Source organism: Paenibacillus sp. OK003 (genome assembly GCF_900109515.1).
Lineage (GTDB): Bacteria > Bacillota > Bacilli > Paenibacillales > Paenibacillaceae > Paenibacillus > Paenibacillus marchantiae.
The window spans coordinates 1-57,671 of the sequence record NZ_FOBD01000007.1 but is presented as its reverse complement, the minus strand read 5'-3'; the positions used below and the strand labels follow the sequence as shown (position 1 = coordinate 57,671).

Genomic DNA, 57,671 nt, shown 5'->3' with positions numbered 1-57,671 from the left:
ATGCTTTCGACCTCCGCAATCGTCAAATACCGCAGACGGTACTCCACGGTCATATGTGCCGGTTTAATATCCTCAATTGCTGCCTTCAGATCGTCCAGATTGGGCGGCAAGCCCCATGTGTCGATGAAGCGGATTCGGATTAAGTACTCCTCTGGCGAAACGGATACATCAATTCCGCCACTTTCGTAGGCCTGCGCCACGTTCTTGAGCACGGAACCAGAGACTTTGCCGCTACCACGCATTTTGGAGATGATTACGGATCTCCGCTGATCATCCGGCTTGGCTTGATTCGTCGGAATCTGTAGATCCTGCTCATAACGTTCCAATGCCCAGGTCGCAGACTCCGGGTAGAATTGGTCCAGCACACTTTCCAAACCCACCGTAAGCTTGTCCAGCTCTACACCTTCGGTCTCTGTAAGAAGCTGCATCTCCATCACATTTTCATACAACGGTGGCAAAAGAGACATTAATACCTCTGCTTTGCTCATGTCACCTTCACCGTCCCGAGAACGGCGACTGCACCAGGTGCAATCTCCAGGTTGGACATACCACCATTCACCAGCAGATCGCTGTAATCAATCACAGGCGGAATATCCAGAATGACATTGGCAATACGCGTCCAGCGAACAAGCGGATCGGCAAACGCCAATTCTTTCAGATAAGCAGTAACCCCCGCTTCAATCAGCGTTTTTACACCGTCGTACGTTGAGCCGGATGCAAGCGTGACCTGCACCTCGACATGAATGGGCACTTCTTCTGCTCCGACCACCGTGACCACGGGACCAATTGGGGCAGCGCCTTCGCCCATCCCATCCTGCGTGGGATCGATATATTTCTGCACTGCCTCAATCACCGCCTCAGCGGGTGCGTGCATTTCGTTGTTCAGCAGTGCCACTTTTACTGTACCTGGACCATCCCACAGTGGAAAAGCCTTCGCTTTACCAACCCCGGAGTTTTCCCGTGCCCATAGCTCATACTGATATTTGTTGGCACTCGTGACCGGACGGGAAACTTTGTCCTGATAACGATCATACAAGGCCTGATCCGTTTCCTCGTCTTCGCCAGGAACCAACAATTGTGTCAATTCGGCTGTGGTAAGACCAGCAATATAATCGATGGGCAGCAGCGCCCCCGTATATTCATTACCTTCCGCTCCCGCGACTTCACATTCCAACACATATCGTCCTGCCGCGACGCGCTCCACAACAACATACACCCGATCCCCCGTGGAAAAACGACTATCCAAAGGAACCTCAACAGGCTTACCTTCGTTACCCCGAAAACTTCCAACCCAACGTGCCTTCGTGGCCTCTTTTCGACTAATGCCAGACCAAGCCACCGCGCGATCCAGATACTCTCCAGATGCTGTATCCGCAAACTTCAGATTGGCGTTCACATCTAGCTCGATATACATCTGAGCCATTTCCACTGCCGCTGGCGCAAGCGCATCATAGATAATACTGCCTTCACGTTTATCCACACCATCCGGTACCCTGTCCAGCATTCGGTTTAAAATAACTTCAAACGTCTGCTCTTCATACATCGATGTTCACCTCCGTCTCTTCCCTGAAGCTGCCAAAATCCGTTTCCACGGTAAAAGAAACCCTTACCCCATCGGCCTCGTGGACAAAATCGAACTCCGTTACATCCGATATACGATCATCCGGAAGCAATGCTTCGCGAATCCAGCGTTCCAGTTCCGATTCAACCATGGATCTCCCTGCCATTCCTTCCCAGGACCATTCCATGCCGTAATCCGAGGAATAGATTAGATGCTCGTAGCGGCGTGTAGACAACGCTTTATACACCGCCTGTTTTACCGCATCTCTTCCATCCAGTTGCAGCCTTCCAATTCGTTGTCCCGAAGCTTGAAATACATACGTCAGACTTGGAATCACAGCAGCTTCTTCCTGATCTTCTGCACTAATCTGCGCACCCTGTGGAATCATGGATTCACCAGCCGATCCAGCACGACAAAGCTGTCCCCACCTTGAACACGTAACAACAAGACATGGTCACCCACGGTCCAAGCTTTGTTCACTACGGATTCCGACAGTACCAGAAAAGGTTCAGCCAATGCCAGCCGTTGTTCAACAGTGATCTCCAGAGGCTGGGTGTTTGTCACGCTTCCGTACATTATCTGAACGGGAGACTTGGCATCTACGGCGGCCACCGCCGCCTTTTTAATCACGTCCAGCATCATTTATCGTTACACCACCTTCAAATCCAGCGACATCGTATGCACGCCGCCTTGTACCTTATGCGTACATTCGTCTACCAGAAAATATTGATTGATCTTCAGTTCGTTGATCTGAATATTGACAAAACTGCCTGCCCTTACCTTGAAATCGCCAAGCGCATCCACTTTTAATGTCTGTGTCTCGCGGTTACGGAGCGTCATCAGGGTCTTCAGCATGGCATCAATCTGGCCTTCGTTCAGACCATCGTCCGCTTTTTGGTACAAAAAAAGCAGCCCCCATTGACGGATGCTGCCTGAGTCCTGATGAACAAATGTTTCTCTTTTTCCCGTATCCTTGTTATCCCGGTAGAGCTTGATTTTGTTATACGTCTGCTCATCAATAGACCTTGTATAGCTGTAATCCGTGAGCAGACTGTTATCCCCAATGACAAAGCCGTAAGGCATCTCTTCCACATCCCGAAGCACAAGCTTGCCGAAATCATCGTAGAAGATGTAGTTTTTGCCGCCATAGATCAGCGTTCGGTCCAACGCCTCACAGATCATGTCAATCAGCTTTTTGTTATCAAACAACATACGCGGAATAACATATTTCGGCTGGATCAGCTCGCCCACCTTCAACTGAAAGTCGGTAGCAATTCGTTTGATCACATCCGTAGCGGTTGCGTTAACGAACTTGTACGTCTGATTCGCGGTTAGATAACGAGTCTGGTCGTAGGCTTTAATTTTGACACTTTCGTCCTTACCGCTATCCACCGAGAAGATATATCCGTAAAATATGCCTACCTCGTTGCTGATATATTTCACGACATATCCATTCTCATATGTGAATTTCTTATTCTGGTACAGACTGCCCTTGATCAACGTGAATTCCAGAGAGGAAGGCTTGCCGATGCGGGAGGTTTTGTACGTAATGTCACCGGCAATTTCGCTAATGTCCCAGATGTTGCCCTGTTTGTCATCCAGTAATAACCGTTCCTTCATGTTTGCCAGCTTATCATCCAGCCTGATCTGCTCTTGCATATTCCCTCTCCTTTCACGGAAGCTTGATCACAAGTCCAATCGGCAGCTTCTTCAGTTGTGCATCTTTGATGCCATTTAGCTTCTGCAGCTCTTTCCAGCGAGATCCATCTCCCAAATGGGCTTTGGCTACAGACCACAAGGAGTCTCCGGCTTTGAGAGTGACAGTCTTGGGCTGGATTTTTTCATTGGGCCGGGAATCTTTGGTTTTTGTTTTCGAAGCAGCAGTATCCTTACTGTCCTTAAGTGGTATCACTTTTTTGGCAGCATAGAAAATGAACTGTTTCAGCTTGATATCATATTGGATATCCCCTACCGTGCCCGCTGTCTCCTTCCAGTCGAAGCTCTCAATGGAAACCGCCATATTAATGGTGTACCTTGCGCTGGAAAAGAACAGCCTGACGGGTCTGCCCGTCTGCATCCAACGAATAATCTTTTTCACATATTCATAGGGATCACGGTAAAACTGCTTCTGAATTGCCGGATGTCTTGCATCGTAGTTCAGATGATACGGGCTGTAGTCTGCCGGAAAAGTCCCGCTGAAACTGACTTCACGCAGCTTCGGCGACTTGATCACGTTAATTTCACCCAAAGCGCTAACGTTAAACGTACTACCGTCTCCCGAATCCGAAAACTCAATGCTCTCTGGTGTCACCGGGAAAAACATGTATTCAGAACGGTTATTGAAACTAAGTTGAATATAATATTCCATTTATCCATACACCCCCTGGGCACTGGAGACGATCTGACTGTTCAGTCCATCGGTGATTTTGCTGATAATGCTGTCCACATCATGTCCGCTGTTGATATCCCCTGTGGTGACCTGAACGGTTGGCATCAGACTGACAAATCGTTGGATCGCCTGCATCTCGGCAAGCTCACGCATCAATTTCAGATCCTCGCTCGTCACATCCACTGTGCCGTCCACGTCACCGATCTTGTCCACCTGTCCGATATTGTTAATTTTGTTGATGTTACTCATATTGCTATTGGGAACAACGGTGGGAGCAGGTGCAGTTGGTATCGATGGTACGGAAGGTGTTTTGGGAGTAGAGCCGCCGAAGTTTCCGGGTAATTTTGTTTCTTTGGAATTTGGATCAGGCAGAGAAGGTATTTTTGATAATAGTTTTTTTGCTACATCTTGTCCCTTGTCAGAAACCTTTGGATCGAATTCTCCGTCCATTCGATTCATGTGGAATAAATCTTTGTCACTCTGTGGCTCAAATGATTTCAATGTATCCATCCAACCCTTGACGTTTTTACTAGCAATGTTGATATCCGCTTCGGACATGACAGCTAAATTTGTACCAAAGATATCATTAATAAAGGAAGCTACCTTCCCAATTGCCCCCATCGCTTTGCCCAGAAAGTCCTCAATTCCTACAATAATATTGTAAAACATCTGCATCGCGAACATTCCCAAATCATAAAGCAATTTTTTACCTGCATAGATTGGATCTATAAACAGGTTAGCTATGAACTCTGCGAATATAGCAAATCGATTCCACATCGTGGCAATCACAACCCTTACCATCTCTCCAAGCAGCATAAATGTACCGATAATTGCTCCCAAAATCTCAGTTCCCGATATTCCCATCATGCTTAAAATACCGATAACAGCTGCGATGGCAGCAATGACGAGTAGAATAGGCCAATTCAGTAATAACCAGGCTGCAACCAGACTGTAAACTTGGATAATGACCAAAGCCAGAGCCACAAGCGCAAGCGCCATAAGGATCGGCTGAATAATATCCCAGTTTTGTTGGATCACACTTGCTATATACAGAATGCCATTTACCAGCATCGTCAGCGCGTTTGCCACAACCGTAAATGCATTGCTAAGCCATTCAATAATGCCAGTGAATTCACCATTGGCAAAAGCCTCATTTAATCGATCAAGTAAAGGCGTCAACGCAACCAGAGCTGCCTGTCCAATCTGGCCGAGAACCCCATTAAACTGATTCACCAGTGCATTCCACTTCTGTAGTGGTGAGTCAAGCATGGTGTCAAAAGCTTGTTGGGTATAGCCTTGTTTTTGTAAAATGACATCAAGCTTTTTCATAAAATCATCCAGATTGGATGAATCAATACTTTGTTGCAGACCTGCTCCATTCAAAATCTCTTCTGGAATATTAAAAGAGCTTGCCAGTTCACCGTTATCACCATTCATTGCGGCCACCAAAGCCCCTGATGCATCCGAGATACTTTTACCGTCTGGAGAAAGCATGCTTAACCGTTTAGTCATGTCTCTCAGCTGATCAACCTGATCCGTATTCTGCGCATACGGGATGAGAGATAATGCACCTTGCAAAGCATCCGTAACATTCTGTCCGCTCTTGAACGCTTCCGCACGGTAGCGATTAAAGATCGTCTCTCCCTGAGCATCATCACCCGTAGCAGCCTTATAGCGATGCTTCAGATCCTCTTCCTGCGCCGCTGGTACAAAAACCGCTTGTCCTGCTGATTTCATCATGCTGATCCAGAAACGCACGCGCTGGGCTCCTTCTGCAAAAGCTGCGTTTACTTTGGCTTGTTCCTCGGATACCCCTTGTAACAGTTTGGATGCCATTGCGATACTATTTAACCGTGCAGAATTAAACATGGCACTTATAGCAGCAGGTAATTGTTGAAATTGCGTTACTATACGTGTTGAAGTAAGGTACAGTCTTGCAAACATGGCATACATTCATTTCTCCCTCCTTTCCTTTTATTTCTTCCGGGCGCGATTCTTGGACCGTTCTTTCTTCTCTTCTTCCACCCGGATGGAGATCATCGCATAGATCGCCGCTCGTTCTCGCATGGAAAAGGCCATTAGCTCGTGCGGCAAAATGTTCAATTCATGGAGAGCGTAATAAGCCAGATTGGCTTCGGAATCGCCCTCTTTAATTAGTTTTTTACGTCATCCACCAGTTCGTTCATGTCCTGATTGAAGCCGTTCAGCTTCTGAACCTGATCGCCGAGCGAAGCAAATTCCCCAGGCAACAGCATTTTCCGCAAAAGCGATTCCGCGCCCATTACGCCATATGAACGCTGGAGTTCTGCATTTTTCAGATCGGGAAATACTACACTTGCGCTCATCAGGCGGGCCATGTAATCATTCGCATCGATGTCGGGTGTATAGACACCGTTCTTGCCCTTAATTTTGCGGGTAGCCGCTTTGCGGCATTCCTGGTTTTCGTCCTCGGTCATGCTGCGCAGTTTCCAAGCTACTGGCTCTCCTTTATCATCTTTGAATCGGGGGGATACGATAAACTCCTCCGTTGTATCTGTTGCTGCATTTTGGGCAAAAAACATACTCAATCCACTCATGTATTGTTCCTCCTCTAAAGTTAGGCTCCCCGCTGCAAGAAGCGGCGAAGAGCAGTAATTTTGAAACGCCAAATAGCCCGTAACACAGGCAAGTTGAACAGGTTTCTTTTACAAACCCGTTACTAATTTATTTATACTCTTAATAAATCTCAAATCATTATGTTTTCCCCGCTACATTACTTCGGCAGATTGAACGATACAGGCATATCGACATCTTCAAACGTAAAGCTCACTTCTTCCTCCAGTGCCTCCGCCTCGGTATCCAGGGATGCTATGATCACACTGTCGAGGTTGACGCCTTTGAGGGTCACGGTCTGTTTGCCAATCGTAGAGGAAGGATCTTCGTTGGTCACTTCAATGTCGAAGTACGTGTCCACACCATTCTGCATGTACTGGAGCATCAGCTCGCGGAAACGGGATGTGGTATAAAAGATCGTCATAGAACCCGAGCCAGACCAACCAGTTGCTTTGTGCTGTACACCGCGTCGGCCAAGGGTTTTAACCTCTGCTTTTTGCTTTTCCACGGTTGCTTCAAGTGTCTTCACATAAAACATTTCTTCAGTTTGTCCGTTAATCGTTGCGTATGCGCGGCCTTCCTGGCCGGAGATTGTGTCGCTTGCTTTCAAAAATGCCATCTTAAACCACCTTCACTTTCATATATACTTTTTCAACGGAATCCACAGGTTGGACCTGAATCTCGATCAGAATACTGTCCGTTTCATTGCCTGGAGCAACTGTGATATCAGTTTTGGAATCAAAATTTTGAATCGCCCCGATATCCTGAAGCTGCTTCAGGTAGGTGACACATTGGGAACGGAACAGGCTGCGCCCATCTTCGTTGTTGTTCACTTTGCCGATGTAATAGGACTCGAAGATCCGTTTCATATCGTTAGCAATCCCATCGAGAACACGCACCACACGGTTTTTGGCAAAATGACGTGCCTTATCCGGTGTAACGGAACGGAATGTATTCACGTCCTGCTCTACCACTGCGCGGTTGCTGCTCGCCGTAAACACAAACTCGCCATTACGCAATGCTGCTTCTGTCTCGCTATGTGTCAATCTGCCATTCACATCCACCGCATCGTCATAGGCGCGGAACGTCAGGGATTCATTCAGGTTAGCTCCCGCTGTTGCGCCGGCAGTCCATGCTACGGTTTGTTCTGGCGTAAGAACGGTACCGTCTGTGAGAACAACACCATTTTTGACACTGATAATACCTTCATGGTCTGCAGCCGGATAATCGGACAGAACCAGTTGCACTTTCTTGCCTTCGGTATCACGCAAGCGCTTGATGTAGGCTGTGTAGACCGACTTGAGTGTGGCATCGTCTGAGATCAGACCGACCGTGTTAAAATCCAGCACCTCTAGCTTGGTCAGGAAATCGGCATGCTCCTGGTTGGTTGCTGTATCATCCAATCCACCTGTTAGTGGTAGTGACGCAGTAGCTGTGAGTGCCCCTTCACCAGTAAATGTAACGTATGCGTTGGATTCCAGAGCTTCGATGGTAGACGCGGTTTGTTTGTCTACTTCTATACCCGCTAGCAAAGTGGAGACATCCAATTGTTCCGGTTCATTGATATTGGTGGAGATTACAATAGCCAGATCATTACCGCGTGCGCCGCCGTGTTGGGCTGTCACTGTCAGTTTGTCCAAGGTTGCCTTGGCTTTTGTCCCTGCATTCAAACGATAAAGTAGCAAAGTCTGTGCCCGTTTCAATGCCTCGCGAATAAGCAGCAATTGCGGCGCTGTCCAGTCATAGCCCAGTTTGGCTTGTACATCCTCACCTGCTTGTACCGTCAAGATCGTACCTGCTTGTCCCCAAGACAAAGGAAGTGCCAAAGCCACTGTTCCTCGCTCACCTACCGTACCCGGCAAGGAGCCCTCTGATGCAAAATTCATATATACGCCGGGGCGTACCTTGTTTTGAGTCGTCCATGTTCCTCCAGCCATTATTGTGCCTCCCCATTCATAAATTGTTGGATGTGTTGCTGTGCTTCTTCCATGGTGTATGTTTCATGTTCCAGCAGCACGGCTGCCAAAATGTCCTTTTCCATTCGGCTCAGTTGCCGAGATTCGGCGAACTGTGCTTTGTTGTATTTCTGGTTGGTTACCCGCTCAGTTTCTGGTTTCTTATTCTCCGGTTCTTTCTTCGTAAACATCGCCAACACGCTTCCCATTCCTTTCATGTAAATCCCCTCATTTGATTATTATTCATTCGTAGCTTTAAGTGTGGTAGGGCGCTGTTCCAGTTGTTGCATGGTAGTGGCAGACCCCGACACTTTGACGGTTCGCATGGTGTAGTACACAAGTAATCGTGGTTTGTCGTTATCTGTCTCCCAACGCAGTTCCGTTGCTCGATAGGGTGTGCCCTCTACGTCGATGGTTTCCAGTGCTTCGAACAGCTCGTCCGGCAGGGTCGCCGGGATATTCTCTGCTTCTAGCCAGCGGATTTCGAAGGCATGGGATTGCACGAAGCGATCGCTGCGTTCCCGAGTGAGTTGAGCGGACAGCAGGCGGTAGGTGATGCCTTTAGTGTCCGCGGTGGGGCTGGTGCCCGTTGCTGGGTGGATCGGGAGGTTAGGAAAATGCTGAGTCAGAGCGTCAGCGATGGCAGTGTTAAGTTGGCTTGCGGTCATGTTTCACCTCCTTTGAATCGATCAGAATTTAAAGTATAAGGTAGTCATCAACTTGAATAACTTCCCTCTCATCTCCACTTAGACTGTCTTTCTATTTAGTTCTCTGTTTATCCATTCAGACTGAGATGAGCCTTGTATTTTGCATGAAATAGTCAACTTGACCAGAAGATGTAGCTGCAGCACGTAAAGCAACAACTAGCGACAAGGGACCGTTGACATTGAAAGCAGTCGGCTTGCTATTTTGAACTACTGTCCATGCCACTGATGAGTTTGCATAGTACATACCGTTAGATGTCACACAAGAACAAACGTTTTGACCACTAACTAAATCAATTTGAGCATGCAGAAAATTTGTAATCCCTTCGTTAGTTGCAGAACCATAAACCCTGTTCCCAACCTGCCATAAAACACCGTTAGAATCCCTTAAGGCAAGAATGGCATCAATACCGCTTCCAGAGCCAATTCGAATCCGCGGTACATATTCGTTGGTTGAAGTCGTCACCAAAGATATTAATTTTGTTCCTACAGGAAATGTAGCGAAAGTGTAAAAAACTGTGCCTGCAGTATTTCCTGAAAATACCGAACTTCCTCCATTAATAGTAGGACTGGTAAATTGATAGTTGGCGAGGTCCGGTGCACTTAATTCAAAATTATCTAAAGTGAATTTATCCAAAGTAGGCATTATTACACCACCTCTTTACCACTAATGTATACGTTCACTGCACTTGAAATGGAAGCAAATGCACCTATTTCCTCACCAGAATGAACTACTTGATCAAGAAACGGTATGACAATAGTGTCACGCGCCTTTACTAAATGAGACGATACAATCCAAGTCCCTGCTATGTTTAAACTAAATGTTTGATCAGTTGTACCATAATTACAGACCGTGATAGCTTTTATAATAGATCTTGCTCCACTTGGAACTGCATAAAGAGTGGTAAGACTCGTACCCAAAACTCCTCTATAAAACCTTTTAGTTGTTATCGCCATTTATATTGTCCCCCATAGGTTTGATTGATCGAGAGTCACGTCTGTATAGTCTTTAATATTCTTCTCAGCCGCAACCCTCGCATCCCTAACAGCCTTCTCCGTAGCAGCCAAATCTTCACGGGTGCCATCAACTGCGTTGGACAGTTGGACGATACCCTTATCTGTTATGGATGCATCATTAATAACGATTTCCCCGATTTTCTGATCGGTGTATACCTTTACCTCTTCAATATCATCCCTTGTAGGTACCTTTATCCATGGACCCCATCCGACATAGTAGTTCCTTTGAAAAACTTGTAGGTTACTCGGTTCAAAGGTTGTTAGAGTTTGGACCACACCAGCATGTCTTTCTATCGTCAAATGAAAGGCTACTCCTACTGGAGAATTAGCTAAAGTTCCTACTGTGGCATTCGTTGGGCAATAATATTCCCCTTCTGTAATATAGCTATTAAGATCCGATTCCGCAGGTATAAGGATGGATTCACGTGTTGCAACGCCTACGTCAATCTTTTCAAAAATCCTGTTAATACTCTCTCGGGTCACATTCTCGTTCCCCAAGGGAAGAGGCAATTTCAGTCGATCTGTTTCTTTTGGCATTACGCCCACACCTCCAGTTCATTCCACGTCAAGGACGCGGCATCGAGTTCGTCCCATGTCATCTGTTTGTCGTCCAGATCATCCCAGACCAGATAACGATATCTATATTCCACGGCCATGTGGGCCGGTTTCAATTCTTCAATCGCACGTTTGAGATCATCGATATTGGGCGGGCTGCCCATCGTATCCACAAAGCTCACCGTAAAACTCCACGTTTCCGGCTGAAATGTCACATCTACCTTGCCCCCATCATACGCCTCAGCCACATTCGCAACCTGCCTGCCCGAGAACTTTCCTGCCCCGCGCAGTTTCGACTCTACCACGGCACGCCTTTGTTCCACAGGTTTGAGACGATCTGTCTCAATGCCAAGCTCTTCTTCCCAGAAGTCCAGCCCCCACGTCGCCGTGCGTACAAAGAACTGCTCCAACGTCTCATCCAGCGCCTTGTAAAGCAGATCCATTTCACTGCCTTTGGCCTGCATATCGGCCTGCATGACACGCGAAGTCTCGTAATATCTCGGCAAATACGAGAACAGTTCCCGCCCTTTCTCACTCGTCAGTCCAACATCTACAGTAGAAGGAGCACTCATGCCCTGTCCCCTCCCTTCCTTGCACATCAATATGGAGCGTCTCGCTCACCAGCTTCAACTCAGATCGGCGTACTTCTCCCAATCTTTCTTGGTCTCCACACTCCAAAACTACTTCCTCATCCATCATCTGCCCAACACTACTCATGCACATCCACCGCCCCCAGAACCGCCACCTGACTCGCGGTCATCTCAATATTCTGGTCGCTTACCCCGTTTACGGTCAGCTCCGAATAGTCGATAATTGGCGGGATGTCGAGCAGAATCGCGGCAATGCGGGTGTAACGTACAAGTGGGTCGGCAAAAGCCAACTGTTTCAGATACGCAGTCACCCCGCGTTCGATCAACGCCCTTACATCGGCCAACGTCGCATCGCTTGCCAGCGTCAGCTTCACCTGAATGTTCATCGGCACTTCCTCTGCCGGCATCACCGTCACAACCGGGCCAGCCGGGGCAACGCCTTCACCCTGTCCATCCTGCGTTGGGTCTACGTATTTCTGCACCGCCGCTACCAGATCGCTACCCGCGGCACGTTTGTCCGTATCCAGCAGATACAATCCCACCGTGCCCGGCCCCTGCCACAACGGGATCACACGCGTTGCACCCACACCTGGAACCTCACTGGCCCATTGCACATATTGCGATTTGTTACCGCTTGTCCCCTGATTGCGGACTTTAGCATAAAAGCGTTCCAGCAGCGCCGTATCTGCCTCAACATCCGCACCGCCTTTAATCACCTCCACATTAGTAACAGAGGTAACGCCACTCACTGGTGTGGACAGCACGGTCACGGTGCCCGCAGGCACATTGCTTTCTTTTCCGGCAACGAGCGCCCGCACGCCAACACTACCTAGTCCATCTGCATCCAACTCCACACGACCAACCGTTTCATATTCCAGCGAAGCCTCACCGGAGATTTCATCCGCCAAAGTCGCCACAACCGTACCCGCAGGCACCACTTTCCCCGGCGTACCAGCAAACTTCACTGTACCTTGCGCCACTACAGCAGCCCGCCGCGTAATGCCATGCTCCCCCGCCCGCAGATCCAACTCTTCCGAACGAAAATTCGGATCACTGCTCGCTGCCGTACTCGCAAACCCGCGCCGCAGTAATTCCTGCGCCCACAATGCCGCCTCAGACAGCATAAAGGCAACTGGAGCCTCCGCATCCCACAGAAACGAACCCTCCGACTTATCCAGATCCGCGGGCAGACGATCCAGCATACGCTGCATAATCTGTTCCTCCGTCTGGTCCTCCAAATAACGCGGAATCTCAGCCATCCCGTCAGATCACCTCACTTTCCAAAATAAACATCTCTTCCTGCACACTCGCCACACGACACGAGAACATGCACTGCTCCCGATTCCAATCGAACGTAAATTGGTCCACCGAATCCGTGCGTGGATCAGCAAGCAACGTCTCCGTCACCATCCGGGTGATCTCACTTTCCATCACGCCCCGGCTGTCCCCCTGACCAATCAACTCATCCAGCTCCGATCCATAGTTTCGGGAGTAAATCACATGTCTGTACCGCGGCGTTTTCACGGTCTTAATACACCATTGCACCCAGGCTTCATGAGCACCCGCCGCAGCAACTTTGCCACTTGGAGTCAGCACAAAATCCCCCGCATCGTAATCGAATCGCCAGCTCCGTCCAAATCGTACCTCTTCCGAAGCCTCCCCCGACAGATCTTCCTCATCTCCCCATACCAAACCCGTTTCCGGGAACAAACTAGGCATGCGCACTCACCACCTTACACAGCACCACAATGTCGTTACCGCCATTCACCCGCATCGCCAGCACACGGTCTCCAGCTTTCAATCCTTTACCAAGAGACCACACCGCTTCTTCCACTTCCCCTTTTTGCAAAAGAAACCTTCCCGTTCCCGTCGTTCCGCCGTTTGCCACGTCAGGTATACCGGAAATCGCGCCAGCAGCCTCGCGCTCCGGCAGTCCAAGCGTGCCCGGCAGCTCGGCCACGAGATAGTCCTGCACTTCGTGCTTGAAATCATCCAACTTCACGCCGGATGAGGTCATCGTGCCCAGTACCGCGCCCAGCCCGCTCACAGCCTGACGAGAATGTGTGCTCATCGCACCCCGCATGACCTCGGCAAAATGCCCGTACGGATCATCTTTATTCAAGGTAAACCCTCCTTTTCACCATCTCGACCGTGCCCAGCTCCAACGTCATCGTTCCAGGTCCAGCGGACAGATCACGGCTAACCGACATGACGATCAGTTTCAGCCCTTTGAGCAGCACCGCGTCTCCGGCACGAATCGTATTCACATCCGGTGCGGTTACGGTAAAGGTCTCCTGAATACCCGTCAGACGGCTTTTCGCCAACTTCTTGGCCGCAGTCGCTGTTTTCACCTGATCGTCCTCTATCAGCTTTTGCAGTGTGCCCAGTTCGGCTACACCATCCTGCTCAATCGCGAGCACTTTGGAAGGAACTTCTTTGCCACTGCTGGACTCCGAGGCCGCCATCACTTTAACTCTGGTGACCGCGCCTTCGAGCGTACGCATCTGGGTCAGATCAATCAGTCGATCCAGCTCGTGCACCTTCGCATTGCTGCCAACCTTGAATAACTGCAACCCGCCGGGCGTCATCCGCGGATGATACATATCCCCACCGGATTTCACCGTTTCCTTCAGATCGGCAAACATCATCGAAAAAATCGTCTGCGACCGATACACCGCTTTGCTCAGCTTCGTTTTGGTATCCGGTAGAGCGGCGTATGGGATTTTCCATTCCTTAGCATACGTTTTGAGTCGCTGCGTGGCAGTTTGGTCTTTCGGCAGCAGGAACTCGTCCTCTGATTTTTCCAGATAAATCATCCGGTCGTAGACGGTCAGGGACAGTCGCTTGGTGCCGCTGTTTGAGCTTTCCACTTCCCAGATGACCGCAGGGTGCAGCAAGTGGACCATTGATTTTTCGCCAAAAGGAATCCCGCTGATCCGCACCGCCATACCCGGTGAGATCGCTGGCAGACCCGAAGACGCAGACACCGCCAGCCGGATGTTGGCCTGATAGGCAATCTGGTCGAGCGAGTCCTTCAGCGTAATCGTCTCCACCAGCTTGGTAATGTCATATTTGTCGTCGACAATGACCTTGTAGGTCATGGCATCACCAGCTTTTGTCCCGGCTTGATCCGGTTCGGATCACTGCCGATGATCTTCACATTGAGCTTATAAATCTCGTTCCATTTGGAACTGCTGCCCAGTTCAAGCTTTGCTATTTTGGACAGGGAATCGCCAGATTTGACGGTGTAGGTCTTGCTGCTCGTTTTCAGATCCGTACGAGAACCTGACTTGCTCGCAGATGTTGCGCCGCCAACCTTCTCCACTTTGGAATCCCGCCACGTGCGCAGCGTAATGTCAAAGTAAATATCCCCGCTCTCACCGCCTCGAAAGGTCGTATTGTGCGAGATCAGATACACCGGCACGTTTACCCCCGTATTGGTAATGATAAAGCGCAGCGGTTTCTTCGATACCAGAAACGTATTCAGCATATTCATCGCAACACGTGGATCAGGCAAAGGCTCGTACATGCAATAGGACGCATCATATTCTTTGGGAAAAAAAGAAGAGAAGGTGATTTCCTTCACCTTCTCCCCCTGCGCAAAATCAAACTCGCCATACTCCAGCATATTAATCGTCTCATACCCTTTGGATCGGGAGATCGTCAGTTCTTCCGGTTTTACCGGGAATTGAAACTTCGTTTTCCCATCGATCAGGGTAAATTCCATTTTGACACCTTCCACGTTATCTTTAAAAACAGTCATGACAGGCCTCCTTTCTGCTTAGGCCATAATGGTTTTGCGATTCTCCATCGCACGGCGCACTTCACCTGCAAATCTCATTCCAACCTGATGTGAGATGGCATCGTAGTCGATAGCATTCTCCCGGACAGTCACCTGCACAGCACCTTGTGGTACGTTGACGGAGATCTGGTTGGTCGTCTCGGTTTTGAAATCCTTCAGGTAACCGGACAGACTGCTCATCTGGTCTTCGGATATTTGTACCGTCATCGTGGACGATTTGCCATTGGCATTTCCAGCAGGTTGCGCTCCGTTACCTAGACCCATGGCTTGGGACTGCATCACGCTTGTTCCCATGAAACCAGCAGATGTAGACTGGCCGACTTTACTGTTCATATATGCTGCTGGACCCGTCATTGTCAGTGCCGGTGGAATATAGGCAGTTGGCATCTGCGGACCTGTTGCTATTTGCGACGTTGAAGCGACCGTTGCCGCCTGGGATACGGGGACAGTGGATACGGATACGACAGGCTTCTCTTCCTCTTTCTTGGAGCCAAAACCGAAGAAACTGGATATGCCATTGAACATATCCTTTGATTTCTCCATAACAATATTCGTTCCCTGCACAGCAAGATTCGCCATTTTCGAAATACCCTCTGCATGGTTATTGATAAATCCACCTACCTTATCGCCAACCCAGTCACCGGCTTTCTCACCGAGCCACCCCCCTATTGCACCGCCTGCCAGGGTTCCACCCACCGGAATTACACTACCAATGATGCTGCCAAGAGTTGTTCCTAATGCACTACCAGCAACAGAACCTAATGCACGCACTCGTTCCTCTGGAGGAGCGCTCCCAAGATCTTTAATATTGCTAAGCATACGAATCGGCGCAAATAGCTTGCCTGCTCCCTTAGCTAATCCGCCACCCAGTTTACTCATTATTCCAGAGGTTCCACCACCTCCTGCTCCACCACCACTGCCACCAAATAACCCTTTGACATCTCCCCACATTCCATCTATACCACCGATTAAATCGGACCCTGCGGTCGAGAAATCGTTCATAAAAGTAGCTCCGCGTTTCGTAACCCTAACCGCTTTTTTCCATTTATTACCTGGTGTGGATGGACTGGTTATTTCTCTCCACAGCTTTTTACCACTACTCCTGGCAGCGAATCCTTTCTGCACACCAGAAGAAATCGATTTGCCTCGATCAAACATGCCCTTCATCTTTTGCAAAAAGGATTTAGGTTTTTCTTCGGTTGCTGAGGCTCCCCCAATATTGATGGAATCCAGCTTGGTGCTCAGCACATTAATTGACTGCGTATTTATACTCAAAGCATCTATTAATGGCTGTGAATTCACATTAACGGACACACCTGAAATTTGGTGACTCACTTTGAGCTGCACATTAGCTGTAGCATTCAACATCTTAGATCGGATTTGTTTCATTTTTTTCAACAAACCATTTAATGCTGGAGTAGCACGGTCAGCCAAATCAACCGTCGGCGTGATCCGCAACCTACTCAATCGCACAGCCGTACTATAAACACTCTCCAACCTACGCCCAGTCGTTCTAAGCTCATTGTTCACCTTGATTAGACTCTGATAGCGAACTCTGCCCAGACGTTCGGTAGAACGCTGTATCTGATCCAGATATCGGATGGTCGTTCGCATTTCCGCGTTTGATTTGGACAAGCCCACAATCATTTCTGCCATTTCTTTCACCCCCTGACCAATCTAGTTATCGATTCATTTGCGAGGTGATCGCTGCCATTTCCTCTTCCGAGAAAGCAATCAACAGCGAGCGCTCCCCGCGTGGCAAAGACCAGAATTCTCCGGGCCGTAGATGATGACGCACCCACATATGATAAAGGAACGTGGTCATCCCGCCGGAGTGAATTAGTTTTTTAGGTCTTCAATCTCCACACCGAAGCCGGACAGCTCAAGTACCTTGTCGCCAACGGCATCCAGTTCACCAGCGAGCAGCATGCGGCGAACCGCTTGTTCCCCACCGGACAGCTTCATGCGGCCTGTGATGCGGTTGTCTCCCCAACCGGACAGTTCGAGTCCGTGTACATTCATTTTCACCGTCGCTTCGGAAATCAGCAGCGCGTTAAACGTTTCGGTATCCACCTTTTCCTCGGTGCGGCCTTTGACCGTTTTCCGAATGGTACAGCGTTCGCGAATCTGATCCACTTTGGAGGAAGTCAATCCACGCAGAGTCAGCAACAGATCCAAACGTTGAATGCGTACATTCTCTTCTGGCAAACGTTCTGCTGCTTCAAACAACTGATCCAAAATCTGTTCTTCGGACATATTTTCATTCATACTCATCGGGCGTTATCTCCTTCTCATTTCACAATTGGGTTAACACATCTACATATTCAGGGACAACAAAGAGACCGAGAATTTCTCGGCCTACCTGTGTTCCTATTTCTGTAATTCTCGTTGCACATACGCCTGATCAGACAAGCTTCATTACGAGGTCTTTTAGAAGTTCGAAGTCATTCCATCCTTAGTTCGCTACAATCGGGTTCAACAAATCAAATCCTTCAAATGTAAAGCTTGTTTCCTCCGGTACTTCCTCACCCGCAGTCCAGTTGGCAAGCTGGATTTTGTCCACCATGCAACCTTTCAACAGGACACTCTCATGACCGTAGGATTCTGGATCGTCCACCTTCGAGATAATTTGGAATTTGGTGAAGCCGCGCTGGATCATGTCCGAAGTGACTTTGTAACCTGTCATGGTACCTGTTCCTTTTTTCGCACCATTCTTGTGTACTTTCCAGTCGTTGCCGACCAGATTCAGCTCACGTTTCTCAATTTCTACGCTGGCCTCCAGCTTATTAATATTGGTCTGCCACACACCATCGATATGCAGCTGACCATGGGTACCGAGAATGACTCTTGACGCATCCAACATGACAATTCCTCCTTGAGATTATAAAATATCGTATAAACCATCCATTCAACGAATCGGCGTCTCTTTTAAAAGACCGTTTCCTTCTACACAAACCTTATTGCACGTAAAACGTACCAAACAACTGCTCCATGACATCCGTCAGCTTCACATTCCATTGCAGGAATACCTGATCCGCCTCCGGCTTGAGAATAGGTGCAGCACCATAATACGCTGGGTCAAGAACGACATCGTACCCCGCAGCTTCAATGACATTGCTCTGTGCGAGCAGCGCCAAATAGGCTTTCATCGCACCGATCAACGCCTGACGGCCCTCTTCCGTATTGTTCACTTTGCCGATATACGTATCTTCAGCAGAGCGCTGCAAATCCGTATTAATCGCATCCATCACACGAATCGAACGGATTTTTTTCCAGGCATTATTCTGTCCTGCGGCAGGGGTCACGAGTGTATTCACTCCGCGAAGCGCCTTCACCTGACGTCCATCATGGAAGAAAATAAATACGCCATTCTGTACCGCCTGCTCCTGTTCTGCACGAGTCCAGCGACGCGTCACGTCATCGAACGGAGAAGGTGCGTATGTGGTGGATTCATTCAGACGTTGTCCGGCAATCAGACCCGCGACATAAGCAGACGTTTCCGCCGAGCTGTAGAATGCATCTCCCAAGCGCACACCCGTACCAACATTGATTACACCCTCATGATTCAATGTGAGTGAACGTGCCGCCGCCTTCTGTGCTGCAGTCGCAGAGGTATCGTCTGCCGTAGTACCACCGAATACAGCCATCACGGGTTTACCCTCATTGCGCACACGTTTCACCCAAGCTGCAAAGCTCGCCAGCAAAGGTGCATCCGCCGCATGATCCAGTGCCAAAACGTCAAATTGCTCACCTTCCAGCGCGCCCTGCACGGCAATATACTCCGCATTGGTCAAACCATCGTTGCCACTTACACCACCTTTGAACGCCGCTCCCGCAACGGTTGCAACGACACCTGTACCATCGCCAATCGCCTGCGCGTTAATCCAGATGTTGCTTTCATCCGCATTGATCTCTTTCGCCAGCGACGCTGCCGAAATATCCGCAGTCAGCAGTGCATACAGCATCCGATTGCCTTCAAACAAGCGCACTTCATGCTTCGTATTATCAATTACACCCGGTTGAATGGTGACGTAGAACCCGTTACCCCGATCACCCGGATACTTGGCGTCCAGCTGCAGCACGGCTGCATCACTGCTATCTTTCAGCGTAAGTGTCGCTGCTTTTGCCGTCTCTCCGGCTACCCGATAAGCGAGCAGCTTTTTCGGTCCTCCTAGCAGGGCGAGCTTCAAGGATGTATAAGCTGTTCCATTATCCAGGGCATGCGCCGAGAAAATACGCTCAATTGCAGCTTCACTGCCGACTTCTACAAAAGTGCCCACCGGACCCCAGTTGGCCTTGATCGGCACAACAACCGTTCCGCGATTACCAGCCTGAATAGCCGAAGACGCTGCCGCCTGAAAATTCATATATAAGCCCGGAAGTACCGGACGATTCGTTTGCTCCCAAGTTCCGCCTGCCATTATCCCTTCACCTTCGCTTTCATAAATTGGTTGATGCGTTCCTTCGCTTCCTCAATGGAAAACGTTTCTTGCGCTGCTTCGTACAGCGCACCATACAGCACCTCTGCCTTAACGGCAAAGAGGGCTTCGGCATGATTCATCAGCTCGGCCCGCGTATATTGCGGGGCAGTCTGTTTGCTTTTTTTTACTGCGCTTGCCATGGCCATCTCACCTCATCTGTTGGACTGCCGTATTCATTGAACCTGATTTTGGTAGTATCTTTTTGACCTATGAATTTTTGTCCCATGACTCTATGAATTTTTGTTCCTATTGAACCTACGAACTTATAAATTTGAAGCTACAGCTATGATATTGACTTTCTCATCTGGAACCCCACCAAGAGCTCCTCTCGGTTAACTTTGACTCTATCTTCACTCTATCCCTTTGCTATGGTGAATCTCGCGGATCAATGGCACATCCGTACCCGGACGGCGAATACGCTGCTGCAACGTCAGACGAATCTGTCCGTTTAAGTAGGCGTCTGCCTGCAAGTCGGCAGAAACTTCATCCACCGTCACATATCGCGTACCGTCTGTATCCGTCAAAGCAATACGGGGCTGCACAGCCAGTTGTTCAACCAGATTTGTGACCGTTTGACGGACATCTCCTACATTCGCAGCCAGTACATGCCCAATCCATTGCTTGCGAATCTCCAGCGCAGAAGTCCCTGCGGTGGTTGTGCTGCATCCCGTCAATCGCCATAGTATAGACTTGGACCTATAACCTCCAGGCCAGACATCCCCATATACGGACCATTCCTGTCCAAGCTGAGTTCGTGTCCAGCCCTGAAGTGCAGCCATCCACGAATCTGTGGTTTCAGCCTGAGCATATTCCACCGTTTCCGGAACATACACCCCAAATCGCAGGCTGCGCGTGACCAGTCCAGAACTGGCATCCACACGATCACCATCCGAAGATCCTAGATAGATACAGGTAAATGCCCCGCCCTCTCCATCCTTCAGCCTGACCTGGTGTAGTCCTTCCATCAGCGCTGCTGACCATGCTTCTACTTGTTCAGCACCTCCATCTTCGGCGCGTGCATATGGAGAGATTTTGATGATCCTCCTATACCCCGCCCAAGCAGACTTTGGCACTTCTTCTGCAAAAGCAATCACGGCACAGGGTCCGGCTAACACCTCTCCCGGTGCAGCAATATCCTGTACTCGGCCATTCCATGCCGGGACAAGAGCCTCCAGCTTCTGCTTCAGGATTCGCCTGATGACGTTGCTCACTTGCCCTGTGCTGGCCGTGTTGTTTACCCCACTACGCATAGACACATTCATTTCGCCCCCTTCAGCTGCAATTTTGAGATCTGCCTGCATTGTGCAGCGACAATGTTGCAGCAGCGAATTCCCCCTTTAACTCAGCCTCTGCGTATCTACCGGCGCCAAAGCTGGACACCATTCACCGCAACAAAAAGACCGGCCCCGTGTGGCCGGTCTGTACATTAGCGTATGTGCTTTCGGTGTGTGTCCTTTGCTATTGATCCGATAATACAATCTTACACCCTTTCATTCCTAGCGCGGATGGTCATTCGTACGACTTCGGTGTGATTAAGGGTGCATCTGGGGTGGAAAAAAGACGACTCAGTGTCTCATACCAAAGCACCTTATTTCAGCGCAACTTTCGGATTCAACGTGATCTCAAACGCACGTCCCCAGATGAAATCGGGATTCGTATATTCCAGCAGTGCACTGCAATACTCCGCATAAGTTGCTTCCCCATTACAGATTTGCTTTATCGCTACATTCCCTTGGGCAAAAGCGGTTTTGTTCGCCAGTGCCGTGGTGTGGGTCTGCATCAGATCTCTGAGTAAGGTTTGCAAATGAGCATAATCTTCTTCTGAGTTAAACAACACCATATTCTGATCCGCTAGAGTTGCCACATTGGTATAGAGCGCATGCGCTCTGGAATACGTGCGGATATCTGCAATTGCTACTGCTTTATAGTAGTAATCTTTCAGGAAACGTTTGAACAACAATGACCCCTGTGCATTCATGGCATCTCGCAACGCATGGGTATGTGTTTCTGTTGTGATCAGAGCATAACGGGATTGTCCCATACCCACAGCCATACCGATTTTGTTCCCCGGCGTATTCCATGCACTGTAACCCAGCACCCGCCCCGTATACGGACTGTTCAGGAGTGCTTCGGCTACATCGACGTTGGCTGGACCTTTTCCTACAAAATCAATCAGGACCGAAGGAAGCCCCTTCTCACTATTACTCGTCAATTGCGCCACTGCCGCCTGCACCTGATCCAGCGCCGTAATGGCAACAATCTCAATGTCCACCGGTTTTTTACCCGGTTTGCCTGGATGACGGTTCGTCATGCGATCCAACTCAGACGCCATATCAAACGAAGAAGCTTCAAGGGCAGATGCAGCATTCGTTAATTCATTTCCATTTTCCATATCGGAAGTTGTATCCGTTGCCACATCAGGCTCTGGATAAGTGGAATCCGCTACAACCACACCCCCAACAATATCCACATGACGCACCACATTCTCGTGCACATTCATATATTCGTAGGCATTGATAATCGTGGAACCATGCGGGCCAAAATATTTTACTGCATAACGCGTCTTCTTCCCACCACGAAGCAGTTGGTTAGCCATACGTGCCACCAGAGCGTGACCCAGGCCATCCGCATCTGGAAGGATAATTGCCCGTTCGGGATTTTGTCCATCTGTCCCACCGAGCCATTCATTGATTCGTGCTTCCACATAATTGATCTCATTAATCTGAACGCCTTGCGTATTCGCATCGTCAACGCCTACGGCGAGGAAGTCAATATATCCTTTGCGAGCAAGCTTATCCAGAATGTACAGATTCGTTTTGAATTTATGTTGTCTGGTGTTGTAGTACTGTTCTTTATTAAAATACGTCGTGTCCCCATATTCCGTAGACTCTGGAGAAAGGTTGTACCCGTTCACAATATCCTCGAATGCCGTAAAGGACTGGCGCGGCTGCTGCATTAGTGCACGTGACTCGTTGTACGCGTCCAATGCGAGACCATCTGCAAAAGAGGTGGTAGCCAGTCGCATAATGGTATCCATCACAAACACCGGTTTGCGTGGATATTTCCCTTTAATCGCTTTGATCACATCAAGCAAACGTGTGGTGTCCTGATCATAATCAGGATATGTGCCACCTCCATCTTCACGAAGCTGACGACTGCCGATCAGACCACCATAAGCCAGTATATCCGATGAGATGATGAATCCATCCACTTTAGCTGCATTTTTTAAAATAAAATCATGAATGTTGGACGGTTTCCCATACGTAGGCGTAGACGTTCCAAGCAATGTAGTGCCTTCTACCGTTTTCTCGGAATCCAGACGATTTTGAATGTCACCCAGGTGCGGTGTAATGATATGGATACCGGCTGCTTTTCCTTGTACAACGACGTCATCCAGATTCGCTGGACGATCATCCAGTGGAACATACAATACTGTTTTCATATCCGAAAACCTCCTGTTAGTTATATTCAGTCTTTCTTTAGTACCCGATCAGAGCAAGTGTGCACTCACCGCACAAAAAAAACGACCCTTGGCCGGACCGTACATTAGCGTATGTGCTTATCGGGATAGGTCGCTTGCTGCTGATCCGATAATACAATCTTACATGTTTGAATCGGTCGCGCTGACGGTTATCCGTATGGATTACATCTATTTGTTGTCGCCATCATGGCGGTTAAACGTCGGTTTCTTGCGGAGAGTTTACCGGATAAACCAACAAATCCATTCCTGATGCTGTTTATATGATATAAGTGGCCTTTCTAACCCTATTTACCATAAAGGATGGATACGATCATGAAAAAAAAGCTCTGGTTCTATCTGTGGATTGCTATTACCAGTTATATGGCTGGCCCCGTTATGTATTCGTTGACAATGTACACCTTTTATCAGGAAGCAGATGTTGTAACTTCATCACTCATTGGATGGACCGCTGCAACATTCTCATCCGTTGGTATCCTGTTGATCCTGGTCACAGTCATTCTGCTTCGAGTGCTGCACATCTATTATTTCTGGCTGCAAACTCTGCTATTGGAGTTACTTTTCCTAGTGCTCGTCTATATGACAACTGTTCTTCTTGGGGCTCGCAACGCAGGTCTGCCCTCCCTGTCCTTTCCGTTTACGCCCGAAGGCATTCCCTTGTGGGTGTTCTGGGGCAGTATCGCGCTTATGAGTTCCTGGGGAATATGGTCAGCGCGTCAGCCCATGCGAAAATCACCATACATGCTGGCGTCCAGAGTTATTCTGCTCCTGTTTATCCTTGAAATATGGCTGCGTTAAAAAAGAAGAAGCACAGCCATCTCAAGCTGTGCTCTCTTAAACGTATTTTGCTTACGCGATAATATAACGGAAGTTTTCCCAGCTTTCCGGAACCGAATTTCCGTTTCTGGCATGATGGTAGAAGCTGAATGGAAATTTGAACAGATGACCTCCATGCCAATCGCGGGAACGTCTGTCGGTGAGCCAGTATTCCAGTTCATGTGGAAGTGCAACAGAGCGTTCTGCACGGATCAATGGCAGACGATCGACTGGAGATTGCAGCGTCGGCATCTCCTGATCGGCATCCACATCTCGGCTCAGTCGCAGCGCCTTGACCATGGTAAGAAAAGGCGGAATGCCTTTATGGAATAAAGCAGGATAATCCAGTTCAAATAATATATTAAGCGCGTGCCCGTAGGTTAGCATGTGGCCGATCAGATCATGATGTGCTTCTACCTGATAGATGGTACGAAATGCACCAAGCTCATCCAGAATCAGCCGGGACAATTGTTCCGGGCGTTCTATATCAGGGAATCCGTCTGCCTCACTTAACTTCAAGCTGCGAATTTCTTTCACCGTTGTGTTTACCCAGGATCTACCTGGAATGGTTCGCTCAAAAGAATCAATAAGTTCAACCATCTGATCCATGTCCTGCTCCGTGCCCCAACCATCCAGTTCACGAATGGCTTTTAGACTTAGGGCACCATAGATGGCCTGATGACCAACCCAGTGCAGCTCTCCGATGGTTCGATCCAGCGCTGCTGTAATACGCGCTTCGGCCTCTTCCCTTGGCAAAATCCCCCCCTTCCGGGAGGTCAAGCCATCGTTCAATCCGTGCTGGCGAAGCATCGCTTTCGCCTCAGCTGTAACACTGCCCGCCGCAAGGGCAGTGAGACGATTTTCCCGCAACCAAAAATAAGCCGCAATAGCTCCCGCCCCATAATGGGCGTGCCATAAATCTCCTGTACGCTCCCGACTGGAGACAATAACAGCCAGCCCTTCTTCCAACAAACGTCGATCCAACATGCCACCACCCTTCATCGATGCGAATCCTGATATACACACGACCAGCAACAGTTTTTTAGCAAAACACTCTTTTTAAAGCGTTTACTTCTATAAGATGATTCAAATGGTGCACATATGACCGTTTTGCCTGCTGTTCCGCCATTTTAGCCGATTCGAAGTCTTCCAACATCACGAATGGACACTTCCAGCGGATATATGTTTGCTTTTTGCTCCGAAAAGAACCAGGTTCGCTCCTTCTTCACCACAATAAACAGACCGTTCACATCCCCAACAGGGGCAAAGGTATCGCTAATCGCTCTCCATCGCTTCAATCCCATCTGCTCAAGTTCATCTACCGCAGAAAGCACATCTTCCGTGACAAGTCCCACCTCACACACCTGCTGCAGATCCTTCTCCGAAAAGGGGCGATCACTCTCGTTATGAACGGTATGATGAGCAATCAGCTCCAGAATGTTACCCGCCGGGTCTTCGAAATAAAGGGAATTGGAGTTCCAATTGGTTGAATAGGTCTCATCCCGGCCCTCATTCACACTTAGAGATACGCGCTGCGCTGCCCACGCTTTGGCCTCCTGAAAACGATTTGCTGGAATCATCCACGCGAAGTGGTAAAAGGGTTCCTGTTCTGTTCTACTTTCAGCGAATATCATCTTCGTTAATCCAACTCGTATCGTAAATGAATACTGGCATTCCTCAAGCAACTCCAATCCCAAAGTATCCACATAAAATGGTCTGATGTCTTCCAATCGTGCTGTATAACATTTGACCTCTTCAAAAATCATGCTGTGTCCTCCTTCACCCGACCGTTCATCTTCTCCCACTCACTCCAAGGCACCATGCCAAGTTCCGGCTTCGCTTCATCCGGGAGCATCGATATGAATTCCAGAGAATGACCATCCGGATCGGTAAAATACACGGACACAGCCGGCATCCATCCAAATACATATAACTCGCCAATATCATCATCCAAAAAGTTATGCGTCTTGATCCCTTTATCCTCCAGGTAAGTGACAGCTTGCTTCATGTCCTCCAACGATACCTGAAAAGCAAAATGCTGTCGCTGCACCTCGGAAGGGTCCTTTTGCCACAGTCCGAGCATCGCGTTGCCTTCACCGCCAATCCAGTAAAAGGAGTTCCCACGTTCCTTCTGCCCATAAGCATGCTGCAATCCAACAATCTGTTCATAAAAATGATGGGATCTCTCCAGATCCGTTACATTCAGATGAGTCTCAAATATGCCTTTAATCATGATGAAAACCTCCTTTCTCTTAACTCTCGGACGGCTTCCGTACTGCAGTTAATGTCTCGGCAAGGTGCAAAAATGAACCAATCACGCGTTTGATCCGATCCTCAATGTCCTGACTGCCTTCAAATTCTTCGTATCCGTCAAACGTTGCTTCAAATCTTCTGCGCTGTGCACCACCAATGGAAATCCACTCCTGCGCGTTAATACCGTGCAAATTGCGAATAATCGCCTGCAGCTGCAAAAGCGAGCTTACGCCCACCGCACCTCCTGCTGAGCTGATGGACAATACCGGTTTACCACTGAAATGAGCCTGGCTCAGGTGATCCAATGCATTTTTGAGTACACCGCTGATGCTGCCATGATACTCTGGCGTAGACAGGATAATGGCATCTGCTGCGAGCATACGTGTGTTCAGGTCAGACAGATGCTGATCTTCATTCTGTTTTTCATCCGGTGCATAGAATGGGAGTGGTGTCTGATATAAGTCGAACAAGCTGGCTTCATGCCCCTGACCGCTAATTACCTCCACGGCATATTCCCCTAAACGTGTACTGGTTGCATTTTTCCGATTACTGCCTGCCAAAATGATAATATTCATCTAGGTCACTCTCCTTCGATTTTATATAGATATTCCATCTCTTCGATTCAACTTTCTCTACTCTCATCTTACCTTGCTTCCACCTTGGAATCGTCGGCAGATAGACTTAACTTGCAGCACAAAAAAACTCAACCTTTGGGTTGAGTTTCTACGACTTTAGACTGAGAATATGTCAGAATGGATCAGACGACCCAGCCATTTCTTACAGCATGAAGCGCAGCTTGTGTGCGGTCTGCCAGTCCCAATTTGTCCAAAAGATGACTGACATGGGTTTTCACCGTTTTCTCGGTAATGATTAGTTTGATGGCGATCTCTTTATTACTCAACCCTTGTGCGATCAGCCCCAGAACCTCTCTTTCCCGACGGGTGAGCATGTCCGGTCCATGAGAAGTTTCATTTACTTGACCGTTCCGTTCCTTGTTCTGAGCCGGAGTGTCGTTATGTGAAGTGTCCTTATGTGGATTTGCACGTCCATGCTGTTCATTCATCGACAGTTCAGACGAAGCCATCACATGCATTAATTGTCCTGCTGCGGCTGGATGAAGCTCTACCTGACCTGCATGCACATTACGGATGGCAACGGCAAGATCCTCTGGCTCAATATCTTTCAGCAGATATCCCTTCACTCCTGCGCGTACGGCGGGTACAACATGATCCTGATCGGAAAAGGACGTAAGTACGATGATACGGATTCCAGGCAAGATCGAACGAAGCCTTCTCGCCGTCTCGATCCCGTCAAGCACCGGCATATGCAGATCCATTAATACCACATCCGGATGAAGTTGTTCTGCTTGTTCCAGTGCTTCCTGTCCGTTCGCCGCTTCTCCGACGACTTCCATATCTCGCTGTGTGGACAAAAAAACGTGCAACCCGCGCCTCACCATGGCATGATCGTCCGCGAGTAAAATCGTAATCGGCATGTCTTCTTCCCCCTGATTTTATACAGATTCGGACGGAAGTGGAATGACGACCGTTACCGATGTTCCCTTACGGGATGAACTCACAAGTTCAAGTCTGCCGCCCAGCGATTGGGCCCGTTCTCTCATGATGGACAGACCAAGTGAACTGGCAGGCAAGGCCTCCCGCTTTTTGGCTCCCCCTTTTCCACGATCTGTAACGATTAATATCGCTTCCTGATCGCTTAGCTGGAGGGATATCTCAGCGGAAGGGACTCCCGCATGTTTACGTACATTATTGAGCGCTTCCTGTCCAATACGCCATAAACCTTCCTCAATACTTTGAGGTAAGGAGCGCATACCTGTCCGATGTACAACGACCTGTAATCCCTGTCCTGTACCATATTCCTGCAGTGCACTGAGCAGACCAGACTCCAACCCCGCCGGACGAAGCTGCATGATCAAGGCACGCATTTCCTTCAATGCTTCCTGTGACAAGGAACGTATATCCTTCATCGCTTCCGCAGCGGGATGCATCTGTGGTGATCCGGATAACATGCTCTCCGCCCCTTTGGCTGTAAGGGACAGGGAGAACAAAATTTGGTTCACCGAATCATGCAAATCCCGAGCCAAACGGTTTCGTTCCTCCAGTCGGGTTAATTCCCGGCGTTTGTATACCAGTCTCAGACTCTCCCACGAGGCTGTAATATGTTCAGCGAGTGCATCGAAAACCTCACGATCTGCCTGAAGGAAGCCATTGGCCGAACCCAATCCAACCACCAGTACTGCCGTTTCGCCAGGAGAACTTAATGGGATGGGAGCCGCCAAGCCTGAAGCCAAAACAGACATAGGGAGCCCGGTATTGCAGATGGCAGAAACATCATGGATTTCCGTTGCCGACAATACCATAGCCCGATGAGAATCAATCACATGATGCATGCGAGTCTCCAACTCTGGAGAGAGTCCAGAAAGTGTCATCATTTCGGACTTGCTGTGGGCATGAGCCGCCTGTACCATAAAACTTCCATTCTTCTGTGATAACAGTGCGGCAAAAGGCCAATCGTAATGATGCCCGAGCAGCTTTACAACTGTCTTAGCCATATCGTCTCCACTGTTGCAATCGTTGACCATCACGCCCAGCGATCGGCTGAACTCCCCCAGCCTGACATACAGATCCGCTCGCCTTTGCTCTGCGCTATATAATCGCATCCGCTCCATTGCACTACCGATCTGATAAGCTACAGCCTGCAAAAGCGCCAGCTCACTATTACTAAAATGCTCTTTCCCTGGCGCAGCAACATTCAGCAGTCCCAGCATCCTCTCCCCCGAGCGGAGCGGAACCGTTGCATGATGGGTGATGTCATGGGTATCTCCCCATTGATGATCCACGGCATCCTCCAGGCGTTTGCAATTAATAATATTGACGGCATTATCCAATCTCCCGTCCCGGAAGCGATTCACGCACCAGCAAGACCCACAGCGCATCGGCTGCTTGTCATGATGCAGCAGAGCAGGAGGCAAACTGTAATCAGCAATACAGGAGTACTCTCCCTGATTATTGATCAGGAACACCCAGCCCGTCGTCAATCCCGTCAGTTCCAACAGTTTGCCGAGTACCGTATCCAGCATCAGATTCAGGTCGTTGGATGTGTTGAGCGTTTCCGCGATCGTCTTCAGTGTGTACATCTCCTGCATTCCGGCTTGTTCCGTCATGCGGATTCCTCTCCTTTGACTCATCCTTAGTGTTGTTTTCAATTATTGTATACAATCAGCGAAGGATATAAAAGGTTGAACTTCTTGCTTCAATTTAGCCCAGCTTCTGTCGCTCTTTGCGAGAGGCGGATAACGGCTCCATATTCATCAGACCCCGATCTGAGAGAGCCAGCGCCATTTTATAGAACGCACGTGTCCGAATCTTCGTATACGTATCCTTGCTGACAGGCGGGTCAAACACATGGTTATACACTTTATAATCAAATACATCGTCATCCTTCAGATAACGTTCGCTGACAAGTACACGTTCCTTCTCGCTCAGTCGAGATACCACAAAATCAATCGTATCGCAGTACGCCTGACGTGCGCGCTGTACATCCACATTATAGATTGCCGTTCTGGCAGTGGAATCCCCGGTCACATTCGTTGCACCATGGAAACGCTCAGCGTAACTCGCCGTCACCATCACCTCTCGTTCTTCAAAAGCAATTGTTTTATAAATCCGGTATTTTTCCAGCGCGGCTTCAACAGCAGTCTGTGTTTTGCGTCGGTCCAATTCGGGCAGCATCAGTTCCATATTCATTCTCCTCCTTAAAGGGTCAGTTAAACTCGCATTCATCTCATCTTTGGTATTTTGTATTATTCGATTCCAGTCGCTTACGGGTACAATAGATAGACGAATAGAAGCATTTCGATCTACCTATTGCTGATTTGAATCGCTCTTGGGATGAATACAAAATACTCCTTTTATTAGGGTTATCCAGTTCTCTGAAATAGTAACGGCATTTTTCAAGTTTTTTCTGTTGCCTTTTGGAATCAGTTTAAGTCAGCTATGAAGCAGAAATAATTCATTTTCCTCATCATCCAACTTGTCTCAACTTTACATTTTGTTCGTATTTTGTTCGTATTTCTATTTGAGGATACCACTTTCTGGGGATCGGCGTAAACCTTCATTTTGGGTCGTTTTAACTATAAAATAAAACCCGCGCTCTCATTTCCTTTGCCTTTTGGCATAATTGTTTCATATCTCTTTACCTAATGGTATATATACGATATAGTACAGATAATTAAAGATCCTCGTATAAGTCATTTGATTTTTATAAAGAAGCTACTCCGTTTTGGACGATGGGCTAGAAGTATGGTCACGCGCATACGCAGTGAAGGAGACGGAATCGATTCTGAAGAAGCGAAGCGTTCGCCTTTATCCCCGGATTTCTCCCTTTAGAAAGTGAAATAGGAAATCCGGGGATAACAGCGATCAAAAGAACGATCCGAATCCGGAACGGGCATAGAACGCACATCTACCTCCCCCATCCAACTAGCTTCTTTTTAATTCAAGCACTTGTACGAATCAAAGGAGTGGCATGAATGGTGGAGCACGCTTTTGGTCCTTATCTGAAACAACTGCGCGAGCAACAGGGATACAGCATCAACCAGCTCGCCGAAGCAGCAGGAATCAGCAACTCGCAAATTTCACGCATTGAGAATGGGGTTCGCGGAGTTCCCAAGCCTGCTACCATCCGCAAAATCTCCGACGCACTCTCGGTTCCCTACGCGGATATGATGAAACAGGCCGGGTATCTGGAAAGCGGAAAACCAGCAAGTGAGCTCCATGACGCTCCAGAATGGGCAACGTACAAGGACCGTCGGGATTTCAAAAAGATGCTGGAAGACGAGGATGATCTGATGTTTGACGGCATCCCGCTGGATGATGAGGATAAGAAACGGATCAAGGATGTCCTGACAGGTCTGTTCTGGGAAGCCAAACAGATGAACAAACGCAAAAAAACGAACGATCCGGACGAGCGCCCATGAAGCATTTCAAGCTGAACAAACTAAAGCAGCAGGTGAGATGATATGGATGACATGGTAACAAAGCTGATTCGAAAACACCGGACAAACTGCCCTTTCAGCATTGCCAGAGCCATTGGAATACAGATCCGGTTCACCAATCTGGGCAAGTCTACCAAAGGACTGTATTTCCGAAAGCTCCGTCGCAGATTTATCGTTATTCACAATGATTTACCGCCGGAATGGCAGCGTTTCGTGTGTGCCCATGAACTTGGACATGACCGATTACACAAAGGCATAAACCGGTTCTTTCTGGAGGAACACTCCTATTTTGCCCCAGGCAAGCTGGAGAGACAGGCCAATCGTTTTGCCATACAGCTTCTAACTTCAGGAGTGATGCCAGAGCCGGATGAATCACTGGAGAAATTTTGTTTGCGTACAGGACTGCCACGTGAAGTGCAGCATTTTTTTTAGTCTTTTTAAGAACATACGTTCCTTCCAAGTGAAGTTATCTCTTAATCTTCCACTATGAAAATCAGATGTCACTTTCAAGTTACCTATTTTTACGTGAATCACGAGATTTCCTCACAATAGTCTGGTAAAATACAACATGAGTTTTGCAAACGCTCAGGTAGATTATATTTATGGGAGGTTATGATTCATATGAAAATCTGGAAGACTTATGTTTCGCTTGTGCTAACGCTCTGTTTGCTGTTTGGCAGTGTAGGCATTGCCGCTGCTGCAACGGATACCACTCCGGGCACAGGTAAGCACATTACTATTCTACATACGAATGACACACACGCACGCGCAGTTGAATCCTCACCTGCGATGGGTTTCGCCAAAGTGGCTGGCATTGCGGACAAATACCGTAGCGAAAACCCAAATACCCTTCTGCTGGATGCCGGAGATGCAGTGCATGGTACAACCTTTGCTACACTTGTTAACGGGGAAAGCATTGTCAAAGTCATGAATGAAATCGGTTATCAGGCGATTGTACCGGGTAACCACGAATTCAACTACGGTTCCGAGCGCCTCATCGAACTTGCGGATATGATGAACTTCCCCATGCTCAGTGCCAATGTGAAAAAGAAAGACGGAACTCGTCTCTTCGATCCTTACCTCATTAAAGAAGTAGACGGCGTGAAGATCGGTATCATTGCCCTGACTACACCGGAAACGATGTACAAAACGAATCCAAAAAATGTGGAAGGTCTTGATATTACAGACCCAACTGCGGAAGCTAAAGTTCTCGTGAACGAAATTCGCAGCAAAGTAGATGTTGTTGTTGTATTGGGACACCTTGGACAAGATGCGTCCAGCACCGATACTAGCTTCAAAGTTGTAAAAGAAGTGCCTGGCATTGATGTATTCATCGACGGTCATAGCCATACGGTTCTGCAAAATGGACTTGTATCCGATAACGGAACACTGATCGCCAGCGCTGGAGAATATACAAACTTTGTAGGTGTGATCGACCTGTGGGTTGATGGCGGCAAAGTAACGAAAAAACAAGCAACACTGATTGATGAGACGGAAGCAAAAGACATCAAGCCGAATGAGAAAGTTGCCGCATTGGTGAACTCCATTCAGAAAGAGCAAGAACCCATTCTGAAAGAAGAAGTAGCCAATACAGCGATTCTGCTGGACGGCAAACGTGAACAAGTACGTGCAGGTGAAACGAACCTGGGTGACCTGCTGGCAGATGCCATCCGTGACATCAGCAAAGCCGATATCGCACTCACAAACGGTGGCGGTATTCGTTCTTCCATTGAGAAAGGTATCGTGACTAAAGGGGATATCATTACTGTACTTCCTTTTGGTAATCAGGTTGTAACGCTTGAAGTAAAAGGCTCCGATGTACTCGCAGCCCTTGAAAACGGTGTAGGATCTTATCCAGAACCAAGTGGCGGATTCCCACAAGTATCCGGCATGACATTCAGCATTGATTCTTCTGCTGCAAAAGGTAACCGTGTACACTCCGTCATGATCGGAGATAAAGCCCTTGATCCGAAAGCAACGTACACATTGGCTACGAATGATTTCACTGCTGTTGGCGGTGACGAGTACACGATGTTTGCGAAATATACAACGTCCGGCATGTACGGTGCTATGGATGAAGCGTTGATCGAATACATGCAAAAACTGGGCGCTGTAGAAGTCAAAACAGACGGTCGAATCAAAGAGGCAAAAGCTCCTGCGGTTGAACCGGAAGCTCCAGTAACGGAAACACCAGCTCCAACTACACCGAAACCAGAGACACCAAAACCAGAAACACCGTCGAAACCGACGCCAAGCAAACCAGCTCCAGCCAAAGTGCATGTGGTAAAATCCGGAGATTCCCTGTATTCCATCTCCAAACAATACGGTACCACTTGGCAAGCTCTGCAAAAGCTGAATAAGATCAAAAATCCACACTGGATTTATCCAGGTCAGCAATTGAAACTGCCTGCAGCCTCTTAAGTTCAGAGACGAGCAGATAGGATCGACTATCTCCATGGTACGGCTGTACCCGTAATAGTTGTACCCATACGATCCAAAGAATGGGTGTCCCTCAAGCCATAACCGGCTGATGGACACCCTTTTTATTTTACAAAATACATCACGCAGTAGTTAACCTACCGAATTGCACACTCCATGTTTACATGAATATAGCTTTGTTGCAAAAATAAATCCCTAAAGCCACTTTAATAAATCACTTCATCCCGTGTCCTCAACCATGGACTATAGAAGATAACTCCAAAATTGCCACTCTCATGCGGTTATTTCACATTCAAAACGCTATATTCCTCGTTCCATGATTTGCGTATTTGCACATGCATAGATTCCTGACATGGTTCGCCAGAAGCTCTTATGGACAAACCGACTGTATACAGAATACAATTTTTCAAATTCTAGTTATTTGGTATGACAATACGCAAATAGTGTTGCATCCTTACATGACTATAGCCCTCTTTTTAACGCTTTAATCCGTTACATAACCACAAACATCTCTTACCGCATAATATCCGGACCTATTATACATCGTTCTATTATATAGAGACACGTAGCATGGTTTCATAAGGATTTTTTTTAATTCTGGACTATAGCTGTTCCTTCACCTGACTTACAGCCTCTAGTACCGACATACTGATTCGTTTGGATTCACCTTGTGCTGCAAGAACATGCGAGCCAAACTCTACTTGTCGCTCTGCCGCACCTCGACCAATAACAATCTGGACAGGCAACCCAATCAATTCCGAATCCTTGAACTTCACCCCTGGCCGTTCATCCCGGTCATCGATCAGTACACTGTATCCGGCATCTACTAGTTGTTGTTCCAGTTCAAGCGTGAGCTCGCGTTGCTGTTCATCCTTCCAGCTCATGGCAATCAGATGTACATGATAAGGCGCAATGGCTGCTGGCCAACGGATGCCATCCTCTCCAGCATATTGCTCAGCAATAGCAGCCATCAGACGAGACACACCGATACCGTAACAACCCATTACAGGTGCGCACTGCCGTCCATTGCGATCCAGGAAGGATGCTCCCATAGCGTCGCTGTACTTGGTTCCCAGTTTGAAGATATGCCCGACTTCTATTCCTTTTGTGAATACAAGCGATTCTCCACAGGTTGGGCAGCCGTCACCTTCAGCAGCGAAACGGATTCGATCTACTCTGTCCAAAGCAAAATCTTTACCCGGACGTACATTCGAATAGTGTACATCAACTTCATTCGCTCCTGTAATGGCATATTCCATTGCAGCTACATCCGCATCTACTACAATCGGCAGATCCAGTCCAATAGGACCCAGGAAGCCTACAGTTAATTTCGGATGACCTGCAAGGGCAGTTTCATCAGCCAGAATCAGCTCCTCTGCACCCAATACCTGCTTCAGCGCGATATCATTCACTTCATGATCCCCACGAACAAGCGCAGCGACCAGTTGACCATCGGCCTGATAAAGCAACGTTTTGATCATATGCTGAGCATCCTCGCCCACAAAGGCGCTTAACTCATCGATCGTACGCACTCCAGGAGTTTGGATACGAACCAACGTGTGCCCTTCGGCATTCCCATCAGCTTGATCAACCGTTTTCAGGTCAGCAGAAGCTCCCTCTTGTCCTGGATTCTTAGCAGAAGATTTAGAAGTTTGATATCCCGCCTTCTCCAGATTTGCGGCATATCCACAATGTTTGCAGGTTACGATCGTATCTTCTCCCACATCAGCAAGTGCCATGAATTCGTGGGTCTCCCCCTGACCACCAATGGTGCCTGCATCGGCTTCCACTCGAATATATTCCAGTCCACAACGCTCCAGAATACGCGAATACGCCGTATTCATGGCCTGATAGGTGCGATCCAGCTCTTCCCAATCGGAAGCAAAAGAGTACGCATCCTTCATGATGAACTCCCGTCCACGCAGTAATCCAAACCTTGGGCGACGTTCATCTCTGAATTTGGTTCCAATCTGATAAAGTGTAAACGGCAGCTTCCGATAGGAATTAACCTCGTCGCGAGCCAGTGCAGTCACAACCTCTTCATGGGTTGGTCCCAGGGCGAATTCTCGGGCATGGCGATCCTTCAGACGCATCAACTCAGGGCCATACTGAGTATATCTTCCGGATTCTTCCCATAGCTCAGCCGGCTGCATGATTGGCAGCAATACTTCCTGACATCCTGCACGGTCCATTTCCTCCCGAACGATTCGTTCGACATTTAGCAAGATACGACGTCCCAAGGGCAGGTAACTGTATATCCCTGCTGCGAGTTGGCGAATCATACCCGAGCGCAATAACCAGCGATGCCCTGCTGCATCAGCCTCTGCTGGTGCTTCACGTAATGTTGGAACAAGCATTTCACTTTGACGCATCTTGTCACACCCCTTATCCTTCTAATCGTTATTGTAAATCAGGTTATAAACAGCAAAAAAACACATCCGTCAAGGGACGAATGTGTCGTGGTACCACCCTTATTTAACTGCACATTGCCGGCTGACCTGAATTTAATTCATCAAGGCATTCGCCATAAAGCAGTTCTACGTTTGCAACCGATGCAAACGTGAACGCGCCACAGTCCTTCAAGGCATAACGGGCCCATCCGGCGAAGGTTACAGGCCGTTCGGGCCTTCTCCTCCGCAGCTCGCGAGGTAGGAATAACGAAACAGCAGCAGAAACCTTGCACTACGTGGTTTCCTCTCTGTAGAAGCTGGATAACGTAATTGTGTCCTCGTTGATCGCTGTTATCATTTTGTTCACCATAGTGTATTTACAATAAATTGTCAACCACACTGTTGCCAGCTTTACGTTAAAATGAATTGCTGAGCGATGGCTGACATGGCCGTGCGTTCCCTGTAATATAGAGAAATAGAAACCATGTATTAAATGATAAAGGAGTTTGTCCTATGCCATATATTATTTACGATCTTGAATTCACGGTAAGTCGCAATACACGTTACTCTTCTGAAATTATAGATATCGGTGCCGTGAAAGTAACGGAAGGTGAGAACGGCCTGTTCGTGTCAGATACGTTCCACACTTATGTTCGTCCGTCCAATAAATCGGTGCTGTCCGCCGATACGATTCAGTTTACGGGTATTACGCAGAAAGACATCGACGCAGCCCCTCTTTTTCCGGAAGCGCTGAATCAATTTATTGCCTGGATGGGAAGTGAAGCCTATTACATGTGCTCCTGGGGACCGGATGACCGCACCAAACTGATCTCTCATTGTCGCACGCATCAGCTCGATGTAGCCTGGATCACCAACCACAATGATCTTCAGCAGCAATGGTCGCGCACCGTGCGCAAAGAAGGAAAGTTCCGTCAGCTCGGGCTCGCTCAGGCTCTAGAACTGTGCGGTATTGAATTTGATGGTACTCAGCACCGCGCTTTGGATGATGCGATTAATACAGCCAAGGTATTCATGCATCAATTTGATCAATTCAACCTGGAAACCAATTGCGCCGCAGATGATGAGGGTATCACATCCAAAGTGGTCTATTCCAGCAGTGCAGAAGATGACGAGAAAGATTCCCCTTTCGGTAACCTTGCACACCTGTTCAAGACCAAAGAATAATTGCATACAGCGCATAATTAAAAAAAGGCAGACCAGCCATGATCTGCACTGAAGTTCAGTTGTAGATCTCCCTCCAACGTTCCAGACGTTCTTTCATCATGAGTCGGTATTTCTCGGGTTCCAGAATTTCGGCATCGGGTCCATATTGAGACAACCAGCTTAGAAACCCTTGTTCATCACTCAATATGGCCTCAAACAACAGTGTGCCTTCTGGTTCGATCGTTAAGATGGGGCGTGCAAAAAACTGCTCCTGCATGACGCGCTCCACGGCGTGCGGCGAGAATCTGATCTTGAATGCAGTCCACTCCGTACTGCCGCTAAATTCCTGTGGCGTACGGAAGTGAGATTGTAAAAGGTAATCATCTTTGCGGAACGTACGTGGCAAAATCCGAACCCTGTGCAAACGATTCACTTGAAATATTCTCAATCTTTCTGACAGATGACAATATGCCAACAGATCAAATCGATATTCACGAGGAATAAGACAGTAGGGGTCCATTCGCACAATCCCCTTTTTGCCTTGAACCAGATATTCTCCTTCAATAGTGTTCTGGGAAATTCCGGCCTGAAGCAGCGTCACCAGTGAATGATTCAGAAGTTCGGTACTTTCATTTTGCCAAGCAGATGTACCTACTTTGAACAACCCGCTAATTTGCTCAGACCATTCCACTCGCTCTGTTTTGTTTTTCTGACTCGAAGCAACCACTTTCTCATACGCGCTCTCAAAAGCAGGCTTCAGCAACGGACGAATATTCTCCATGACTTCTGCCAGGTGCATAAAGGCTTGAGCTTCTTCATCAGACCAATTCAGCGGATACATGGCAAAATGGCTGATAAACATGTATCCTCTCCCGTGTCCCATATTGGCGATGGGGATATGCATTGCACTGAGGGCCTCCATGTCGCGGTATATCGTCCTTTCCGTTGTCTCGCACCGCTCGGCAAGCTCACGGGCCAGAATACCCGGCTTGGCCTGCACAAGAGTTATAATGCGCATTAATCGGATCAGTCGGTCTGTCATTTTGCCGGACCCTCCACGATGTTGTTTCAATAAATTCGATACAACTCCATCCATTTTTTTATTATTATGTTGTTTAGTACATTCGACTTATTCCTTGACTTCACCTTCAAAAATTTATGTAGAAACATTCCTTTCCGTACCAACATCCCTAGTTCTTTATCCCTATTCTCCTAACATCGTTTTTCCGCGATTATGAACTATAGAATTAAATGTAATCCCGTAATGGTGCCGAAGTTTCTCCACAATTTCGGCTTCCGCATAATAATCCAGATCCTGTTTGCGAGCCGCTTCAATTAACAAAGCATCTGCATGACGACGCAGCATATCACTGCCATCTTGTGTACGGCCTCTTTCATAAGCGCGCAAAGCTTGCTTAATTAGAGGAACTGTTTCGTTTAATTTGATTGTCTTCTCTACCTTGGGATCTTCCGGCTGACGCAGCATGCCCAGATGACTGGTGTACTGAATATACAACTGTTCCCTGCGCAGCAGCACTCTCTGGCTTTGTTTCAACTTTCGCGTACTCCAATAAGCTGAACATACGGCACTTTTCCCCGATACACGAGGTCCCATGGCGAATTCGAGCAAGATTTGTTTACTCTCTCCCTTGTATACATCTCCCAGTCTTAGAACCCAACCGATATCCGTTTCTTTAGAACGACAGCCATAGATACCCTTGAGCTGAATTCCAAATTCCGGTTTGAGCAAAAGTTCCAAGTCTCTCGACACAATTTTGGGTGCTATTTTTCTGAGTCTTTTGGCAGGGGCTCCGTTACGCCACTCCACCATCATATATACGGGGTCGGCTCCCCCTGTCGGTATGGCCTCTCTATTCCACGAATAAGATACTTCAAAGACTGAGTTCACTGGTAGTCTCTCCCCCGATTTATATGTATTATCTTCTAAGTTATCAGGGTAAATGGACACTATATTGTCACGGAACATATGTTCGCAGGAAATTTTTCCATAATATTAGTTTCTCGTCCCTAAATCCGTGTAATTACGACAATAAACGACGAAAAAGCTTGGCAGTATGCCAAGCTTTTAGACCACTTTTATATGACAAGTCCTAACTTAAATTGTAGAAGTATTCATTCCCATTTTGTGTGAATTTTGTCTAGAATCAGGTTCTGTGATTGGAGCATAAGTAATACTGTCGATAATCAATTCACGCCCGATCGGCTCACCATTTACAGTAATCATAATTGTTTTGGTTGTTGCAGCTTGTTTAGTTGTGTACATACGTTTCTACTCCTTTGTATTCACGATCTTCATAAAAATCGGATATATTGTTTTCTCTCATTAAATTACAAATTTCGTTATTATGAATAGCAGGCACCCGGAGCTGAAGTCAAAGAATGAGGTCAAGACCGTCCGGAGTGCTGCCCTGTCCTTCTATTACCCCGACGCCATAACAACTAAACAGCTATCCACATGTATTGATTTATTCTCATATAGGGTAATTAAAACTACATCATCTTGAACCCATTGTCCCGGTTTTGACGTATAATGTAAGAGCCGTATTTCAACAAATGACGACGGAATCGGCAAACGATTATGTAACCGAAAGAAGGTGCCATTCATGCCAAAACCCATTCAGGGTTATTTCATTCGGGTGTTATTCACCACATGTGTATTGTTTACTGTTTCTTTGACTACTACAGTCAATGCAGCAAATGCCAATATATTCTCCGATATCTATAGTGGATGGGAACGAGTCTCCGAGCTTCCTGGAGAAGTGAACGCCTTGCAGGAAAGCTATAAACAGACGCTGGAGCAGTTGAATCAGACCTCTGCCCAATTGGGACAAGCCCAGGCAAATGTCGAAGCTTTCAAAGCCCAGAACGAGCTGCTGCTGGCGCAAAACGAAAAACTGACCGATATGGTGAGCAAGCTGCAAAATGATCAGGATGCCAAAACGGCAACCGCCAAACGTATTCAAACGATGATCATCACAGCCGTTTCACTCATATTGGGATACTTTATTCTGATTCGGGTGATGCGCTGGGGAATGCGTCGCCGTTCAGGCCGAGTATAAAAGAACAGGAGCAATCGCATGCACATACACCTGAATAATGCCGAGGCTGGCGGAGCCGGACAAGTGGTCACGTTCTCGTTGATCCAGGACGACCGCCTGCATATTCTCCACCCCCAGCAAATTGTCGCTTTTCGTGGCCCAAGCAGTAGTCGCAATGATAAATTCATGAATATTTCGGGTATCTATCGCAAAAAAAAGCTGATCAAATCCGAAATTACCGGGCCTTGTCAATTTGTGGCCGCCCTGCCGCCTGGGTTTACTATGAAGGAAGTTGAACTGAGTGAGAACAGCGATCTGCTGTATGACTTCCGCCATCTTTTCTTCTACTCTGACGGCGTCACGATGCATACCAAAATTCAGAAAATCAAAAACATGCTCATCACTCGGGATGCCGTGAAAATGAAGTTTTCGGGCAAAGGCAAAATTGGATTGCTGACGCAAGGTCAGGTCTGCCAACAGGAACTGCACCCTACCGCACCACTATATGTGGATGCAGGCAGTATTATCGCCTATCCCGAGAACGCGCAGCTTGAACTTACCGTGTATGGGAACAACCTTGCCAGCCAGCATATGAACTACCATTGGAAGATGACAGGACATGGCTCTGTACTCTTTCAGGCTGGCCGTGAAAATCATAGACTGGAACAGGATATGAATGATGAAGGCTTTATTAAGCGCATTCTGAAGGAAGTCATTCCTTTTGGAAATGTATTAATCAAATAAGTCCAGATGACGTTAGGCTCGGTTATAAATGGTTTCTCATGAAAAGCATGCTTACCGTATTGGAAATGTGATATACTGTACCGGACAATTGAAGAAGAAAATCCATGCCTATGGCATGGGAGAGGTTCGCGAACTCCCTCTATAAGACTCGACCTTCATTAAGGTCAATAAGTCTTACGTACATTTTTGGTAACAACGTACGTAAAAAACTAAGGACACTAGATCGTGCCTGCTTTTTTTGAAGCAGCCTACGAGAAGGTGTGTTTTTTGATGGATGCCAGTTCATGAACTTCTCTGTTCTTCCGACACTCTGTGCCTATGTGCATGGATTGATTTTAAGAAGATGGAGAGGTTTTTTTATGTTGAACGAAGAAAAAGCAGTCGTTGTATTCAGCGGCGGTCAGGACAGTACAACTTGTTTGTTCTGGGCCAAACAGCAATTTGCCGAAGTAGAGGTGGTTACCTTCGACTACGGCCAGCGTCACAAGCTGGAGATTGAATGCGCCGCAGAGATTGCTCGCGATCTGGGTGTACAGCAAACGGTACTGGACATGAGCTTGTTAAACCAGCTCGCGCCCAATGCACTTACCCGTACAGACGTGGAGATTACACATGAAGAAGGCGAACTACCGAGTACATTTGTCGATGGACGGAATTTGCTGTTCCTCAGTTTTGCAGCCATTATGGCGAAGCAAAAAGGAGCTCGTCACCTTGTTACAGGTGTATGCGAAACGGATTTCAGCGGTTACCCGGATTGTCGGGATTCGTTTGTAAAGTCGATGAATGTTACGCTGAACCTATCGATGGACTACCCATTTGTCATTCACACCCCACTGATGTGGCTGGACAAAGCCCAAACATGGAAAATGGCGGATGATCTCGGTGCATTTGATTATGTACGTGAGCGCACACTGACCTGTTATAACGGGATTATCGGCGATGGCTGCGGAGAATGTCCTGCCTGCAAACTGCGCAAAGCCGGACTGGATCGCTATCTGGAGCAACGCACTGATTCTGCTACTGTTGGAAGTGCGGGAGCGGACGTACGATGAGAGAACCGGGAACATTTCGTATTGTGGAGCGGTTGCAGCGGATTGGAGAAGATATCCTGCCTGCACAGCTTCGCTATCATCGCAAACGTGTGCTTGTCAGCAAGGAGTTTACGTTTGACGCGGCACATCACCTGCATTGTTATGAAGGCAAGTGCAAGAACTTGCACGGGCATACGTATAAAGTTGTTTTTGGCATTAGCGGTTATCCAGGTGAGACCGGGTTGACGGTTGATTTTGGACATATCAAGGAGATATGGAAAACACAAATTGAAGGGTATCTGGATCATCAGTATTTGAACGAAACCCTTCCTCTCATGAACACAACTGCTGAAAATATGGTCGTCTGGTTGTTCGAGCAGATGGAACATGCCTTGCAGACCGAACCGTATTCCGCACTGACCGAGGGTGGTCGAACAGAGTTTGTCCGCTTATACGAGACGCCGACCAGTTACGCTGAGGCCAGACGGGAGTGGATGATCGATGAGTAGCGTGGAACGTAGCAAAGAGGCTCGTATTCCTGTGATGGAGATCTTTGGCCCTACGGTTCAAGGTGAAGGCATGGTTATTGGACAGAAAACGATGTTCGTCCGCACCGCGGGCTGCGATTATCGCTGCTCCTGGTGTGACTCGGCCTTTACTTGGGACGGCAGTGGCAAGGATCTGATCCGGATGATTACGCCGGAGGACGTGTGGGAGGAATTGCGCCGCGTTGGCGGCTCACGCTTCTCCCATGTGACGATCTCAGGCGGCAACCCAGCGCTGCTCGCATCGCTGGGCGGATTGGTTAAGCTGCTTCGGGAGAACGGCATCCGCACCGCGGTAGAAACGCAGGGCTCCCGTTGGCAGTCTTGGCTGGCGGACATTGACGAAGTCACCGTCTCGCCCAAGCCTCCCAGCTCAGGCATGAACACTGACTGGGCTGTGCTGGATGATCTGATCCACCGACTGGCTGCTCGTCCGGTGGAACGAAGCCACAGTCTGAAGATCGTAATTTTCGATGGAGCAGACTTGGACTATGCCCGCCGTGTGCATGCACGGTATCCGGGCACCGATTTATTTTTGCAGACCGGGAACCCGGATGTCACTTCTGCTGATACGCCAGATCTGGCGACTTCGCTGCTTGCCCGTTATGAGTGGCTGATTGATCAAGTCAGTGCATCCGATGATCTGAACGACGTTCGTGTGCTGCCACAGCTGCATACCCTTGTTTGGGGCAACAAACGCGGCGTCTGATGGGCTATTTGGATGGAATAATGGGCGGCATGATGTAATTTTGGGAACATACTAAGGCTAAGATGGCCTATCATATATACCGGTCAGCTTCGTGCGTCGCCGGAAATAAGGAGCGTTTACGAATCCATGAGACAACCTGATGAAATGCAAGATCTAACGTTGCTGGGTAACCAGGGCGTAAAATATACGTTTGAATATGATCCGGGAATTCTGGAAAACTTCGATAACAAACACCCGTACCGGGATTATTTTGTCAAATTCAACTGCCCGGAGTTCACCAGCCTATGCCCGATCACGGGTCAGCCGGACTTTGCAACCATTTATATCAGCTACATCCCTGATGTGAAAATGGTAGAGAGCAAGTCTCTTAAGCTCTACCTGTTCAGCTTCCGCAACCATGGTGATTTCCACGAGGATTGCGTGAACATCATCATGAACGACCTAATCAAGCTGATGGACCCACGCTTCATTGAAGTATGGGGCAAATTCACGCCACGCGGCGGCATTTCCATCGACCCATACACCAACTACGGCAAACCGGGCACGAAGTATGAGCAAATGGCCGAGCACCGCATGATGAATCATGATATGTATCCAGAGACGATAGATAATCGTTAATTGGCTAGATACACCAATTATGCTTTGTATAAAATAAAATCATAGAACACACAAATGCCGAAATCTTCTATCTGAAGAAGTTCGGCTTTTGTTTTTTAGTATGGAAAGTGAGCGTTTGCAACCAATCGTCTGGATTGTGCTAGGCAAGAACATATGGTGATAGCGATTTCATATGGATCAGTCCTTTATCATTTCTGATTTAGTAGAACTTTAATAGTAGATTCTTTGAAGTATATCCATAGTTTACATTATAAAGAGAATGTTAATTTCACCTGTTCCCCTTGTCGACCTTTCAAATCTGTCCTATTATGTAACAATATGCTTAGGCACATCACATCATCAGGCGCTGATCCCTCGTGACCGCGACCAAAGGAGAACTGTTCATGTCCATGCAAAATTCATTATCCAAAGACGCCGCTGCGCGTTCGAAAGCTCCACCCGGATTGGATGCTCAAGGTACCGTTTACCGGATCTTAATTGCCATCAGTCTGGTCCATTTGTTCAACGATTCGATTCAATCCGTCATTCCGGCTATTTTTCCAATTCTGAAAGACTCCATGCATCTCACATATACGCAGATTGGGTGGATTTCGTTTGCTATTAACTTTACTGCTTCCATTATGCAGCCTGTTGTAGGCTGGTTTGCTGATAAAAAACCGACACCTTCCATTCTGCCCATCGGCATGGGCTTTACGTTCACAGGTATGCTATTGCTTGCCTTCGCCGACAGTTATATGGCTGTCCTAATCTCCGTCATCTTTGTCGGTCTCGGTTCGGCGGCGTTCCATCCAGAAGGTTCACGAGTATCCCATATGGCCGCAGGGCCTCGTCGGGGTCTGGCTCAGTCGATCTTCCAGGTGGGTGGTAACGCGGGTCAGTCTCTGGCTCCATTGCTCACCAGATGGGTTTTCATCCCGTTTGGGTTGTTCGGTGCCATCGGATTCACGGGCATTGCTGCTGCGGGGATCGCAGTTCAAATCTATGTCGCTCGCTGGTATGGACGCATGCTGCAATCAGGAGGGTATTTGCGTAGACAGGCAGCAGCCCGTCGTGCACCCAATCCGGCATTACGTAAAAAGATTGCTGCTGCCATAACCATTTTGATTCTGCTCGTCTTTGTCCGTTCGTGGTATATCGCTTCGATCGGCAGCTTCTATGCGTTTAACCTGAAGGATACCTTCAACTTGTCCACAGAGGACGCGCAGATCTATATCTTCCTGTTCCTGGCAGCAGGGGCTCTGGGTACGTTCTTTGGCGGTCCACTGGCAGACCGCTTCGGTAAACGCAACATGATCTTCCTGTCGATGGCCGGAGCCGCTCCACTGGCGCTGCTGTTGCCTTACGCCAACCTGTTCTGGACAGCTGTATTGCTGAGCATTATTGGGTTCATCATGTTGTCCAGCTTCTCGGTGACCGTTGTATATGCGCAAATGCTGATTCCCGGCAAAATCGGAACCGTCTCCGGTCTGATTACGGGTCTGGCATTTGGTATGGGCGGTCTGGGCGCACTCGTGCTGGGGAACTGGATCGACGTGTTCGGCGTATCTCCAGTTATGCAGATGTGCAGCTTCCTGCCACTGATCGGTATCTTCACCTTCCTGCTTCCATCGGATAAGTTGCTGAACCGCTGGGCTGAAGAGAACGGTAGCGAAGAATAACAGATCCTATACAACATAAGCTCCAATACACAATGAAACAAAAGTACGCTGTTAAGACAGCCTATTGAAAAGTAACGTTAGATGGTTAACCAACCTCGGATTAATACTTGCATGTGCAAACGGGATGAAGCCTTTACCTTAGGGCTTTATCCCGTTTTTGTTTTGTCAGCGTTAGCGTCAACCATGTGCAGCTTCCAGCACGCGGTGCCCTACTTCATGACAAGGGTGTTCAGCCAACAAGAGCAGCACAGCAGCAACTGAGGATGAGAAATTATTGAATACAGTAGGATCACATGTGTATAACGAATCCATCGCTCTTTAATAGCATCATTTCTGACCATTCGCCAATGTAACGAATCACAGACGCCTTATTCCTCTTGTTTTGAGTGTTTTCGTATCATTTAGTATGATTATCATGCAAATAGCGATGGTGAGATTCCTTAGAATCAGCGCATCCTTCTATACGCCATAATAGGGTGCCCTCGATTCGTTAGCGTCAGAAACAGAACTGAGAGGCTGTGGTCACATAGCCATTTTTGTGAATAGACATCATTGCGAAAGGCGCTGAAGAATCAGCCGTTTTTTGTACAGCATTTTTCCGGCTTCGGCAACATCACGAATCGTATTTTTGTTGCTAACCGAACCGAATACCATGCCGGCAATCGGAATGAGCTGGAACAGCTTTTTCCAACCAAACGATTCACTGTAGGAATTAAAAACCTCCCGCCAGCCCTGCATCTGAGAGATAACCTCAACCTGCTTGTCCGGATTATCGTAATCGGCGAGTTCATCAATTATTGCTTTTTTGCCCACAATATCGGCAGAGGAGAATTGCAGACATTTGACGATAAATATGCGCTCTCGGGGTTCGTCGGGATCATATCCGTAGCATAGCGCCATCTCCTGCAGCACCTTCAGGGAAAGCCCCATCACCATCGGAATATCCGCCGCAATCGTTACAATGCCGCCGATACCTGTTGCGGCCCCTTGTGCAGCAGCAAACCTCGTTCGACTGTCCGTAATGTTATCAGCAGTGCGATCCAATACTTCAAGCGGTAAACCTTCCACACTGTGGATTTTCGTCGTATCTCTTGCCTCTTCATCCTGTTCATCGTAAGAGGTATCGGCCTTCATGGAATAACCGGATTGGATCGCTTCCTCGCGGAGCAGCTCAGCCACCTTCTTTTTCTGAACGAGAAATTTCCCGCCATTCTGCACATACTGACCAACTTCGTTCAGCGAGTCTCCAATCTTCTGTTTCAGCGCTTTGGGCATCACTTTATCCAGCATGGCAAATGGCAAACGTCCAATTTTGTCCCAAATAAACAAGTCCTTCTGCCCTTTTTCCCATTTTAAAATCTGTTCCAGCTCCCGGTCCAATGTCTCGCGTGAATCCATATATGGCCTCCTAATATTATGTGTATAGTGAATTGTATACTCCTCATACGCATTGGTCACGGGATGGTTGCTAATATGCAGACCCTCGTATCCGTCTTTATGTCTTCAAGCCTCCCTTCTCAATGTGTACATAAGTAAAAGCCCCTAATCAGCATGGCTCGCTGACTAAGGGCTTACTATATTAAAACTTTAGCAGTATTATTATTTCGCTTCAGCCGCAGCCTTCCCATCTGGAACAGGGACTCCAAAGTCAGGTGTGCCATCTTCGTTCCAGCGAATAACCTGCGCGCGGGCGTGACGGTTTGGATCATAGAGAGGATCTCCCTCGATGTCCTTGTAGTTTCGTGCGTGATAGATCAGAATATCTGTTTTGCCGTCCGGTGATACCGTAAAGCTGTTGTGACCCGGACCATATTGACCATTCGCTTCACACGTTTGGAATACCGGCTTAGGCGATTTCACCCAGCTCGCTGGATCAAGCAAGTCGGCATTTTCATCCGCAGTGAGCAAACCCATACAATAATTATAGTCGGTCGCACTCGCCGAGTAGCCAATGAAGATCCGCCCATTGCGTTGCAACACTGCTGCCCCTTCATTCACCTTGAAGCCGATAATCTCCCAATCATACTCCGGTGTAGAAATCATGACCTGCTCACCACGGAGCGTCCACGGATTTTCCATTTCGGCAATGTACAGGTTCGAGTTGCCCGGAATGTCCGGGTCCTTTTGCGCCCAGACCAAATAACGGATACCTTTGTGTTCAAACGTCGTTGCATCCAAGGCAAACGTCTCCCAACGCGTCCGAATCTGTCCCTTCTCTACCCACGCGCCTTCGAGCGGGTTGGCCGAGTCATTTTCCAGCACATACATGCGGTGGTCGAAAAGGCCCTCATTGGTTTCGCTGGTATGGGCTGCAGCGTAATGTATGTACCATTTTCCATCGATAAAATGAATTTCAGGTGCCCAAATGTTGGCACTCATCGGTCCTGTCTCATGTTTGTGCCAAGCTGTTACCGGCTCAGCATCTCGCAACTCTTCCAAGGTTTGTGCACGCCGAATCTCAATCCGGTCAAAGGCTGGAACGGAAGCAGAGAAATAGTAGTAGCCATCTGTGTGACGGTACACCCACGGATCAGCACGCTGCTCCAGAATGGGATTGGTAAATGTAATGGAATCAGTCATGGGAATGCTCCCCTTTCAAATGTGTGTGTATGGCTCGGAGAGAAGATTTGAAAAAGCTGATGGGTACAGTGCAAAGACTATTTTGGTGGTGCACCGCGAACGCTCCGGGGGTGGCAGGGCCTTGTCGCTCTCTTGTCCTCCGATTTCTTTTTCCCACCGCTCTTGGCGGTTGAAATCGGATGCCAAAGACGCTCCTTCGGCTCCTTCCTCCCCCTTTGCTGCTGGTGCACCTCAAAAGCAACAGCTTCGCTCTTTCCGCGCTCGCTGAACCAAATCCAAACTCCGAGCCATCAGTGTGGCTCTGTATCTATGGGGTCGCTCGCTTAGCTCGGGCGACTCTCCCCACTCAATGCATGGCTGGCCGTATTTTCTTGGCCAGCTCTTGGTGAACCGCGAACGCTCCGGGGGTGGCAGGGCCTTGTCGCTCTCTTGTCCTCCGATTTCCTTTCCCACCGCTCTTGGCGGTTGAAATCGGATGCCAAAGACGCTCCTTCGGCTCCTTCCTCCCCCTTTGCTGCTGGTGCACCTCAAAAGCAACAGCTTCGCTCTTTCCGCGCTCGCTGAACCAAATCCAAACTCCGAGCCATCAGTGTGGCTCTGTATCTATGGGGTCGCTCGCTTAGCTCGGGCGACTCTCCCCACTCAATGCATGGCTGGCCGTATTTTCTTGGCCAGCCCTTGATGCACCGCGGACGCTCCGGGGGTGGCAGGGCCTTGTCGCTCTCTTGTCCTCCGATTTCTTTTTCCCACCGTTCTTGACGGTTGAAATCGGATGCCAAAGACGCTCCTTCGGCTCCTTCCTCCCCCTTTGCTGTTGGTGCACCTCAAAAGCAACAGCTTCGCTCTAACCGCGCTCGCTGAACCAAATCCAAACTCCGAGCCATCGGTGTGGCTCGGTCCAACCGCTTCACTCGGGCGACCCCACGTAACTTCGTGCCATATCTAAGGCACTTTATTTTTCCGCTGCGCTAATCTGCTTGCCCCAGACGGCAATGCCGCGGTCGTTCAGGCCAGTGACCACGAGCGCTGGCTGGCTTCGCTCCCAGTCCCAGGACGGGAGCAGCTTCAGCTCTTCTGTGGAAGCTCCGCCCCACGGGCTTTCTTTCCACTCCAGCGTCAGTGTTTGATTGCCGTCAAACGTCCATTTGCCTGAACCGTTTTCGCTTTTCAATTTGCCATTGGCTTGCAAGGTGTAAGGCACTGCCTGCACCTGTCCGTCCACCGACGGGTCAACAGCCAGGCCTTCCCACTCCCCGGCGATCATCGACTTCGGAATGTCCTGTGCATACTCACCTGCATAACGTTCCGGTGACACCACAGGCCAGCCGTCCTTGGTCCACAGCATTTTACGCACATGCAGATACGGCCAGTTTTTATCGGTCTCACCTCTCGCATGATGCACGATATAATAATCGTCGCCATCCTTAAGGACGGAGTTATGTCCAGGTGCGACCCAGCCCTCACCTTCGGTGAAGCGGTATCCACCCAGAATTTTGGTTCCCACTTCATATTGAGGCAGATGCTCCGTATCCAGCATGTTCATGCCATTTACATCCGTGTAGGGGCCTGTAATGGAATCAGCGCGGGCTACACGCACGTTATAATCTTCGAATAAGGAATCATAGGAGACGAATAGATAATACTTTTTGAACTCCGGGTTATACACAATATATGGACCCTCCACCGCTCCTTCTTCCGTAGCACGATCACGGGCGGCAATGCGGGTACCATACCCCTCTTCCTTGAACTTTCCGGTTTCCGGATCGAGAGGTGCAATGTATATCCCATCGAAAAAGGAACCGTAGACCATCCATGAATTGCCTTCGGCATCCAATACCGGATTGGCATCAATGGCATTCAACTTATCCTTTTCATTCTCGGATGTTTGAACAACCAACCCTTCATCTGTCCATGGGCCTTCCGGGGACGTGGATGTCTGCAAACCAATAGCCGAACGTGTACTGCCAAAGGTTGAAGCCGAATAATACATCCGGTAGGTGTCGCCAGCCTGAATCACATCCGGTGCCCATAGATTTACCGCCCCTGTCCAATCGAGCGCTTCCTTCGGAATGCCCGGCAATGCTTGACCTACCCATGACCAGTTGATCAGATCATCCGATTTTCGTACCATGACGCCTGGTTTCGCTTCCCCTGCGACACGAACGTCTGTGGAATAAACGTAATATCCCTGATCTGTTTTGATAATGGCCGGATCATGCGCATTGTTTACCGTCCAACGGGATTCGTCGTCCAGAATGGAGGTGTTATACAATTGAGTATCTTGGGGGGCCCCAGGAAAGACCGGCGGGGACACCGCTTCCCCTGCGCCATCTCCAGAACAGCCTGTAACCCCGACCAACAGCAGCAGCAACATGGAAGCAACAACTCCTTTTCCTGAATTCGTCCACCAGCGGAATGTTCTCCGCTGAATCATCCTTTCACTCCAGAGATGGCTACCGATTCAATAATCTGTTTCTGGAAGATCAGGAAGATGATCAATACCGGCAACAGTGCAACAATGGATGCTGCCATAATGAGCGGATAATCCGTCTGAATCGCATACGTGGCATTAAAGTTCGCTATGACGAGCTGCAAGGTCTGTTTCTCCGGTGAATTCAGATAAATAATCGGTGCCAGATAATCGTTCCAGATGCCCATGAACCAGAGAATCAGTTGAGCTGCAATCGCCGGTTTAATGAGCGGGAACGTAATGCTGGAGTACAGTCGGAAATAGGAGCTGCCATCAATTTTCGCTGCTTCAATAATGGCGTCAGGCACACTAAGCAGGTATTGACGAAGGAAGAAGATCATGACGACGTTACCAAATAAACCTGGAACGATAAGCGGCAGCAGCGTGTCCACCCAGCCCAGCTTCGAGAACATGATGAATTGTGGAATCATGACTGTCGGATATGGAATCATCATCGATGCGAGCAATGCTAGAAACAGTTTGTTTTTATGCGGAAATCTCAATTTGGCAAAAGCAAAGGCAGCAATACTCGACGTAAACGTACCGACAACGGTAACACTGACCGCCACGATCAAGCTGTTTTTGATCCCGCTGAGTAGCGGACCTGCTTCCCAGATTTCCTTATACTTTCCGAATTGGAACACTTCAGGTATCCACACAGGCGGAAGCGCGAACACATCCTGCTTCTCCTTCACGGAAGTGGACAACATCCAGATCAGTGGTGCAATCATCGCAATAGCACCAAGTGCCAAAACGATAAAAATGATAGAGTTCGTTAGTTTCCTCTTTTGACTGTAAGACATCTCCGGTTCACTCCTTTCCTAGACCATTAATCCCCATCATAGGCTGATTTTTCGTTCATTTTGAACTGCACCAAAGTAATGACAAAAATGAAAATACCAAGAATCATGGCCATCGCAGAAGCATATCCCATTTGCAGGTTGCTGAAAGCTTTCTGCCAGATGTAGAAGACAATGGATGCGGATGAGTATTCAGGACCACCCGTAGGCGTCATAATGTTCATTTCGGTGAAGATTTGGGAACCACCAATGATATTCGTAACGACGAGGAAAAAAGTAACCGGCTTCACCATTGGCCAGGTGATGTTGCGGAAGATCTGGAATCCGTTCGCTCCATCCAGCTCGGCCGCTTCGTAATATGTACGTGATACACTTTGCAGTGCAGCCAGATACAACAACATCGTATAACCTAGACCTTTCCACACCGTCATAATAATCAGGGCCGGTTTAACTGTATCTTTGTTTGCGAGCCAGTTAGGGCCTTCAATACCGAATAGATCCAGGAATTGGTTCACTAATCCGTAATCCCCGTTGTACGCCCAGTTCCACATGATGGACACCGCTGCGAGGGAAGAAATGACCGGAATATAATAGATTACACGGAACGTCGTTGTGCCGGGGATTTTACGATTCAGACCCATCGCCAGCAGCAATGCGAGCAACAAACCAATGGGGATACCCAGCATCAGATAAAAGGTGTTGAACATGGCTTTGTAAAACAGATCATCCGTGAGCAAATCCTTAAAATTGGCTAAACCGATAAAGTTCATCTGTCCCAAGCCATCCCAATCCGTAAACGAACCGTACAAGGAATATAGGAAAGGGAACAGGACAAAGATCAGCAAACCAAGAACCGGAGGCAAAATAAACAAATATCCGTACAGCCTCTCTTTGCGATACAAACTAGATTTTGTAATCACTGCGCTCACCCCTGTTTCTAATATCAGCATGTTGCATGAATCGATGGATGCCTGCTTGTTTGATCAATTCATGCAACATGCCCGTATGGAATCCAAAATGATGCCAGCAGCGTGATAGCAGGCTGCTGGCACCGCCTTTTTTGAAAACGGAATTAACTACTCTATCCATTTAGCGTAAGCTGCTTCTCTCTAGAACCTACTCTTCAATCTTTCCAGCCACATTATTTCAGCATGTTGCAACCTGCTTATTTCTGAGATTTCTTCTCTTGCTCTACCGCTTTGTCCAACAGCTTCTGCATTTTCGGCTGCTGCTGCTTCACATATTCTGCGGCTGTAATTTTGCCATCCAATACCGGCTGAATGTCGGTGAAGAACAGGTCATACCATTCCGCATTGTACGTGTAGTTCCCTGGAAGAGAACGGCCATAATCTTCTACGATATCAATGAATTCTTGTTTGTTGGCTGGTTTCGTTGATGTATCTTTGGCCCATTCGTCAGCCATATCGAGCAGATTCGGAATTTGTACTTTGGCATCTACCAACTGCTGCATGCCTTCCTGGGAAGCTGTGAGGTAATTAACTAATGCTGCGGCCTCTTCCGGATATTTCGTTTTGGCCGATACACCGATACCCAGTGAACCGATCCACGTTGCGGATTTACCCGTAGAGCCCGCAGGGAAAGGCAGCAAATCATATTCGAAAGGCAGTTTCTCGAATGTACTCATATCCCACGGACCTACTGGGAAGAAAGCCATTTCTCCTTTCATCCAGCGTTGGTACGTATCCAATGTTTGCGCTTCCTCAATAGAAGGCGTGATTTTGTATTTATTTTGCATGTCCGCAAAGAATTGCAGTGCTTCCGCGAATTTCGGATCATCAATGGTTACCTTTGTTTTGCTATCATCCAACCAGTCTGCACCATTGCTCCATACGAAGGACTGCAAGGCCCACTGTACGTTAAAGCCTGTACCAAATACGTCCGGTTTGCCGTCTCCATTCGTATCCTTGGTCGCTTGCTGGTTTACCTTAATGAACTCATCCCATGTGTAAGGCTTGTCCTTATCAGGGAATGGGATGCCTTCTTTTTCAAATAATGTCTTGTTATAACCAAGTGCAAACGGACCCAGATCTTTCGGCATGCCGTAGAGATCGCCCTGACCTGCCATTTTGCCATCATAGCGATACAGATCCACACCATATTTCCAGATGTTATCCAGATCTACATCCGCATTATTTTCAACGTAAGGTGTCAGATTCATCAACACATTGCTGTTCACATAGGCTTTTATATCGCCAGGGTTAAAATAGAACACGTCCGGCAAGCTGTTGCCTGTAATGGCAGCTCTCAATTTGGTTGCGTATTGATCCGCAGCTGTTACGATAATTTTGACTTTGACACCTGGATGCTCTTCTTCAAATTTCTTAACAACGGCTTGATATGCCTTCTGTTCATCCGTGCCGCCCCGGAACATAAATGTCAATTCCTTGTCTCCGCTTGAACCACTGCTGCCACCGCAGCCTGCAAACACGATTGCGCTTACAAGCATTAGAAGCACAAGTGTGACCAAACTCTTTTTCTTTACCATCTGAACCCCTCCTGATCTGGATTTGTAACCGTATTCAAGTAGATAAAATAAGATTTCTGTTGTTAAATTTATCAAATCCAGATCACTTTAGTCAATACTTTATTAAAACATTTCATATTTATTTAAAACAAAATCAGTATGTTGGCCATCCGCTGGAATCCCACAGCAAGTCGTTAATTAGCAATTTCGGATTGCCATTATCCTCAGCATCATAGGCATGGCGCGCAATCACATTACCGTTATACACATCCTGACCGCCCGGTCCCTTCCACTTGACATTCCCCGAATCCAACAGGGTTCCACCGCCATTCAACATGTTCACACCGTTTTTGTCCACATACGGACCTGTAATACTCGTTGAACGTCCATAGACCATTTTGTACGTGCTATTCACGCCCTGGCAGCAGGAATCAATCGAGGCAAACAAATAATAATAACCGTTACGGTACACAATACTCGGTGCTTCGATGGCCCCGCCATTATTCGGACGCGCCGCTATGGAGGATATGCTTCCGGTCGGTTTCATCGTGGTTTTGTCGAGCTTCACAATCTTTAAGCCGCTCCAGAAAGAACCGAAAGCAAGCCACGGGTTGCCTGAAGCATCGATGACCAGATTCGGATCAATAGCGTTATAATCGTTGGCGGTTGTCGTTTGAAGTACCAGCCCCTCATCCTTCCACTGACCTGCTCCAATGCTGGTTGCAGACGCAAGGCCGATTGCCGATCTGTTGGAGCCAAAGGTAGAGATGGAATAATACAGCCACACTTTTCCGTTGTACTGCTCAACGTCAGGTGCCCATACATCCAGACCGCTCTGACCCGGAACGGCCGAGGCCCACCAGGATGGCTTGCTCAGAAAAATTTGCGGAACGCGGTACCATGAGGTCCCATTATCCGATTTCAGCACCTGAATGCCAGCACCGGTTGAGAAGGTATACCATGAGCTGCCTTCTTTGATGATGGATGGATCGTGGACGGCAATATCTCCGGTCAGATTCCAAAATGCTGCGAATGCCCGAGACTGACCCGCCAGTAGCAAAACAAGTACAAGCAGTGCAGGTAAAGCCCAACGTTTCTTCCTGAATCCTGTCATGCCTTTGAACTTTTCCAAATCGAATTCCACCTCTCCTGATCAAATAGTCAATTTGGTTCATGAAGTATTAAAACAATTTAGGTATACTAGGATTATAAAAGCGGTTACATTACATTTCAATGGTATATTTCAAATATATATGAAATGATTCAAGTTATTTTTTAAAGTAAATATTCAACATTTTATGAATAATACACTCATTTATGCTATGTATACAAGGGATTTGGCATCCTTTTCTCCGCCCTTCCCTTCCTTCGGGTAATCATTTATAATTATCTAAAACAAACCATATAAATGTGCAGAAGCCTGGATCAGAAAGGCTTTGTTCAGAACGTGGAAAGGAAAACCACCTATGATTTATATTAAAGATCTGATGTCTGGCGTTAATATTTTCAAGGCACTCAGTTCGGAAATCCGAATTCAGATTATTGAGTTGCTTGCCAAGAACCAGAGTCTTAACCTCAATGATCTCGCAACCAAACTGGGGCTCAGCAATGGCGCCATTACAATGCATATTAAGAAATTGGAAGAAAGCGGTCTGATTGAAATCAATACTGCGGTTGGCAAACATGGAATTCAGAAGATTTGTTATCTCAATGAGGAAAAACTAATGGTAGACCTGCGTTCACAGGAGATTTTTAACCGATACGAGGTTGAAATTCAGGTAGGTCATTATAGCGATTATCAGGCAGCTCCTACATGTGGTCTCGCCACCCGAGACAGCATCGTCGGTGAGTTCGATGATCCGCGCTACTTTGCTGACCCACTCCGTATTGATGCAGAGATGATTTGGCTGGCCGAAGGTTATCTGGAGTATCGTATTCCCAACTACCTTAAGCCTAACCAGACGTTCAGCGAAATCCAGTTGTCCATGGAATTGGGTTCAGAAGCGCCAGGTTTTTGCGATAACTACCCTTCGGATATTTATTTCTACGTCAACGGCATCGAGATTGGCTGTTGGACGAGTCCAGGAGATTTTGGCAATACCCGGGGTACGTTCAATCCAGACTGGTGGCCGCCGCATCTGAATCAATACGGGATGCTGAAGCTGATCCGCATCACCCAAGAGGGCAGCTATATTGATGGATGCCGCATCTCCGATGTTACTCTGGACCAGATTGGCCTGGATTACAAAAGCGATATCCACTTTCGAATTGCTGTAACGGACGAACCAGTGAACAAACGGGGATTGACGATTTTCGGCAAAAATTTTGGCAATTACGGGCAGAACCTGCTTGCCCGTGTGCTCTATAATGTGCAAGAGGAATAATGACGTCATTACGAGCACACCATGTTATAACTTAAACATCAACAAACAGCCGCCAAGCATAAGCCTGGCGGCTATATCTATTTTGATTACTTAACCTTGCCTAGACACTCTGTTAGACGGTCCCATGTTTCCGTAATTCCTTGCAATATGCCCATATTCATGACTGTTTGGAGTGCCTCTATGGAACATACAAAACGACTGGTGGTGCTTACCTTGAGGTAAGTACATGTACTAAAAGTGCGTACTTACATCATGGCAGTACTCCCTTTATACTCAAGAAATAGTAGAGCTTAGGGAGGAAGAATACAATTTGAAAACACTTGTCATCGTAGCACATCCCAACCTGGAAACGTCGGTCATCAACAAACGGTGGATAGAAGAACTCCAACAATATCCGGAAAAATATACGGTACATGAGCTTTATAAAGTTTACCCCGATGGACGTATTGATGTACAGCAAGAACAGCAGCTCATTGAAAGTCATGACCATCTGGTCCTGCAATTTCCGTTCTATTGGTTTAGCAGCCCGCCTCTCCTTAAACAATGGCTGGATGAAGTGTTTACGTATGGCTGGGCTTATGGCTCCAAGGGAGACAAATTACAGCAGCGCAAGGTCGCCTTGGCCGTATCTGCCGGAATCAAAGAGGCCGACTACACGGAAGAGGGTAAATACCGCTATACCCTTGAACAACTGTTAACTCCTTTTGAGACGACCTTCTATTACTGCGATGCTGATTATCGACCATTCTTTGCCTTCTATGGGGCAGAACATGAGACTACGCCAAATGAATTGGAACAAAGCGCACAAAACTATTTACGTTTCATAGATAACCTATAACACTCACTCCAAGCAGATCAAAAAGCAGTATCTCCGATACAGGAAGATACTGCTTTTTTTGATTTTTTAATCTCACAACCTGATCGTTAGCCTTGCATTAACCCCGGGGCAGAAGCCATATTGGCTTCTCCCCAATCACACATCATATCTAACAGCGGCATCAATGATTGTCCCCGTTCCGATAACGAATATTCCACTTTGGGCGGAATTTGGGGATATTCTTTGCGTAGAATCAGATCATGTTCCTCCAACTCCTTAAGCATGACACTCAATGTTTTGTGGGAAATGGTACCAATTCTTCGCTTCAGCTCATTATGTCGCATCACCTTGTTTTCAGACAGCCAATACAGAATAACCATTTTATATTTACCGTTGACCAGGGACAGCGTATATCCAAAGCCGGTATCTTTTAGCGCCACGCCCGTTGGAACACAGGTTTCTCTCACACTCATCCCTCCTCGTATAGTATTTTTTGAAGGCAGTTTTGACTGAATTACCAGTTCCCGAGGGAACTGGCGAACGCCTTGTGAATTTCCAGTTTGCTCTT

The 57,671-nt window shown here is 48.0% G+C and carries 62 protein-coding genes and 1 pseudogene (1 of these 63 running past the window's edge); 14 read left to right on the top strand and 49 right to left on the bottom strand.

Annotated features, from left to right (window positions below; translation table 11 throughout):
• The 28 genes from BMW94_RS12155 to BMW94_RS12020 all read right to left on the bottom strand — a co-directional run.
• On the bottom strand, window positions 1-488 hold the 5' portion of the coding sequence (locus BMW94_RS12155; protein ID WP_090998618.1) for a putative phage tail protein. It extends 58 nt beyond the left edge of the window; only the first 488 of its 546 coding nucleotides appear in the window; its start codon is at window positions 486-488; its stop codon lies off the left edge, out of view.
• Window positions 485-1,543 (bottom strand): baseplate J/gp47 family protein, encoded by a 1,059-nt coding sequence (locus tag BMW94_RS12150; RefSeq protein ID WP_090998616.1) that lies wholly within the window; start codon window positions 1,541-1,543, stop codon window positions 485-487. Before BMW94_RS12150 ends, BMW94_RS12155 begins: the two co-directional genes overlap by 4 nt.
• Window positions 1,536-1,949, bottom strand: a complete 414-nt coding sequence (locus tag BMW94_RS12145; RefSeq protein ID WP_090998614.1) for a DUF2634 domain-containing protein — start codon at window positions 1,947-1,949, stop codon at window positions 1,536-1,538. The genes BMW94_RS12150 and BMW94_RS12145 overlap by 8 nt, the downstream gene beginning before the upstream one ends.
• The gene (locus BMW94_RS12140; protein WP_169480414.1) at window positions 1,946-2,200 is read right to left on the bottom strand and encodes a DUF2577 family protein; all 255 of its coding nucleotides are present in this window, start codon (window positions 2,198-2,200) and stop codon (window positions 1,946-1,948) included. Before BMW94_RS12140 ends, BMW94_RS12145 begins: the two co-directional genes overlap by 4 nt.
• Before the next feature lie 9 nt (window positions 2,201-2,209).
• A complete protein-coding gene (locus tag BMW94_RS12135) occupies window positions 2,210-3,220 on the bottom strand; it encodes an XkdQ/YqbQ family protein (RefSeq protein ID WP_090998609.1) in 1,011 nt (336 codons plus the stop codon).
• Window positions 3,221-3,233: 13 nt separating this feature from the next.
• Window positions 3,234-3,929, bottom strand: a complete 696-nt coding sequence (locus tag BMW94_RS12130) for a LysM peptidoglycan-binding domain-containing protein (RefSeq protein WP_090998607.1) — start codon at window positions 3,927-3,929, stop codon at window positions 3,234-3,236.
• A complete protein-coding gene (locus BMW94_RS12125; protein WP_090998605.1) occupies window positions 3,930-5,903 on the bottom strand; it encodes a hypothetical protein in 1,974 nt (657 codons plus the stop codon).
• Between the two features lie 200 nt (window positions 5,904-6,103).
• Entirely contained in the window at window positions 6,104-6,526 is a 423-nt protein-coding gene (locus BMW94_RS12120) for a phage tail assembly chaperone (RefSeq protein ID WP_090998602.1), read from the bottom strand.
• Between the two features lie 176 nt (window positions 6,527-6,702).
• Window positions 6,703-7,161 (bottom strand): phage tail tube protein, encoded by a 459-nt coding sequence (locus BMW94_RS12115; RefSeq protein ID WP_090998600.1) that lies wholly within the window; start codon window positions 7,159-7,161, stop codon window positions 6,703-6,705.
• A 1-nt stretch (window position 7,162) separates the two neighbouring features.
• The gene (locus tag BMW94_RS12110) at window positions 7,163-8,479 is read right to left on the bottom strand and encodes a phage tail sheath family protein (protein ID WP_090998597.1); all 1,317 of its coding nucleotides are present in this window, start codon (window positions 8,477-8,479) and stop codon (window positions 7,163-7,165) included.
• Window positions 8,479-8,715, bottom strand: coding sequence for a YqzN/YkzM domain-containing protein (locus BMW94_RS12105; protein WP_090998595.1), 237 nt, complete (start codon window positions 8,713-8,715; stop codon window positions 8,479-8,481). The genes BMW94_RS12110 and BMW94_RS12105 overlap by 1 nt, the downstream gene beginning before the upstream one ends.
• A 21-nt stretch (window positions 8,716-8,736) precedes the next feature.
• Window positions 8,737-9,165 carry a phage tail terminator family protein gene (locus BMW94_RS12100; protein WP_090998593.1) on the bottom strand — a complete coding sequence of 143 codons (429 nt, stop codon included), beginning with the start codon at window positions 9,163-9,165 and terminating at the stop codon, window positions 8,737-8,739.
• 115 nt (window positions 9,166-9,280) lie between these two features.
• Window positions 9,281-9,847, bottom strand: coding sequence for a hypothetical protein (locus BMW94_RS12095; protein ID WP_090998591.1), 567 nt, complete (start codon window positions 9,845-9,847; stop codon window positions 9,281-9,283).
• Window positions 9,848-9,849: 2 nt separating this feature from the next.
• Window positions 9,850-10,158: a hypothetical protein gene (locus BMW94_RS12090; RefSeq protein ID WP_090998589.1), complete on the bottom strand. Its 309-nt coding sequence runs from the start codon at window positions 10,156-10,158 to the stop codon at window positions 9,850-9,852.
• The gene (locus tag BMW94_RS12085; RefSeq protein WP_090998587.1) at window positions 10,159-10,755 is read right to left on the bottom strand and encodes a tail fiber protein; all 597 of its coding nucleotides are present in this window, start codon (window positions 10,753-10,755) and stop codon (window positions 10,159-10,161) included. It abuts the gene before it with no gap.
• Entirely contained in the window at window positions 10,755-11,345 is a 591-nt protein-coding gene (locus BMW94_RS12080) for a YmfQ family protein (RefSeq protein ID WP_090998585.1), read from the bottom strand. The genes BMW94_RS12085 and BMW94_RS12080 overlap by 1 nt, the downstream gene beginning before the upstream one ends.
• Window positions 11,346-11,482: 137 nt before the next feature.
• Complete coding sequence (locus tag BMW94_RS12075) at window positions 11,483-12,622, bottom strand: baseplate J/gp47 family protein (protein ID WP_090998583.1); 1,140 nt, start codon at window positions 12,620-12,622, stop codon at window positions 11,483-11,485.
• A 4-nt stretch (window positions 12,623-12,626) separates the two neighbouring features.
• Complete coding sequence (locus BMW94_RS12070) at window positions 12,627-13,082, bottom strand: DUF2634 domain-containing protein (protein WP_090998581.1); 456 nt, start codon at window positions 13,080-13,082, stop codon at window positions 12,627-12,629.
• Window positions 13,075-13,485, bottom strand: a complete 411-nt coding sequence (locus tag BMW94_RS12065; protein ID WP_090998579.1) for a hypothetical protein — start codon at window positions 13,483-13,485, stop codon at window positions 13,075-13,077. Before BMW94_RS12065 ends, BMW94_RS12070 begins: the two co-directional genes overlap by 8 nt.
• Window positions 13,478-14,464, bottom strand: a complete 987-nt coding sequence (locus BMW94_RS12060; RefSeq protein WP_090998576.1) for an XkdQ/YqbQ family protein — start codon at window positions 14,462-14,464, stop codon at window positions 13,478-13,480. The genes BMW94_RS12065 and BMW94_RS12060 overlap by 8 nt, the downstream gene beginning before the upstream one ends.
• The gene (locus tag BMW94_RS12055; protein ID WP_090999070.1) at window positions 14,461-15,090 is read right to left on the bottom strand and encodes a LysM peptidoglycan-binding domain-containing protein; all 630 of its coding nucleotides are present in this window, start codon (window positions 15,088-15,090) and stop codon (window positions 14,461-14,463) included. Before BMW94_RS12055 ends, BMW94_RS12060 begins: the two co-directional genes overlap by 4 nt.
• Window positions 15,091-15,144: 54 nt before the next feature.
• On the bottom strand, window positions 15,145-16,821 hold the full coding sequence (locus BMW94_RS12050; RefSeq protein WP_090998574.1) for a hypothetical protein: 1,677 nt from the start codon (window positions 16,819-16,821) through the stop codon (window positions 15,145-15,147).
• Between the two features lie 183 nt (window positions 16,822-17,004).
• Window positions 17,005-17,439, bottom strand: a complete 435-nt coding sequence (locus tag BMW94_RS12045) for a phage tail assembly chaperone (protein WP_090998572.1) — start codon at window positions 17,437-17,439, stop codon at window positions 17,005-17,007.
• A gap of 181 nt (window positions 17,440-17,620) precedes the next feature.
• Window positions 17,621-18,028: a phage tail tube protein gene (locus BMW94_RS12040; protein WP_090998570.1), complete on the bottom strand. Its 408-nt coding sequence runs from the start codon at window positions 18,026-18,028 to the stop codon at window positions 17,621-17,623.
• A 94-nt stretch (window positions 18,029-18,122) separates the two neighbouring features.
• Complete coding sequence (locus BMW94_RS12035; protein WP_090998568.1) at window positions 18,123-19,586, bottom strand: phage tail sheath family protein; 1,464 nt, start codon at window positions 19,584-19,586, stop codon at window positions 18,123-18,125.
• Window positions 19,586-19,786: a YqzN/YkzM domain-containing protein gene (locus BMW94_RS12030; protein ID WP_090998566.1), complete on the bottom strand. Its 201-nt coding sequence runs from the start codon at window positions 19,784-19,786 to the stop codon at window positions 19,586-19,588. The genes BMW94_RS12035 and BMW94_RS12030 overlap by 1 nt, the downstream gene beginning before the upstream one ends.
• Window positions 19,787-19,996: 210 nt before the next feature.
• Window positions 19,997-20,902: a hypothetical protein gene (locus tag BMW94_RS12025; RefSeq protein WP_175480665.1), complete on the bottom strand. Its 906-nt coding sequence runs from the start codon at window positions 20,900-20,902 to the stop codon at window positions 19,997-19,999.
• Window positions 20,903-21,234: 332 nt separating this feature from the next.
• Window positions 21,235-23,088 (bottom strand): DUF4127 family protein, encoded by a 1,854-nt coding sequence (locus BMW94_RS12020; RefSeq protein ID WP_090998562.1) that lies wholly within the window; start codon window positions 23,086-23,088, stop codon window positions 21,235-21,237.
• 351 nt (window positions 23,089-23,439) lie between these two features.
• Here BMW94_RS12020 and BMW94_RS12015 point away from each other — a divergent pair, with 351 nt between their 5' ends.
• Window positions 23,440-23,922 (top strand): hypothetical protein, encoded by a 483-nt coding sequence (locus BMW94_RS12015; protein WP_090998560.1) that lies wholly within the window; start codon window positions 23,440-23,442, stop codon window positions 23,920-23,922.
• Between the two features lie 51 nt (window positions 23,923-23,973).
• On the opposite strand, the gene BMW94_RS12010 is transcribed toward BMW94_RS12015, so the two are convergent.
• The 7 genes from BMW94_RS12010 to BMW94_RS11980 all read right to left on the bottom strand — a co-directional run bounded on the left by BMW94_RS12010 (window position 23,974) and on the right by BMW94_RS11980 (window position 29,954).
• Window positions 23,974-24,942 carry a hypothetical protein gene (locus BMW94_RS12010; protein ID WP_254790216.1) on the bottom strand — a complete coding sequence of 323 codons (969 nt, stop codon included), beginning with the start codon at window positions 24,940-24,942 and terminating at the stop codon, window positions 23,974-23,976.
• Between the two features lie 128 nt (window positions 24,943-25,070).
• Complete coding sequence (locus tag BMW94_RS12005; RefSeq protein WP_090998558.1) at window positions 25,071-25,706, bottom strand: VOC family protein; 636 nt, start codon at window positions 25,704-25,706, stop codon at window positions 25,071-25,073.
• The gene (locus tag BMW94_RS12000) at window positions 25,703-26,173 is read right to left on the bottom strand and encodes a VOC family protein (protein ID WP_090998556.1); all 471 of its coding nucleotides are present in this window, start codon (window positions 26,171-26,173) and stop codon (window positions 25,703-25,705) included. The genes BMW94_RS12005 and BMW94_RS12000 overlap by 4 nt, the downstream gene beginning before the upstream one ends.
• Before the next feature lie 19 nt (window positions 26,174-26,192).
• Window positions 26,193-26,768: an NADPH-dependent FMN reductase gene (locus tag BMW94_RS11995; RefSeq protein ID WP_090894149.1), complete on the bottom strand. Its 576-nt coding sequence runs from the start codon at window positions 26,766-26,768 to the stop codon at window positions 26,193-26,195.
• 182 nt (window positions 26,769-26,950) lie between these two features.
• Window positions 26,951-27,688: a response regulator gene (locus BMW94_RS11990; RefSeq protein WP_090998554.1), complete on the bottom strand. Its 738-nt coding sequence runs from the start codon at window positions 27,686-27,688 to the stop codon at window positions 26,951-26,953.
• An 18-nt stretch (window positions 27,689-27,706) separates the two neighbouring features.
• On the bottom strand, window positions 27,707-29,377 hold the full coding sequence (locus BMW94_RS11985; protein WP_090998552.1) for a GAF domain-containing sensor histidine kinase: 1,671 nt from the start codon (window positions 29,375-29,377) through the stop codon (window positions 27,707-27,709).
• 94 nt (window positions 29,378-29,471) lie between these two features.
• Window positions 29,472-29,954, bottom strand: coding sequence for an ArpU family phage packaging/lysis transcriptional regulator (locus BMW94_RS11980; RefSeq protein ID WP_090998551.1), 483 nt, complete (start codon window positions 29,952-29,954; stop codon window positions 29,472-29,474).
• A gap of 791 nt (window positions 29,955-30,745) precedes the next feature.
• Here BMW94_RS11980 and BMW94_RS11975 point away from each other — a divergent pair.
• The 3 genes from BMW94_RS11975 to BMW94_RS11965 all read left to right on the top strand — a co-directional run bounded on the left by BMW94_RS11975 (window position 30,746) and on the right by BMW94_RS11965 (window position 33,631).
• Complete coding sequence (locus BMW94_RS11975) at window positions 30,746-31,192, top strand: helix-turn-helix domain-containing protein (RefSeq protein WP_090998549.1); 447 nt, start codon at window positions 30,746-30,748, stop codon at window positions 31,190-31,192.
• A 42-nt stretch (window positions 31,193-31,234) separates the two neighbouring features.
• Entirely contained in the window at window positions 31,235-31,642 is a 408-nt protein-coding gene (locus tag BMW94_RS11970; protein WP_090998547.1) for an ImmA/IrrE family metallo-endopeptidase, read from the top strand.
• A gap of 189 nt (window positions 31,643-31,831) precedes the next feature.
• A complete protein-coding gene (locus BMW94_RS11965) occupies window positions 31,832-33,631 on the top strand; it encodes a 5'-nucleotidase C-terminal domain-containing protein (protein ID WP_090998544.1) in 1,800 nt (599 codons plus the stop codon).
• A gap of 620 nt (window positions 33,632-34,251) precedes the next feature.
• On the opposite strand, the gene BMW94_RS11960 is transcribed toward BMW94_RS11965, so the two are convergent.
• Window positions 34,252-36,021: a proline--tRNA ligase gene (locus BMW94_RS11960; protein ID WP_090998542.1), complete on the bottom strand. Its 1,770-nt coding sequence runs from the start codon at window positions 36,019-36,021 to the stop codon at window positions 34,252-34,254.
• A gap of 531 nt (window positions 36,022-36,552) precedes the next feature.
• Here BMW94_RS11960 and BMW94_RS11955 point away from each other — a divergent pair.
• Window positions 36,553-37,224, top strand: coding sequence for a 3'-5' exonuclease (locus BMW94_RS11955; RefSeq protein ID WP_090998538.1), 672 nt, complete (start codon window positions 36,553-36,555; stop codon window positions 37,222-37,224).
• Between the two features lie 55 nt (window positions 37,225-37,279).
• Here BMW94_RS11955 and BMW94_RS11950 read toward each other — a convergent pair whose 3' ends face one another.
• The 3 genes from BMW94_RS11950 to BMW94_RS30470 form a co-directional block, all read right to left on the bottom strand.
• Window positions 37,280-38,245, bottom strand: coding sequence for a helix-turn-helix transcriptional regulator (locus BMW94_RS11950; RefSeq protein WP_090998536.1), 966 nt, complete (start codon window positions 38,243-38,245; stop codon window positions 37,280-37,282).
• Window positions 38,246-38,407: 162 nt separating this feature from the next.
• A complete protein-coding gene (locus tag BMW94_RS11945; protein ID WP_139209335.1) occupies window positions 38,408-39,112 on the bottom strand; it encodes a hypothetical protein in 705 nt (234 codons plus the stop codon).
• A 207-nt stretch (window positions 39,113-39,319) separates the two neighbouring features.
• Window positions 39,320-39,487 carry a hypothetical protein gene (locus tag BMW94_RS30470; protein ID WP_175480664.1) on the bottom strand — a complete coding sequence of 56 codons (168 nt, stop codon included), beginning with the start codon at window positions 39,485-39,487 and terminating at the stop codon, window positions 39,320-39,322.
• A 340-nt stretch (window positions 39,488-39,827) separates the two neighbouring features.
• On the opposite strand from BMW94_RS30470, the gene BMW94_RS11940 reads away from it, so the two are divergent.
• The 7 genes from BMW94_RS11940 to BMW94_RS11910 all read left to right on the top strand — a co-directional run bounded on the left by BMW94_RS11940 (window position 39,828) and on the right by BMW94_RS11910 (window position 45,567).
• Window positions 39,828-40,283 (top strand): hypothetical protein, encoded by a 456-nt coding sequence (locus tag BMW94_RS11940; protein ID WP_090998532.1) that lies wholly within the window; start codon window positions 39,828-39,830, stop codon window positions 40,281-40,283.
• An 18-nt stretch (window positions 40,284-40,301) separates the two neighbouring features.
• Window positions 40,302-41,006, top strand: coding sequence for an AIM24 family protein (locus tag BMW94_RS11935; RefSeq protein WP_090998530.1), 705 nt, complete (start codon window positions 40,302-40,304; stop codon window positions 41,004-41,006).
• Between the two features lie 362 nt (window positions 41,007-41,368).
• Complete coding sequence (gene queC, locus BMW94_RS11930; RefSeq protein ID WP_090999066.1) at window positions 41,369-42,058, top strand: 7-cyano-7-deazaguanine synthase QueC; 690 nt, start codon at window positions 41,369-41,371, stop codon at window positions 42,056-42,058.
• Entirely contained in the window at window positions 42,055-42,546 is a 492-nt protein-coding gene (queD, locus tag BMW94_RS11925; RefSeq protein WP_079695175.1) for a 6-carboxytetrahydropterin synthase QueD, read from the top strand. The genes queC and queD overlap by 4 nt, the downstream gene beginning before the upstream one ends.
• Window positions 42,539-43,291, top strand: coding sequence for a 7-carboxy-7-deazaguanine synthase QueE (gene queE / locus BMW94_RS11920; protein WP_090998528.1), 753 nt, complete (start codon window positions 42,539-42,541; stop codon window positions 43,289-43,291). The genes queD and queE overlap by 8 nt, the downstream gene beginning before the upstream one ends.
• A gap of 126 nt (window positions 43,292-43,417) precedes the next feature.
• Entirely contained in the window at window positions 43,418-43,909 is a 492-nt protein-coding gene (gene queF, locus BMW94_RS11915) for a preQ(1) synthase (RefSeq protein ID WP_063564570.1), read from the top strand.
• 389 nt (window positions 43,910-44,298) lie between these two features.
• Entirely contained in the window at window positions 44,299-45,567 is a 1,269-nt protein-coding gene (locus BMW94_RS11910; protein WP_090999064.1) for an MFS transporter, read from the top strand.
• A 549-nt stretch (window positions 45,568-46,116) separates the two neighbouring features.
• On the opposite strand, the gene BMW94_RS11905 is transcribed toward BMW94_RS11910, so the two are convergent.
• From BMW94_RS11905 to BMW94_RS11870, 8 genes are all read right to left on the bottom strand, one after another.
• On the bottom strand, window positions 46,117-46,965 hold the full coding sequence (locus BMW94_RS11905) for an EcsC family protein (RefSeq protein WP_090998527.1): 849 nt from the start codon (window positions 46,963-46,965) through the stop codon (window positions 46,117-46,119).
• A 201-nt stretch (window positions 46,966-47,166) separates the two neighbouring features.
• Window positions 47,167-48,147, bottom strand: coding sequence for a glycoside hydrolase family 43 protein (locus BMW94_RS11900; protein ID WP_090998523.1), 981 nt, complete (start codon window positions 48,145-48,147; stop codon window positions 47,167-47,169).
• A gap of 952 nt (window positions 48,148-49,099) precedes the next feature.
• Window positions 49,100-50,521 (bottom strand): arabinan endo-1,5-alpha-L-arabinosidase, encoded by a 1,422-nt coding sequence (locus BMW94_RS11895; RefSeq protein WP_090999062.1) that lies wholly within the window; start codon window positions 50,519-50,521, stop codon window positions 49,100-49,102.
• A 56-nt stretch (window positions 50,522-50,577) separates the two neighbouring features.
• A complete protein-coding gene (locus BMW94_RS11890; protein WP_076290170.1) occupies window positions 50,578-51,420 on the bottom strand; it encodes a carbohydrate ABC transporter permease in 843 nt (280 codons plus the stop codon).
• A 26-nt stretch (window positions 51,421-51,446) separates the two neighbouring features.
• On the bottom strand, window positions 51,447-52,337 hold the full coding sequence (locus tag BMW94_RS11885) for a carbohydrate ABC transporter permease (RefSeq protein WP_062324023.1): 891 nt from the start codon (window positions 52,335-52,337) through the stop codon (window positions 51,447-51,449).
• On the bottom strand, window positions 52,321-52,506 hold the full coding sequence (locus BMW94_RS11880) for a hypothetical protein (RefSeq protein WP_079695169.1): 186 nt from the start codon (window positions 52,504-52,506) through the stop codon (window positions 52,321-52,323). The genes BMW94_RS11885 and BMW94_RS11880 overlap by 17 nt, the downstream gene beginning before the upstream one ends.
• 76 nt (window positions 52,507-52,582) lie before the next feature.
• Window positions 52,583-53,923 carry an ABC transporter substrate-binding protein gene (locus tag BMW94_RS11875; RefSeq protein WP_090998521.1) on the bottom strand — a complete coding sequence of 447 codons (1,341 nt, stop codon included), beginning with the start codon at window positions 53,921-53,923 and terminating at the stop codon, window positions 52,583-52,585.
• A 133-nt stretch (window positions 53,924-54,056) separates the two neighbouring features.
• Complete coding sequence (locus BMW94_RS11870; RefSeq protein ID WP_090999059.1) at window positions 54,057-55,016, bottom strand: arabinan endo-1,5-alpha-L-arabinosidase AbnA; 960 nt, start codon at window positions 55,014-55,016, stop codon at window positions 54,057-54,059.
• 352 nt (window positions 55,017-55,368) lie between these two features.
• Here BMW94_RS11870 and BMW94_RS11865 point away from each other — a divergent pair, with 352 nt between their 5' ends.
• Window positions 55,369-56,286, top strand: coding sequence for an ArsR/SmtB family transcription factor (locus BMW94_RS11865; protein ID WP_090998519.1), 918 nt, complete (start codon window positions 55,369-55,371; stop codon window positions 56,284-56,286).
• Window positions 56,287-56,372: 86 nt separating this feature from the next.
• Here the strand turns inward: BMW94_RS11865 and BMW94_RS11860 are convergent.
• Window positions 56,373-56,471 (bottom strand): annotated as a pseudogene (locus BMW94_RS11860) (SRPBCC domain-containing protein); the annotation flags it as partial.
• Between the two features lie 125 nt (window positions 56,472-56,596).
• Here BMW94_RS11860 and BMW94_RS11855 point away from each other — a divergent pair.
• Window positions 56,597-57,124: an NAD(P)H-dependent oxidoreductase gene (locus BMW94_RS11855; RefSeq protein ID WP_090998517.1), complete on the top strand. Its 528-nt coding sequence runs from the start codon at window positions 56,597-56,599 to the stop codon at window positions 57,122-57,124.
• 86 nt (window positions 57,125-57,210) lie between these two features.
• On the opposite strand, the gene BMW94_RS11850 is transcribed toward BMW94_RS11855, so the two are convergent.
• Window positions 57,211-57,570, bottom strand: coding sequence for a winged helix-turn-helix transcriptional regulator (locus BMW94_RS11850; RefSeq protein WP_090998515.1), 360 nt, complete (start codon window positions 57,568-57,570; stop codon window positions 57,211-57,213).
• Window positions 57,571-57,671 lie beyond the last annotated feature (101 nt).

Coding starts and splice junctions, on each gene's coding strand:
- BMW94_RS12050 (WP_090998574.1), bottom strand. CDS start 16,821: ATGGCAGAAATGATTGTGGGCTTGTCCAAATCAAACGCGGAAATGCGA.
- BMW94_RS30470 (WP_175480664.1), bottom strand. CDS start 39,487: ATGTACACAACTAAACAAGCTGCAACAACCAAAACAATTATGATTACT.
- queD (WP_079695175.1), top strand. CDS start 42,055: ATGAGAGAACCGGGAACATTTCGTATTGTGGAGCGGTTGCAGCGGATT.
- BMW94_RS11965 (WP_090998544.1), top strand. CDS start 31,832: ATGAAAATCTGGAAGACTTATGTTTCGCTTGTGCTAACGCTCTGTTTG.
- BMW94_RS11940 (WP_090998532.1), top strand. CDS start 39,828: ATGCCAAAACCCATTCAGGGTTATTTCATTCGGGTGTTATTCACCACA.
- BMW94_RS11890 (WP_076290170.1), bottom strand. CDS start 51,420: ATGTCTTACAGTCAAAAGAGGAAACTAACGAACTCTATCATTTTTATC.
- BMW94_RS12130 (WP_090998607.1), bottom strand. CDS start 3,929: ATGGAATATTATATTCAACTTAGTTTCAATAACCGTTCTGAATACATG.
- BMW94_RS11895 (WP_090999062.1), bottom strand. CDS start 50,521: ATGTTGCTGCTGCTGTTGGTCGGGGTTACAGGCTGTTCTGGAGATGGC.
- BMW94_RS12055 (WP_090999070.1), bottom strand. CDS start 15,090: ATGGAATTTACCCTGATCGATGGGAAAACGAAGTTTCAATTCCCGGTA.
- BMW94_RS11990 (WP_090998554.1), bottom strand. CDS start 27,688: ATGCCGATTACGATTTTACTCGCGGACGATCATGCCATGGTGAGGCGC.
- BMW94_RS12090 (WP_090998589.1), bottom strand. CDS start 10,158: ATGGCGATAACAACTAAAAGGTTTTATAGAGGAGTTTTGGGTACGAGT.
- BMW94_RS12070 (WP_090998581.1), bottom strand. CDS start 13,082: ATGCCTAGTTTGTTCCCGGAAACGGGTTTGGTATGGGGAGATGAGGAA.
- BMW94_RS12125 (WP_090998605.1), bottom strand. CDS start 5,903: ATGTATGCCATGTTTGCAAGACTGTACCTTACTTCAACACGTATAGTA.
- BMW94_RS12120 (WP_090998602.1), bottom strand. CDS start 6,526: ATGAGTGGATTGAGTATGTTTTTTGCCCAAAATGCAGCAACAGATACA.
- BMW94_RS12095 (WP_090998591.1), bottom strand. CDS start 9,847: ATGCCTACTTTGGATAAATTCACTTTAGATAATTTTGAATTAAGTGCA.
- BMW94_RS11880 (WP_079695169.1), bottom strand. CDS start 52,506: ATGGATAGAGTAGTTAATTCCGTTTTCAAAAAAGGCGGTGCCAGCAGC.
- BMW94_RS11970 (WP_090998547.1), top strand. CDS start 31,235: ATGGATGACATGGTAACAAAGCTGATTCGAAAACACCGGACAAACTGC.
- BMW94_RS12075 (WP_090998583.1), bottom strand. CDS start 12,622: ATGGCTGAGATTCCGCGTTATTTGGAGGACCAGACGGAGGAACAGATT.
- BMW94_RS12080 (WP_090998585.1), bottom strand. CDS start 11,345: ATGAGTGCTCCTTCTACTGTAGATGTTGGACTGACGAGTGAGAAAGGG.
- BMW94_RS11870 (WP_090999059.1), bottom strand. CDS start 55,016: ATGACAGGATTCAGGAAGAAACGTTGGGCTTTACCTGCACTGCTTGTA.
- BMW94_RS11960 (WP_090998542.1), bottom strand. CDS start 36,021: ATGCGTCAAAGTGAAATGCTTGTTCCAACATTACGTGAAGCACCAGCA.
- BMW94_RS11980 (WP_090998551.1), bottom strand. CDS start 29,954: ATGGAACTGATGCTGCCCGAATTGGACCGACGCAAAACACAGACTGCT.
- BMW94_RS11995 (WP_090894149.1), bottom strand. CDS start 26,768: ATGAATATTATCATTTTGGCAGGCAGTAATCGGAAAAATGCAACCAGT.
- BMW94_RS11865 (WP_090998519.1), top strand. CDS start 55,369: ATGATTTATATTAAAGATCTGATGTCTGGCGTTAATATTTTCAAGGCA.
- BMW94_RS11975 (WP_090998549.1), top strand. CDS start 30,746: ATGGTGGAGCACGCTTTTGGTCCTTATCTGAAACAACTGCGCGAGCAA.
- BMW94_RS12020 (WP_090998562.1), bottom strand. CDS start 23,088: ATGAAAACAGTATTGTATGTTCCACTGGATGATCGTCCAGCGAATCTG.
- BMW94_RS11910 (WP_090999064.1), top strand. CDS start 44,299: ATGCAAAATTCATTATCCAAAGACGCCGCTGCGCGTTCGAAAGCTCCA.
- BMW94_RS12040 (WP_090998570.1), bottom strand. CDS start 18,028: ATGTTGGATGCGTCAAGAGTCATTCTCGGTACCCATGGTCAGCTGCAT.
- BMW94_RS11950 (WP_090998536.1), bottom strand. CDS start 38,245: ATGACAGACCGACTGATCCGATTAATGCGCATTATAACTCTTGTGCAG.
- BMW94_RS12105 (WP_090998595.1), bottom strand. CDS start 8,715: ATGAAAGGAATGGGAAGCGTGTTGGCGATGTTTACGAAGAAAGAACCG.
- BMW94_RS11900 (WP_090998523.1), bottom strand. CDS start 48,147: ATGACTGATTCCATTACATTTACCAATCCCATTCTGGAGCAGCGTGCT.
- queF (WP_063564570.1), top strand. CDS start 43,418: ATGAGACAACCTGATGAAATGCAAGATCTAACGTTGCTGGGTAACCAG.
- BMW94_RS12150 (WP_090998616.1), bottom strand. CDS start 1,543: ATGTATGAAGAGCAGACGTTTGAAGTTATTTTAAACCGAATGCTGGAC.
- BMW94_RS12145 (WP_090998614.1), bottom strand. CDS start 1,949: ATGATTCCACAGGGTGCGCAGATTAGTGCAGAAGATCAGGAAGAAGCT.
- BMW94_RS12005 (WP_090998558.1), bottom strand. CDS start 25,706: ATGATTTTTGAAGAGGTCAAATGTTATACAGCACGATTGGAAGACATC.
- BMW94_RS11905 (WP_090998527.1), bottom strand. CDS start 46,965: ATGGATTCACGCGAGACATTGGACCGGGAGCTGGAACAGATTTTAAAA.
- BMW94_RS12060 (WP_090998576.1), bottom strand. CDS start 14,464: ATGACCTACAAGGTCATTGTCGACGACAAATATGACATTACCAAGCTG.
- BMW94_RS11875 (WP_090998521.1), bottom strand. CDS start 53,923: ATGGTAAAGAAAAAGAGTTTGGTCACACTTGTGCTTCTAATGCTTGTA.
- BMW94_RS12140 (WP_169480414.1), bottom strand. CDS start 2,200: ATGCTGGACGTGATTAAAAAGGCGGCGGTGGCCGCCGTAGATGCCAAG.
- queE (WP_090998528.1), top strand. CDS start 42,539: ATGAGTAGCGTGGAACGTAGCAAAGAGGCTCGTATTCCTGTGATGGAG.
- BMW94_RS12015 (WP_090998560.1), top strand. CDS start 23,440: ATGAAAAAAAAGCTCTGGTTCTATCTGTGGATTGCTATTACCAGTTAT.
- BMW94_RS12000 (WP_090998556.1), bottom strand. CDS start 26,173: ATGATTAAAGGCATATTTGAGACTCATCTGAATGTAACGGATCTGGAG.
- BMW94_RS11985 (WP_090998552.1), bottom strand. CDS start 29,377: ATGACGGAACAAGCCGGAATGCAGGAGATGTACACACTGAAGACGATC.
- BMW94_RS12085 (WP_090998587.1), bottom strand. CDS start 10,755: ATGCCAAAAGAAACAGATCGACTGAAATTGCCTCTTCCCTTGGGGAAC.
- BMW94_RS12030 (WP_090998566.1), bottom strand. CDS start 19,786: ATGGCAAGCGCAGTAAAAAAAAGCAAACAGACTGCCCCGCAATATACG.
- BMW94_RS11935 (WP_090998530.1), top strand. CDS start 40,302: ATGCACATACACCTGAATAATGCCGAGGCTGGCGGAGCCGGACAAGTG.
- BMW94_RS12100 (WP_090998593.1), bottom strand. CDS start 9,165: ATGACCGCAAGCCAACTTAACACTGCCATCGCTGACGCTCTGACTCAG.
- BMW94_RS12035 (WP_090998568.1), bottom strand. CDS start 19,586: ATGGCAGGCGGAACTTGGGAGCAAACGAATCGTCCGGTACTTCCGGGC.
- BMW94_RS12135 (WP_090998609.1), bottom strand. CDS start 3,220: ATGCAAGAGCAGATCAGGCTGGATGATAAGCTGGCAAACATGAAGGAA.
- BMW94_RS12010 (WP_254790216.1), bottom strand. CDS start 24,942: ATGAAGGGTGGTGGCATGTTGGATCGACGTTTGTTGGAAGAAGGGCTG.
- BMW94_RS12115 (WP_090998600.1), bottom strand. CDS start 7,161: ATGGCATTTTTGAAAGCAAGCGACACAATCTCCGGCCAGGAAGGCCGC.
- BMW94_RS12110 (WP_090998597.1), bottom strand. CDS start 8,479: ATGGCTGGAGGAACATGGACGACTCAAAACAAGGTACGCCCCGGCGTA.
- BMW94_RS12045 (WP_090998572.1), bottom strand. CDS start 17,439: ATGAGTATGAATGAAAATATGTCCGAAGAACAGATTTTGGATCAGTTG.
- BMW94_RS11955 (WP_090998538.1), top strand. CDS start 36,553: ATGCCATATATTATTTACGATCTTGAATTCACGGTAAGTCGCAATACA.